Origin of the sequence: Ekhidna sp. (assembly GCF_965227465.1) — a bacterium.
Taxonomy (GTDB): Bacteria; Bacteroidota; Bacteroidia; order Cytophagales; family Cyclobacteriaceae; genus Ekhidna.
In genome coordinates this window covers 710,687-768,357 of record NZ_OZ245746.1, presented here as the reverse complement: position 1 = coordinate 768,357, position 57,671 = coordinate 710,687, and the positions used below count along the sequence as shown (strand labels likewise).

55 protein-coding genes (2 of these 55 running past the window's edge) are annotated in these 57,671 nt (G+C 39.6%); 20 read left to right on the top strand and 35 right to left on the bottom strand.

Features of this window, described 5'->3' with window-relative positions; genetic code table 11:
* Window positions 1–207, bottom strand: the 5' end (the start) of a protein-coding gene (locus ACO05G_RS03560) for a hypothetical protein (protein ID WP_421764723.1). Its footprint begins 312 nt before the window's first position; only the first 207 of its 519 coding nucleotides appear in the window; it begins with the start codon at window positions 205–207; its stop codon lies off the left edge, out of view.
* 219 nt (window positions 208–426) lie between these two features.
* Between ACO05G_RS03560 and ACO05G_RS03555 the strand changes: the two genes are divergently transcribed.
* Window positions 427–1,449 carry a sensor histidine kinase gene (locus tag ACO05G_RS03555; RefSeq protein WP_421764722.1) on the top strand — a complete coding sequence of 341 codons (1,023 nt, stop codon included), beginning with the start codon at window positions 427–429 and terminating at the stop codon, window positions 1,447–1,449.
* Window positions 1,449–2,138 carry a LytR/AlgR family response regulator transcription factor gene (locus ACO05G_RS03550; protein ID WP_421764721.1) on the top strand — a complete coding sequence of 230 codons (690 nt, stop codon included), beginning with the start codon at window positions 1,449–1,451 and terminating at the stop codon, window positions 2,136–2,138. The genes ACO05G_RS03555 and ACO05G_RS03550 overlap by 1 nt, the downstream gene beginning before the upstream one ends.
* A gap of 11 nt (window positions 2,139–2,149) precedes the next feature.
* On the opposite strand, the gene ACO05G_RS03545 is transcribed toward ACO05G_RS03550, so the two are convergent.
* The 5 genes from ACO05G_RS03545 to ACO05G_RS03525 form a co-directional block, all read right to left on the bottom strand.
* Window positions 2,150–3,097: a TolB family protein gene (locus ACO05G_RS03545; protein ID WP_421764720.1), complete on the bottom strand. Its 948-nt coding sequence runs from the start codon at window positions 3,095–3,097 to the stop codon at window positions 2,150–2,152.
* A complete protein-coding gene (locus ACO05G_RS03540; protein WP_421764719.1) occupies window positions 3,079–3,648 on the bottom strand; it encodes a hypothetical protein in 570 nt (189 codons plus the stop codon). Before ACO05G_RS03540 ends, ACO05G_RS03545 begins: the two co-directional genes overlap by 19 nt.
* Window positions 3,649–3,659: 11 nt before the next feature.
* Window positions 3,660–4,523: a hypothetical protein gene (locus ACO05G_RS03535; protein WP_421764718.1), complete on the bottom strand. Its 864-nt coding sequence runs from the start codon at window positions 4,521–4,523 to the stop codon at window positions 3,660–3,662.
* A 26-nt stretch (window positions 4,524–4,549) separates the two neighbouring features.
* A complete protein-coding gene (locus ACO05G_RS03530) occupies window positions 4,550–5,080 on the bottom strand; it encodes a hypothetical protein (RefSeq protein ID WP_421764717.1) in 531 nt (176 codons plus the stop codon).
* A 462-nt stretch (window positions 5,081–5,542) separates the two neighbouring features.
* A complete protein-coding gene (locus tag ACO05G_RS03525) occupies window positions 5,543–6,475 on the bottom strand; it encodes an OmpA family protein (RefSeq protein WP_421764716.1) in 933 nt (310 codons plus the stop codon).
* Window positions 6,476–6,564: 89 nt separating this feature from the next.
* Between ACO05G_RS03525 and ACO05G_RS03520 the strand changes: the two genes are divergently transcribed.
* From ACO05G_RS03520 to ACO05G_RS03510, 3 genes are read left to right on the top strand one after another with little or no spacing between them, the layout of a single operon-like run.
* On the top strand, window positions 6,565–7,347 hold the full coding sequence (locus ACO05G_RS03520; RefSeq protein ID WP_421764715.1) for a hypothetical protein: 783 nt from the start codon (window positions 6,565–6,567) through the stop codon (window positions 7,345–7,347).
* A 56-nt stretch (window positions 7,348–7,403) separates the two neighbouring features.
* Window positions 7,404–7,760: a hypothetical protein gene (locus ACO05G_RS03515; protein ID WP_421764714.1), complete on the top strand. Its 357-nt coding sequence runs from the start codon at window positions 7,404–7,406 to the stop codon at window positions 7,758–7,760.
* Window positions 7,757–8,884 carry a hypothetical protein gene (locus ACO05G_RS03510; RefSeq protein ID WP_421764713.1) on the top strand — a complete coding sequence of 376 codons (1,128 nt, stop codon included), beginning with the start codon at window positions 7,757–7,759 and terminating at the stop codon, window positions 8,882–8,884. The genes ACO05G_RS03515 and ACO05G_RS03510 overlap by 4 nt, the downstream gene beginning before the upstream one ends.
* A 13-nt stretch (window positions 8,885–8,897) precedes the next feature.
* Here ACO05G_RS03510 and ACO05G_RS03505 read toward each other — a convergent pair whose 3' ends face one another.
* The 8 genes from ACO05G_RS03505 to ACO05G_RS03470 form a co-directional block, all read right to left on the bottom strand.
* A complete protein-coding gene (locus ACO05G_RS03505) occupies window positions 8,898–10,037 on the bottom strand; it encodes a BamA/TamA family outer membrane protein (protein ID WP_421764712.1) in 1,140 nt (379 codons plus the stop codon).
* Between the two features lie 59 nt (window positions 10,038–10,096).
* Window positions 10,097–11,539 (bottom strand): amidohydrolase family protein, encoded by a 1,443-nt coding sequence (locus ACO05G_RS03500; RefSeq protein ID WP_421764711.1) that lies wholly within the window; start codon window positions 11,537–11,539, stop codon window positions 10,097–10,099.
* 117 nt (window positions 11,540–11,656) lie between these two features.
* Window positions 11,657–13,066 carry a M57 family metalloprotease gene (locus ACO05G_RS03495; protein ID WP_421764710.1) on the bottom strand — a complete coding sequence of 470 codons (1,410 nt, stop codon included), beginning with the start codon at window positions 13,064–13,066 and terminating at the stop codon, window positions 11,657–11,659.
* Window positions 13,067–13,354: 288 nt separating this feature from the next.
* Entirely contained in the window at window positions 13,355–14,215 is an 861-nt protein-coding gene (locus ACO05G_RS03490; RefSeq protein WP_421764709.1) for a DUF5777 family beta-barrel protein, read from the bottom strand.
* Entirely contained in the window at window positions 14,215–14,772 is a 558-nt protein-coding gene (locus ACO05G_RS03485) for a YceI family protein (RefSeq protein ID WP_421764708.1), read from the bottom strand. Before ACO05G_RS03485 ends, ACO05G_RS03490 begins: the two co-directional genes overlap by 1 nt.
* A 20-nt stretch (window positions 14,773–14,792) precedes the next feature.
* Window positions 14,793–15,581: a SprB repeat-containing protein gene (locus tag ACO05G_RS03480; protein ID WP_421764707.1), complete on the bottom strand. Its 789-nt coding sequence runs from the start codon at window positions 15,579–15,581 to the stop codon at window positions 14,793–14,795.
* A gap of 120 nt (window positions 15,582–15,701) precedes the next feature.
* Window positions 15,702–17,339, bottom strand: coding sequence for an alpha/beta fold hydrolase (locus tag ACO05G_RS03475; protein ID WP_421764706.1), 1,638 nt, complete (start codon window positions 17,337–17,339; stop codon window positions 15,702–15,704).
* A 131-nt stretch (window positions 17,340–17,470) separates the two neighbouring features.
* Window positions 17,471–17,833 (bottom strand): DUF1801 domain-containing protein, encoded by a 363-nt coding sequence (locus tag ACO05G_RS03470; protein ID WP_421765704.1) that lies wholly within the window; start codon window positions 17,831–17,833, stop codon window positions 17,471–17,473.
* A 121-nt stretch (window positions 17,834–17,954) separates the two neighbouring features.
* On the opposite strand from ACO05G_RS03470, the gene ACO05G_RS03465 reads away from it, so the two are divergent.
* Window positions 17,955–18,710 (top strand): EcsC family protein, encoded by a 756-nt coding sequence (locus tag ACO05G_RS03465; RefSeq protein WP_421764705.1) that lies wholly within the window; start codon window positions 17,955–17,957, stop codon window positions 18,708–18,710.
* A 76-nt stretch (window positions 18,711–18,786) separates the two neighbouring features.
* Here the strand turns inward: ACO05G_RS03465 and ACO05G_RS03460 are convergent, their stop codons facing one another.
* The 3 genes from ACO05G_RS03460 to ACO05G_RS03450 form a co-directional block, all read right to left on the bottom strand.
* Window positions 18,787–21,174 carry a tetratricopeptide repeat protein gene (locus ACO05G_RS03460; RefSeq protein ID WP_421764704.1) on the bottom strand — a complete coding sequence of 796 codons (2,388 nt, stop codon included), beginning with the start codon at window positions 21,172–21,174 and terminating at the stop codon, window positions 18,787–18,789.
* A gap of 76 nt (window positions 21,175–21,250) precedes the next feature.
* Window positions 21,251–23,449 (bottom strand): molybdopterin cofactor-binding domain-containing protein, encoded by a 2,199-nt coding sequence (locus ACO05G_RS03455; RefSeq protein ID WP_421764703.1) that lies wholly within the window; start codon window positions 23,447–23,449, stop codon window positions 21,251–21,253.
* Between the two features lie 21 nt (window positions 23,450–23,470).
* Complete coding sequence (locus ACO05G_RS03450) at window positions 23,471–23,932, bottom strand: (2Fe-2S)-binding protein (RefSeq protein WP_421764702.1); 462 nt, start codon at window positions 23,930–23,932, stop codon at window positions 23,471–23,473.
* 114 nt (window positions 23,933–24,046) lie between these two features.
* Between ACO05G_RS03450 and ACO05G_RS03445 the strand changes: the two genes are divergently transcribed.
* From ACO05G_RS03445 to ACO05G_RS03435, 3 genes are read left to right on the top strand one after another with little or no spacing between them, the layout of a single operon-like run.
* Complete coding sequence (locus tag ACO05G_RS03445) at window positions 24,047–25,171, top strand: cysteine desulfurase family protein (protein WP_421764701.1); 1,125 nt, start codon at window positions 24,047–24,049, stop codon at window positions 25,169–25,171.
* Window positions 25,168–26,325 carry an XdhC family protein gene (locus tag ACO05G_RS03440; RefSeq protein WP_421764700.1) on the top strand — a complete coding sequence of 386 codons (1,158 nt, stop codon included), beginning with the start codon at window positions 25,168–25,170 and terminating at the stop codon, window positions 26,323–26,325. The genes ACO05G_RS03445 and ACO05G_RS03440 overlap by 4 nt, the downstream gene beginning before the upstream one ends.
* Window positions 26,322–26,915 (top strand): nucleotidyltransferase family protein, encoded by a 594-nt coding sequence (locus tag ACO05G_RS03435; protein WP_421764699.1) that lies wholly within the window; start codon window positions 26,322–26,324, stop codon window positions 26,913–26,915. Before ACO05G_RS03440 ends, ACO05G_RS03435 begins: the two co-directional genes overlap by 4 nt.
* A 154-nt stretch (window positions 26,916–27,069) precedes the next feature.
* On the opposite strand, the gene ACO05G_RS03430 is transcribed toward ACO05G_RS03435, so the two are convergent.
* The 10 genes from ACO05G_RS03430 to ACO05G_RS03385 form a co-directional block, all read right to left on the bottom strand.
* Window positions 27,070–27,378: a DUF7009 family protein gene (locus ACO05G_RS03430; RefSeq protein WP_421764698.1), complete on the bottom strand. Its 309-nt coding sequence runs from the start codon at window positions 27,376–27,378 to the stop codon at window positions 27,070–27,072.
* Between the two features lie 212 nt (window positions 27,379–27,590).
* Window positions 27,591–28,772: a molybdopterin molybdotransferase MoeA gene (locus ACO05G_RS03425; RefSeq protein WP_421764697.1), complete on the bottom strand. Its 1,182-nt coding sequence runs from the start codon at window positions 28,770–28,772 to the stop codon at window positions 27,591–27,593.
* A 249-nt stretch (window positions 28,773–29,021) separates the two neighbouring features.
* Window positions 29,022–29,774: a sulfite exporter TauE/SafE family protein gene (locus tag ACO05G_RS03420; RefSeq protein WP_421764696.1), complete on the bottom strand. Its 753-nt coding sequence runs from the start codon at window positions 29,772–29,774 to the stop codon at window positions 29,022–29,024.
* A complete protein-coding gene (locus tag ACO05G_RS03415) occupies window positions 29,771–30,775 on the bottom strand; it encodes a HesA/MoeB/ThiF family protein (RefSeq protein WP_421764695.1) in 1,005 nt (334 codons plus the stop codon). Before ACO05G_RS03415 ends, ACO05G_RS03420 begins: the two co-directional genes overlap by 4 nt.
* On the bottom strand, window positions 30,772–31,356 hold the full coding sequence (mobA, locus tag ACO05G_RS03410; protein WP_421764694.1) for a molybdenum cofactor guanylyltransferase: 585 nt from the start codon (window positions 31,354–31,356) through the stop codon (window positions 30,772–30,774). Before mobA ends, ACO05G_RS03415 begins: the two co-directional genes overlap by 4 nt.
* Complete coding sequence (gene moaC, locus ACO05G_RS03405) at window positions 31,340–31,810, bottom strand: cyclic pyranopterin monophosphate synthase MoaC (RefSeq protein WP_421764693.1); 471 nt, start codon at window positions 31,808–31,810, stop codon at window positions 31,340–31,342. Before moaC ends, mobA begins: the two co-directional genes overlap by 17 nt.
* Window positions 31,807–32,787, bottom strand: coding sequence for a GTP 3',8-cyclase MoaA (gene moaA, locus ACO05G_RS03400; RefSeq protein WP_421764692.1), 981 nt, complete (start codon window positions 32,785–32,787; stop codon window positions 31,807–31,809). The genes moaC and moaA overlap by 4 nt, the downstream gene beginning before the upstream one ends.
* A 205-nt stretch (window positions 32,788–32,992) precedes the next feature.
* Complete coding sequence (locus tag ACO05G_RS03395; RefSeq protein WP_421764691.1) at window positions 32,993–33,409, bottom strand: molybdenum cofactor biosynthesis protein MoaE; 417 nt, start codon at window positions 33,407–33,409, stop codon at window positions 32,993–32,995.
* A 4-nt stretch (window positions 33,410–33,413) separates the two neighbouring features.
* Window positions 33,414–33,644 (bottom strand): MoaD/ThiS family protein, encoded by a 231-nt coding sequence (locus ACO05G_RS03390; protein WP_348284750.1) that lies wholly within the window; start codon window positions 33,642–33,644, stop codon window positions 33,414–33,416.
* 511 nt (window positions 33,645–34,155) lie between these two features.
* Window positions 34,156–34,455, bottom strand: coding sequence for a GIY-YIG nuclease family protein (locus tag ACO05G_RS03385; protein WP_421764690.1), 300 nt, complete (start codon window positions 34,453–34,455; stop codon window positions 34,156–34,158).
* A 381-nt stretch (window positions 34,456–34,836) separates the two neighbouring features.
* On the opposite strand from ACO05G_RS03385, the gene ACO05G_RS03380 reads away from it, so the two are divergent.
* Both ACO05G_RS03380 and ACO05G_RS03375 read left to right on the top strand, forming a co-directional pair.
* Window positions 34,837–37,077 (top strand): FdhF/YdeP family oxidoreductase, encoded by a 2,241-nt coding sequence (locus tag ACO05G_RS03380; RefSeq protein WP_421764689.1) that lies wholly within the window; start codon window positions 34,837–34,839, stop codon window positions 37,075–37,077.
* A gap of 1 nt (window position 37,078) precedes the next feature.
* On the top strand, window positions 37,079–37,513 hold the full coding sequence (locus ACO05G_RS03375; protein ID WP_421764688.1) for a GNAT family N-acetyltransferase: 435 nt from the start codon (window positions 37,079–37,081) through the stop codon (window positions 37,511–37,513).
* Between the two features lies 1 nt (window position 37,514).
* Here the strand turns inward: ACO05G_RS03375 and ACO05G_RS03370 are convergent, their stop codons facing one another.
* A complete protein-coding gene (locus tag ACO05G_RS03370) occupies window positions 37,515–37,775 on the bottom strand; it encodes a hypothetical protein (RefSeq protein ID WP_421764687.1) in 261 nt (86 codons plus the stop codon).
* 509 nt (window positions 37,776–38,284) lie between these two features.
* On the opposite strand from ACO05G_RS03370, the gene ACO05G_RS03365 reads away from it, so the two are divergent.
* Window positions 38,285–39,469, top strand: coding sequence for a M57 family metalloprotease (locus tag ACO05G_RS03365; RefSeq protein ID WP_421764686.1), 1,185 nt, complete (start codon window positions 38,285–38,287; stop codon window positions 39,467–39,469).
* Window positions 39,470–39,771: 302 nt separating this feature from the next.
* Complete coding sequence (locus ACO05G_RS03360; protein ID WP_421764685.1) at window positions 39,772–43,047, top strand: CHAT domain-containing protein; 3,276 nt, start codon at window positions 39,772–39,774, stop codon at window positions 43,045–43,047.
* A 78-nt stretch (window positions 43,048–43,125) separates the two neighbouring features.
* Here the strand turns inward: ACO05G_RS03360 and ACO05G_RS03355 are convergent, their stop codons facing one another.
* From ACO05G_RS03355 to ACO05G_RS03335, 5 genes are all read right to left on the bottom strand, one after another.
* Window positions 43,126–43,458, bottom strand: a complete 333-nt coding sequence (locus tag ACO05G_RS03355) for a hypothetical protein (RefSeq protein WP_421764684.1) — start codon at window positions 43,456–43,458, stop codon at window positions 43,126–43,128.
* Window positions 43,459–43,827: 369 nt separating this feature from the next.
* Window positions 43,828–43,986, bottom strand: a complete 159-nt coding sequence (locus tag ACO05G_RS03350; protein ID WP_421764683.1) for a hypothetical protein — start codon at window positions 43,984–43,986, stop codon at window positions 43,828–43,830.
* Window positions 43,979–45,412 (bottom strand): hypothetical protein, encoded by a 1,434-nt coding sequence (locus tag ACO05G_RS03345; RefSeq protein ID WP_421764682.1) that lies wholly within the window; start codon window positions 45,410–45,412, stop codon window positions 43,979–43,981. The genes ACO05G_RS03350 and ACO05G_RS03345 overlap by 8 nt, the downstream gene beginning before the upstream one ends.
* A 168-nt stretch (window positions 45,413–45,580) precedes the next feature.
* On the bottom strand, window positions 45,581–47,512 hold the full coding sequence (locus ACO05G_RS03340) for a T9SS type A sorting domain-containing protein (protein ID WP_421764681.1): 1,932 nt from the start codon (window positions 47,510–47,512) through the stop codon (window positions 45,581–45,583).
* A gap of 10 nt (window positions 47,513–47,522) precedes the next feature.
* The gene (locus tag ACO05G_RS03335; protein WP_421764680.1) at window positions 47,523–49,202 is read right to left on the bottom strand and encodes a helicase associated domain-containing protein; all 1,680 of its coding nucleotides are present in this window, start codon (window positions 49,200–49,202) and stop codon (window positions 47,523–47,525) included.
* A 220-nt stretch (window positions 49,203–49,422) separates the two neighbouring features.
* Between ACO05G_RS03335 and ACO05G_RS03330 the strand changes: the two genes are divergently transcribed.
* Together ACO05G_RS03330 and ACO05G_RS03325 are read left to right on the top strand one after the other, a co-directional pair.
* Window positions 49,423–50,016 (top strand): RNA polymerase sigma factor, encoded by a 594-nt coding sequence (locus tag ACO05G_RS03330; protein WP_421764679.1) that lies wholly within the window; start codon window positions 49,423–49,425, stop codon window positions 50,014–50,016.
* Window positions 50,013–50,741: a tetratricopeptide repeat protein gene (locus ACO05G_RS03325; RefSeq protein WP_421764678.1), complete on the top strand. Its 729-nt coding sequence runs from the start codon at window positions 50,013–50,015 to the stop codon at window positions 50,739–50,741. The genes ACO05G_RS03330 and ACO05G_RS03325 overlap by 4 nt, the downstream gene beginning before the upstream one ends.
* Here ACO05G_RS03325 and ACO05G_RS03320 read toward each other — a convergent pair whose 3' ends face one another.
* On the bottom strand, window positions 50,742–51,185 hold the full coding sequence (locus tag ACO05G_RS03320) for a VOC family protein (protein WP_421764677.1): 444 nt from the start codon (window positions 51,183–51,185) through the stop codon (window positions 50,742–50,744). It abuts the gene before it with no gap.
* Between the two features lie 173 nt (window positions 51,186–51,358).
* Between ACO05G_RS03320 and ACO05G_RS03315 the strand changes: the two genes are divergently transcribed.
* Entirely contained in the window at window positions 51,359–51,691 is a 333-nt protein-coding gene (locus tag ACO05G_RS03315; RefSeq protein WP_348284763.1) for a PadR family transcriptional regulator, read from the top strand.
* Window position 51,692: 1 nt separating this feature from the next.
* Window positions 51,693–54,326: an ABC transporter permease gene (locus ACO05G_RS03310; RefSeq protein WP_421764676.1), complete on the top strand. Its 2,634-nt coding sequence runs from the start codon at window positions 51,693–51,695 to the stop codon at window positions 54,324–54,326.
* Window positions 54,327–54,340: 14 nt separating this feature from the next.
* Here ACO05G_RS03310 and ACO05G_RS03305 read toward each other — a convergent pair whose 3' ends face one another.
* The gene (locus tag ACO05G_RS03305; protein WP_421764675.1) at window positions 54,341–54,916 is read right to left on the bottom strand and encodes a TlpA family protein disulfide reductase; all 576 of its coding nucleotides are present in this window, start codon (window positions 54,914–54,916) and stop codon (window positions 54,341–54,343) included.
* Between the two features lie 133 nt (window positions 54,917–55,049).
* On the opposite strand from ACO05G_RS03305, the gene ACO05G_RS03300 reads away from it, so the two are divergent.
* The 3 genes from ACO05G_RS03300 to ACO05G_RS03290 all read left to right on the top strand — a co-directional run.
* On the top strand, window positions 55,050–55,592 hold the full coding sequence (locus ACO05G_RS03300) for a collagen-like triple helix repeat-containing protein (RefSeq protein ID WP_421764674.1): 543 nt from the start codon (window positions 55,050–55,052) through the stop codon (window positions 55,590–55,592).
* 86 nt (window positions 55,593–55,678) lie between these two features.
* A complete protein-coding gene (locus tag ACO05G_RS03295) occupies window positions 55,679–56,776 on the top strand; it encodes a helix-turn-helix domain-containing protein (protein ID WP_421764673.1) in 1,098 nt (365 codons plus the stop codon).
* 86 nt (window positions 56,777–56,862) lie between these two features.
* Window positions 56,863–57,671 carry the 5' portion of a serine hydrolase domain-containing protein gene (locus ACO05G_RS03290; protein ID WP_421764672.1) on the top strand. The gene runs 271 nt beyond the window's last position, so the window shows 809 of its 1,080 coding nt (coding positions 1–809); it begins with the start codon at window positions 56,863–56,865; the stop codon falls past the right edge of the window.

Here is a 57,671-nt window from a genome sequence, read left to right as displayed (position 1 = left end):
ATGCATTTTAATAATGGTATTTTTACGATCAAACCACTTTAACTCATAGTTAAACTGATAGGTTCTACCATCATTGGCTTCTTGAACTTCATCATCCTGCCATTTGCCAATTTGATATTCAATCTGATCAGTAGAGCTATTCAGATTCTGCGCTGTAAGCATGCTTGAACAAATAATCAATAATGTATACGTACCATATTTTTTCATTCGGATAAGTAGTTTAAGATTGAATTTCCTAATCAATCTATGATGGTAATAATGTAATTTAATTGGCTTGTTAAGATTTAAAATATCATTTATTCTAAATCAGAAAATGATTATGCTGATTCATAAAATTCTGATGTGTATCTGAAACTACAACATGTGAAAATCATTCATTAAGCCAAACTGTAAAATCATTATCTTCTATTTTCGCATACAAAAGGCTTGAAAAAGGAATTTTACTTTCATATCCTGTTTTGGATCTGTTACTCGGCTTTATTCACCTTTGTCGAGGGGGGCTACTCGAATAAGTTCAAGGAAGCATTTTATATTGAGTTAGGTTTTTTACCATTTAGATTAGCTGTTTTTTACTTCAATTATTTCTGGCTCATCCCCAGGACTCTTCTTAAAAAAAAAGTCTCTGCATACATCATCTTCACCACAATTAGCATCATCATCGCTGCATTTCTTCACCGAATGCTTATGTACAATTATTTGGATTCAATTTTATTTCCCGCCTGGGATCATGGAGATTTTTGGCAAGTATATAGGTTCCTGCAATCTGCCATGATCATCCTATCACCTATGTTCTTTTTGATTGGGCTGGTGATTATGAATCGATGGATTAGCTCCGAAAGAAGAGCTGAAATGCTGGAGGGCGAAAAATTAAAGGCAGAGCTTAGCTATCTGCGCTCGCAAATCAATCCACATTTCTTTTTTAACACACTTAACACCTTGTATGGATTGGCTTTAAAAAAGTCTGATGAAACACCCTCGGTTGTTATGAAGCTGTCAGAACTTATGAGTTATGTTTTATATGACTCAGACAAAGATTTCGTTACTCTATCGAAGGAAATAGAACAAATTGAACGATACATTGCCCTTGAGCAAATTAGGTATAAGCATAGGTTTACAGTGACAATGGATGTGTCCGGCGACATTGAGGACTTCTACATCCCTCCATTAATATTGCTACCATTTGTCGAGAATAGTTTTAAACATGGGATCAATAAAAGCTCAAAGGATGGTTGGATTGCAATTAGCATCCAGGCTGACTCGGCAGAGTTACATTTTACAATCAAAAACCGTGTCTTTGATATTGAAAAAATAAATGATGATGGGCGAAATGGATTAGGGATCAAAAATGTCCAAAAACGTCTGAATCTACTATATCCTGAAGATCGATATCAACTAACTTGTGAAAAGTCAGAAGATGTTTTTAGTGTGGATTTGAGAATAAGGAAGTAATGAAACTCCAATGTCTAATCATAGATGATGAGCCAATAGCTCAAGAGATAATCGAAAAATACCTTGAACCATTTAATCAGGTTCAAATTGTGGGCAAATGCCATAACGCAATTGAGGCCAATCAATTATTGCAAGACCATCCAATTGATTTGATTTTTTTAGATATTGAAATGCCACATGTAAATGGTATTTCGTTTGCCAAAAGCCTGGAACACCCACCTAAGATCATTATCACAACCGCCTATAGAGAATATGCCATTGATGGGTTTGAATTGAATGTCGTTGATTACCTCCTTAAACCTATTTCACAGGAACGTTTTCTTAAAGCTCTGAATCGAGTGATGGCTCTGCCGGTGAATACGATCCAATCAAAGCCTTATATCTATCTCAGAGTTGATATGAAGATGGTTCAGGTCTATCTGGACGAAATAGTGTATATCCAGGGGCTGAGCAATTATGTGCGCGTGTTTTGTAAAGACCGTACACTCATTACTTATCAGAAATTAAGTTATCTGGAAGATGTTCTACCTGCTGAGCTTTTCATCCGATCTCATCGCTCATATATCGTTAATATTTCAAAAATTAAATCTTACACCGGTCAAGATCTGGATGTAGGATCAACATCAATTCCAATTGGGGGCAATCACAAGGATGCAGTTTTAAAAATTCTGAAAAGCTATAATGCTTAAATAAACCTCAATTATTCATTTTCAAGATCAATCACGACTAGATCTGATACTCCTTTAACGTATCTGTCAAGTAGAATTTTCTTTCCATCGTAAGAAAAGGTAGGGATATTAAAACCGATACTTCTGCCTTCTGCCTGGGTTATTTTCCTTAATCCAGTTCCATCCGGTTTAATCAGAAACACATTAAATGAGCCCTCTCTACGAGAGCCAAAAGCAATGAAATCTCCGGAGGGATTCCAATGAGGATTGGAATCATAAGCAGGATCATTGGTGATGTTCTTCATTTCACCAGTAGTTAAATTTTTTATAAATATCTCAAAGTTCTTTGCTCCCGTTGAATCGATTCTTACCTCTTTTCTCCAGACCAAATGCGTATTGTCACTACTAAGAGAAGGATACATATCCCAATAACTGGAATTGGTCAATCGATTGATTTCTTTTGTCTTAGTGTTTAAGGAATATATTTCATAGTTCTGCTCCTCTGCGGTTAAATCATTTTCATCTCTATTTCCATCAAATACAATCAATGATCCGTCGGAGGAATATGCTGGATGCTGCTCCCGATATTTTGGCGTATTAGTTAAGTTCTTTTCATCTGTCCCATCTTTTTTAATCACAAATAGATCCCTATTGCCAAGTGTATCCTCTCTTTGAAAAACTATCCATTCCCCATCTGGTGACCATCTAGGGTGACTATCCTCATCATCATTATTCGTAATCGGTATAATTTCTTTTGTAGACAAATCAATGATTGCCAGATCTCTGTCAAAACCTTGCCCGGTTGAGAACACTATTTTTTGATTGTCCGGTGACAAAGACGGGTGCCTATCACTGGAAGTAATTATAGCTGTCATTGTTGGGAAATCCTGACTTAAAGCACTCCGAGATACCAAAGTTAATAGTGCTAGTAAATATGCTATTCCTATGGTGGTATGTTTTATCATTTTGCTCGTATCCATTTACTGGGAGCTGATTTTATCCATTTTTGCTGCTCATCATCGAAATTTTCGCTTATCGAGATCATCATATTTTTATTGGTCATTTTATGAGTACTTCTATGTCTACCTTTCTCACCGTTAGAATAATTAAAATTGATTTCTTCACTTCGCCAATTACTTTCAGAGTAGGTTGCGTTCCCAATCCCATAATGACCAGATGGTGATCGCTGCACTTGTCGGGTGAATCCACCATTTAGATCAGCAAACTCCCAAAAATCCCAAAAAACGATCGAGTCATTACTATTTGTCACTCCCAGAATCTGGCCTCTAACGCTGACTGAATCTTGTAACTTAAACTTCAGAATAAATTGAGAAAATGTTTTGGGGTCATTTTGGTCAAAATCACTCAATTTATTCACCCAAATACCGCTTCCAGCCGTTATATTTTGATAAAAATCTTTAATGGTTCGGAGCTTACGCTTTAACTCGGTGGTTTCATTCAATTCCTGAGCACAAACAATATTGCAGCATGAAAGAACCATCAGCAATAGCATGAATGAATATCTAATCATTGTCAAAAAACTTAGATTCTAGTTGCTGTAAGTATTGGATTTGGCTCATGAATGGTCACAGCAATCGCTTTGTCTCCTTCCACCTTAAATTTAATTTTCACAGAAGGAGCTCCATCAGGTGTAAACATGTGATCTCCTACCCGATTCAATGATCTGCCGAAAGTACCTTTTCGTCCAAACTGTAATAGTTTTCTCATATTTAAATCAGCATAGAATACTTCATCATCTGCCGGACCCCATCGATATTCTCCGAAATACACCTTTTGTTCTTCTAAAGTCAAGCCCAGATCCAAAGCAGGTTGATGCGAGCCTTCCACTGTCTTTAGATATGCAATCATTTCATTGGCAATCGATTTGTCTTTAGCAGAAATATTTCGATCCCATAACCCACTTCTAGCATGTTCCATCAAGGTAATGCCGTGAGGCCCGTGTATCCTTTCAATTCCCGGAGTAGCAGCAATCATTGCTTTTACCGCGTCTATTTCTCCAAGGGTTGCATAAGTGAAAATATCTGGCCTTGCACCCTTTTGTATAAGATACCTTATGATCTCCTTTTGACCCATATGAGCTGCAGCTCCAATGGCTGATTCAAAATCCCCAAACCCCCAATCCCATGAAGCTTTTGCCAACTCCGGACGTTTTTCAACCAGTTCTTTTACTTTATCAAACCTACCGTGGGATGCACCGACAACCCCAGCCACAGATTCATCATCTAAGGCCGGGTATCGGTAGAAGAGAGCATCTTCATTACTTTTTTTCTTGCGTGAGGCTGATTCAATTGAGTCATTTGCAAAGCCAGGAAACGAAACAGCTAATAAGCCAAATGCCGAACTTTTAAAAAATGCTCTTCTTGAAGATTTATTGTGAATAGTCATGATCTCTGATTTTCAATTGATTTCCATTATTTCTTTCGTACAGCGCTGGATCCACCCGGTGTTCCCGCCTCTATCCATTTCCCATCAATGTATGTTTCAGTTACCCAGTCAATAGTATCTTTCGAAAATGGTATAAATGTTTCACGATATAATCTTGACCATCCGGGTTCGTCAGGATTTGGTATTGTTTTATCACCCTCAACATATCTGACGGTATACAACCTTTGAAGAGAACCATTATCTAGTGGGATATATTCGCCTTCAAAGAGTAAATCCCCCTCATATTGATATTCTAACCATGTGATACTTTTAGTAGTTGGATTAACAGTTATAATGCCTTCAGAAAAGGGAATCTTCTTATTAACTGATACAATCCCAGTCGATGAATGAATGAGTTTCTTTTGTTTACCCCAACTAAAATTGATGACTTGTAAATCTGCAAGTATTGGATTCCTCAATACTCCAGGATGATCTGAAGGAAGTAACCATACCCCCATGTAGTAATCAAAAACTTGTAACGGACTGTCTTTCGCTGACTCCTGTGAATAGGATAACATACATGACAGGGTTATTGTTAAGTTGAGGAAAAACTTATGTTTTGGTAGAGCGATTGACACTTTCATATTCTTGAATTTACAGATAAGCAACGGAAAGATGTCCCAGATATAAATACACATTATTTCAAATAGCTACTTTACTATTTAAATTGAATGATTGCTTATGCAAGTCTTGTGCAGATCGATCATTAGGATTGAAAAGTTATCATCTAAGAACATCGAGCACACATATAAATAAATCAAGTCTGTATAAATCTACTTGTTTAAAAATGCCTTTTTTAAGCAGAAAAGCGCCCAAAGGCGGATTCAATGCCTTTTCGTCAAACCCTGGAAGGTTGTCACAGCAATCTCATGTAGGTCAAAGGAAATATTTAAGAATTATGAATGGATTATTACTTGGGGAAAAGATAAGAAAGAACATGGGTTAGGAAGTCTTGAATATCATCCGGTCTATCTGAGCAATCAGTTTGAGTCCAACTTGATCAACTCAACCCGTCGATTTCTACTTCTTCCCTTTTCATCTTTATTACTAAATAAAGGTTCCGTATCGCCCACCCCTTTAAATTGAATGTTGGATGAACTAAAACCCTTTTTAATGAGAAAAGAACGTACACTTTGGGCTCGTTTGAGTGAAAGTTTTTCATTAAATGATTTTGAACCAATATCATCTGTATGTCCCACTATTAATAGCATGACGTCTGGGTGTTTCTTTAGATAACTGGCTAGACTTTCCAGGTATTCAATTCCTTCAGGGAGTAATTGATGACTATTGAATTCGAAATGCACGGGTTTAAGGAGCAACCTCCGTCCGTGGGGATTTGGTTTTTCAAGGTAGTGCCCTAATGAATCTTCTTCAATATATTTCCCTACAGTAGATCCTGGTAATCCATAAATACGGATTAAATCGAATCCCGGAGAATCCCCGTTTGTGTCCAGTCCTATAATCGCCACGTACTTTACAAGTCCCCGAAAGTTAATGTCCTGTAAATCCATCGCATTCGTTCTACCTCCACTCGCAATTCCCAGATAGGTATATTCAATGCCATCATTACTCACATAGATTGCAGCCTGATCACCAGCATTATCCTTCTCATCAATAAAAAAATCCGGTTGATTAGGTTGATCAAAAATCAGGTTATCTGTAAAACCAACTATAATGTAGCTGTTTATGGGAATGCTGATGTAATACGTATTATTACCCAAAACAGCTCTCGGATCCATATATATAAGGGGACTATAGGTAATTGAACTGGAGCCGTAAAAGCGATCGTATGTTGAATCCCATTTTACATATTTGGCATCCACCAGGATGTCTGCGTACTGGGTTCCATCCCTTTGTGCGTGAAGAACAAAATGAAACGAAATGAAATAGAGGACGAAAACAAAAGCTTTCATTATAAGCAAGGGTTTCAGAATTTGAACGCTTGAATCAAGTTGCTATTATAAATAATCCACTTTGGCCTCATAATTGTTTTTAGCTAGCTATGAAACTCACCATAACACTAGTCCCTCTTCTATTAATCAGTTGCCTACCTGCACGCTTGGTTCCACACGATTTCAGCATCGAAAAGAAAAATCATGAGGCATTCATTGAACTTGACTCGGTAACAGTTGCCTTGGTTAACCTAAAAGCAAAAGGCGATCACTACGTCTTTGGAATGGAGATAGAAAACAAAAGCACCCAGCCTATTTTCATCAACTTAAAGAAAATGTATAAGTATGCACATCAACTTTCATACAGAAATGAAGAAGCCAAGCTATTTCCTGAAGTCACTCCTGTCATGACCTCAGATCAGGTCAATGCATTTTTCAAATCAAAGAAGAAAGATGGCGAGGCTGCAGCACTTTTCTTATTCCTGGTAGGTGCAGCTATCAGCACTTATGATGCAATAAAAGATCAGGAAGACGATCGTAAATCATACTGGACTCATGAAGATGAAAATAAATCGGCAACTCGCGATCTGATAACTGCCACCACTTTGATCGCAACTGATGTTCTTACTGACGTGGCTTTAAAAAGCAGTGAGAATGCACACATTGAATTGACCTATTTACCTGATGAACTGTTTGATCGAGAAATCATCTATCCCGGAGAGCGTTATTACGGTAAAATTCTTTTCAAAAATTTCGGAGAAATAAAGAAGCATCATCGAATAAGCTTCCCTCTCGAGGATAAGAACCTTCATTTCGATTTCAGAAAAGCAAACGGTGCAGAACGGAGGTTTTTGTATGAACTAGAACATACCAAAAACAATAGCGAATTTTAGTAATAGCTGATAATATTTTTATCAATTTTTTGTATCTTCCTAATAACTAATCCGTTATGCATGTCTTCACCAACATATCTAGACATAGATTGCTTGTTGTTGGAATCATATTCCTTCTGCTGGGTTTTACAACATACCTGTTGAGAGATCTTAAATTTGATTTCATTTATTTATCCACTGACAACCTTCCCTCTTTTACTCACACAGCAGCATTTTCCTTAATCACCTACAGTTTTGCTCGACACCTACATGTTGGACCATTTGTCTGTTGTCTTTTTTGGGTAGTCACCAATTGTGTCCTGGAATTAATGCAACGTGATTTGATACTCGAAGGAGTATTTGACTTGCTGGACATCATTTACATTGTCTTTGGCGGTATTCTATCCTATTTGATCATAAAGTCACTAGCATGAATACAACATCTAAGATAACTTACGCTATTCTCACTTTTCTCTCAATAAGCGTCGGAATTTTTCTAAACGTTGCTTCTACCAATGAGAATAAGGAAGATTTTAAAGACCTGTTGAAACCGATAGGAACGATTCTGGCAGCCGCTTGGCGAGAAGATGGGAATGCTATCCTCTACCTTACCAGCGATCAGGTTGAAAACAGAATGATAACCATTTCTTTGACAGGTTTAACAGAATATCCATTTGATCTACAAAACGATCCTGCATTTTTCAGTCGTGAAAGAATCATAGAACTTGTCAGATCATCCACTCTGACCAATTTCAAATTACAATGCGGGCTAGATCCAAATACCGACGGGCCAATGTCAACAACTTTAGTATTCTGGTCTGAAGACTTGTGGCAAGGTACACCGCAATACTTTTTCTGCGGTCAGGGGTTTTCAACTTACGAAATCGAAGATATGATTAGCAATGCACAGTCTTTATGCATTGTTTCAGAGGTATCTGGTAATGATCGTATTCGGAGGTGTTCAAACGGACCGGCATGTGATGATGCAATCCAAAATAGTGATGAATCTGATATTGATTGTGGTGGTTCTTGCCAGGAATGTCGGGAGGGGATGCTATGCAATAGTGATAGTGATTGCCTTGGTGACTGTGTAGATGGTGTTTGTCATACACCGACTTGTTCTGACGGTATTCAAAACCAAAATGAAAGTGATATAGATTGTGGAGGCCGTTGTAAAAGATGTCAAAACGATAGTGGGTGTAATACCAATGAAGATTGTGCTTCTTCAAACTGTGAAAGTAATATCTGTGTGCCAATGCGCACATGTAGCGGTGAGTTTGCTGACGAAAACTTTTATAACTACACTGTATACATTAGGCAGCCACGAGGATGTGCGGGAACAGTTAATTTTTTAGCTAATAGTTTAAATGAAGCGCGAAGTTGTGCTTTTGATGAAGGATATATGCTACTAAACCAAGTATGCATATATGAAATATTTAATACTCAAAGTGGGATTACGAATGAGGTTGAAGCAGGATCCGAAAACCAGGCATTAAGCTGTTCAAATTGCATTACAAATTGCGATATTTTGAGAACCTGGTCTTGTAGAAGGTTTTGATATAATTAACATCTTAAAACGCCTCACCGATAAAGAAGTAATACCCCAAACCATCTTCTGAAAACGCCACATCAAAACGGGTAAAAATGTCTTTGCTTTTAAAAATCAGGAAGCGAACACCAGTGCCTCCGGCAACTTTTAATTTACTGAAATCCAGATTCCTGGCTCCATCGCTCACAGTGCCAGCTCCAATAAATGCAGCTGCTCCCCAGCGGTTGCTAAATGTAAAGGGAAGGAAACGATACTCTGTCTGTGCAGCAAGTAGTGTTTGGTCTCTGTACCGACCCAGGTAATAGCCCCGCATGAGGGTCTCTCCGCCCATCAGGGAAAGTTGATTAAATGGCGCCAATCCATCTACTTCCGAAAAATAGATTTGAGATGCAAACACCTGATTAGATGTAGTAGGTAGGTAATAACGAGCATCAAAAAAGTATGAAGTGAAGGAAAAGTCGCTTCCCCAAGCATCGTTGTATCGCAGAAACCCCATCTCACCAAAGAAGCCTTCACGTACATTCAAAACATTGTGTCTGTTATCGTAAACCAGCCCAATACCTAACCCGAAGTTGGTGTACTTGCTTAATCCTGCTGGTATCTCAAATGAACGCTCGGAAATACGATTAAACTCAACATTCGATAGACGCTGAAAGTCAGTTTCAATTCCTAGGTATAATGAACCTGTAATTTTCCGAAGCACTCTTTCCCTGATGCTTACACTTCCTGCATTAATTTGGGCGAGCTCCTCTCCATCTGTATCCGGGCCCTTTCCAAAATATAATAGCGGGAACTGTTGCAATCGAACTCTGCCGAGGAAAAACCAAGAACTTTTATCACTGTAAAGTGCATGATCCATCCACAGTCCGTATTGTTTCTCCAACGTGATAAATGTAAATGCATTGATTTCGCTTAAGCGATTAGTTGTATCCCGATTGGCATAGTACACATAGATGGCACTAGCACCAAACTCCCATTTTGTTTCCGGTGCATAAGCAATGGTAGGATATGCGATAAACTTGGGGCGCTCAATCGAAGTGGTATCATTGAATACTGAGTTCCAAACTCGCTTTACTAACCCATCATTCTGAGCTTCTGTGGATGCAGAAAACAACACACATAGTAGTATGAAGACTAACCGAAAATTAGCGCAATGATTCATTCAAAGTACGTGAAACGAGATTCCCAAGGTTTAGATGATAGAAAAGGTTAAAAAATTTCTTATTGTCGCTCTGCTATCTCCTCTAAATACTCTTCGATCCTTTTTTTACTAAAGTAAGTGCCGCTTTTCACGACCCCTGAGATCTTTTGCGTGTTGGAAACGGATACTAACGGGTTTTCAGTAAGCAGAATCAAATCAGCATATTTCCCTTTTGAAACTGTACCATAGTCTTCCAGAATGCCAAGGTAAATGGCTGGATTAATAGTCGCCGTTCGCAATGCTTCAAGCGGTGAAAGTCCTGCTTTTTCAAACATTTCAATTTCCAAATGCACCCCAAGACCAGGCCAACAAAGTGGGTTGGCTCCTGTGTCTGTTCCTGCCAGCAACTTCACTCCTGCTTTATTCATGTCTCTAATGATGCGCATGTAGTGATCTACCATGGCTTGTTTCACCTTCAAAAATTCTTTATTGCGAAACTTAAGGTGATCGTTGAACTGAGGAGTCCAGTATTTTTTCATATAGGCTGGTAAATATTTGAAGTATGCCTGATCTTTAACTTTTTCTGTTTCAAACCAGGCATTCTTATACCACATGGAAATGGTCGGTGTATGCCATGTTTCATTCTCTACAAACGTTTTGAATAATCTCCGTGCCTTCTCAGCATCATAAGTGTCGATGATGAGTTTGTTTCTAAAAACATATTGTCCTAATCGGTCATTTACAGCTCCATAGTCAATGTCCCTGTTCCGAATACGCTCTTCCTGGGAGGAGCATTCCAGTGGAATATCCAATAAGTGTTCCAGACTATTGATTCCGGACTTAGAAGCGTCATAGTTGGTCACGGTTTGCGGGACGTGACCACAGAATGGAAATTCAATTGATCGGGCATACTTACTCATGGCGAAATAAATGGTATCCGGTAACAAAGAGTACACTTTCAGAAAATCTACTCCTGCATCTATTAAAGAATCAACCTTCTGCTTTACATGTTTGGTGGAAGGGATTCCAATTGATCCGTCCCACATGGGATTGGGGCCATCAATCAGCGGACCGGCCGCATAGATGGCAGGTCCAATCAATGTTCCACTGGCTATCTTTTCACGCCAATCATTAACTACCTGAAGCGAGCCTGCCATATCTCGAATTCCTGTAACACCATGCATCACAAAAAGAGGCATCAATAAGTCTCTGCTTCCCTCATCCGGATTCATTCTCCACATTTCGGGATCATCAGGGTGGGCATGCATATCCCATAGTCCAGGAATTAAGTATTTGCCTGTGCCGTCCACAATAAATGTAGCTGCTTCATCAGAGGCGGTTGATTTTGTCACATCATGAATACGATCTCCTTTGATAAATACATTCATTCCGGTTTTCACAACACCTTCTTCCACATCAATGATGTTGACATTGGAGATGAGTAGTTCCGGTGATTTATCGCGCTGAGCAAATGTGGGTATCCAAAAGACCAAAGTGGTCAAGATCACATAAAGTTGTTTCATTCAAATAAGGTTTCTTTAACGTTATTAAAATTCGTGGTAAATAACACAGAAGTTTAATAACATAAAAAAAGCGCACTGCAAGTGCGCTTTTTTATGTTTAATAATGGCTTTGGGTCCTTAAGGCATTATGCCTCCACCACCACCTGATGTAGTTACTGTGACGTTCATGATTTTGGCTCCTCCTGTACCACAGGCATTTACCCCCATTACCTGCACTAATCCATTATTTGGTCCTGCAATGGCTGTCATATATCTTGAGTTTCCTCCAGATATAATTCCCCATCGTGAGGGATCAACCACCACAGAAGCATTTGGATTGTAAGGATAAGGTAAATACCACTTATACGACGTAGCACCCTGAGCTATCCCTCCACGATAATTTACAAGCGCACCATAGCTCACTAAGGAAGGACCAAATAACGACGATGGTGACGCAGGTCTCCCAATCCAAATATTGGTGGAAATATTGCAAGTCTCGCCATTCAGGGTTACGGTATACGTGAGTGTACCACTTGAGCTTACACTACTAGAATTGGCACTTAATACTGCTGTTACTCCATTTCCTGTTGATTGAACCAGTAGGTTACCCGGAGTAGCCTGCCAGGTGACCACACTTCCAGCCGGCACATCATTTAATGTAAAGGTGTTGTTCCCGGTACATACAAGTGTATTACCTGTTATCGTCAGCCCACCATAGGTATCATTTAGGGCAATTCGATCATTATTTGTGAATGGCCTATTGGTGTTGTTACTGCATGCCAACATCCAAGAACCTGCCTCGGGACCTACAGGAGTGCCATTGATGTGATTTGCACCATCATTCCCTGCTCCCTCGTTGACCACAGTCTCGTTTGCTCCACAGCTAAAAACCCTATTCATAAAATCGGTATGTCTAAAACCAATAGCATGGCCAATTTCATGAGCAATGGTAGTAGCCGCGTCGGGGCGGGCAGCCGCATCATTGTAATGAAACGTATTAAGCGCTATATTTTCAGCCGGATCGCCACCAACTGGAAATCCATCGCTAAATCCTAACAATCGGCTCCTTTCAAAAAAAGCATCAAAAGCAATGTCGCTGTTATTCTCATTAAGTGTCCTTGCAAATGTTAGACGTAAACCCAATGCATTATATCTTCCCAGTGCCTCATCAAAAGCATCTTGCATAAAGTCGCCAAAGTCAGGATCCATAAATACTTGAATAGTTCTACACCCTTCCACTAGATTATTTGTGCGATAATGTTCACTAGTAGGCCCATCTCCTTCAGACAAAATCAAAGCATCAATTTTCTCTTCAGTGAGAAAAATATCTGTTTCCACAATGTAGCCGTCTCTAAACGTCCGTAACCCTTCGCTTGTATCAAAACCTGCTTTCTCGAGCTTGGCTTTGATTTCTTCCGGAACTTCTCCAAATTCCTCCTGTATGTAAACTTCTTCGACATTTTCGGAGCAGGAATATGTAAAAAGTAGAATGATTAAAAGGATTGCATTGAATACAATCCCTTTAAGGTGAGTTGTTTTCCTCTTCATAGCATTAAATTTTAGGTTCTTAATAAATGATTATTATCAATATTCAATTTAATAAAATTATTAATTGTTAATAATGTATTTAGTTATTAGTAAAATAAAAATTTGACTATGTATTAGGTAATTAAATGTTCAGATTATTCTTTTCTTAAAGGATTTCCCTTTTGACAATCATTATACATTTTTTGGTTTAGCTGGAAAGCCATAAAAAAAGGCAACTCAAATTGAGTTGCCTGTGGCATCCCCTTAGTTAGATGCACACTACCACATGTTTAACCACAGCCTAGATCATTACTCATTTATTTGAAATGTCCGTGATATGTTAAATCCAAAATGGATTTCGCTATCAAAAAAATCATTATTTGTCTCAGATAGAAATCCCTTAGGAACCATTGCTGTGGCGTTGGTGAATTGCAGTTGGAATACGTGTCCTCCCGTTTCAATATCCAAACCAATTGCAATCGGATTGAATGTGTCCTCATTGATCTTCTCCGCCATGTAGTAATATTCCGCAACCACCGCAAGACGAGGTGAAAGTTTTACCCTGCCTCCAATACCAACTCCAAAAGCATCATTGGTTAAGTCTTCTTCAGCTATCAAGTTCTTGTGCACCCATGTCGGCATTATTTGCACAGATACATTCGGGCTAATTTTTTTAGCTATCAATAACTGATTCGTACTCGCTAACTTTTCATTAAAAGATAATTCCAACTCCGGATTTCTTAATGTTTTGATTGACATAGAGCTAAACCAGGTTACAGATATTGGCATGGCTCCATCCATTTGCCTAAGCACCCTGTATTTGACAAACCCATCAATAGTTTTCTCAAAAGAGCTTCTGCCCAAACCAATGTACAGCCGGTCTGTGATTGCGTACTCTAAACCAATTCTGACAGTAGCATTATCCAATCCGAAGAGCTCGTAACTACCTCCATCAATGGTCCCAAAGCGATGAGAAATGATGAAATCCATAACTCCCTTTTTTCGTGTTTCTATGGAATGTCCATTTATGACTCTGGTTCCTTTAAAAGTTGCCTCAACTAAAGTTGGTTGATCGGATTGTTCGTCCTCAACCATCGCAAGTAAATCATCCTGTGCCATTACTGGAATAGCTATCATAATGAACAGCAATCCTTGAATTAACTTCTTCATTATTTCTTCACAAAATTGAATGAAACATCTACATCAACTATCTCAGCAATGTTCTTGATAACCAGTTTGGGGATTTTGATCTTATGGTCCTCGAGCGCTACTTTGAAAATAGTTTTCGCTTTAATTTCATTTTCCAGAATTTCAAAAGTCACCTCGCTCTCTATAGGTCGGGATACTCCATGAATTTCCAATTCGCCTTCAGCTTTCGCTGTAAGTATCCCTGATTTTGAAAAGTCAAGCGATTCGAAGTTGACGATTTTTCCCTTAAAAGAAGCCTTCGGATATTTTTCTGATTCCAGGTAATTTTCATTGAAGTGCTCTTCCATGAGACTTTTTTCAAAATGAAAATTCTTGATCAACATAGAGACTGCAACCGTTCCCTTATTGAGGTCAATTGCTCCGACGGCCTGATCATTGGTTGCTTCAATGTCTTCCAATGGCGCCTCCGAGAAAAAATATGCAACTCCTTGTTTGTCTATCAGCACGTTTTGGGCCTTGACCAAATTGCATGATAGAAGCGAAAACATCGCAATTACTAAGATTTTAATTGTGTTCATATGTGGTTTTTTTATGTGGTTTAATTATTTGGTGCCCCATCATCTACCCAGCAGGCGATCTGATCGATTTGAGTTTGAGTGAGGGTTCTGCCCCTTGGCATTGATCCATTCGCAGTTCTTGCTTTAATTCTATCAGCATTGGATTGGATGGAGCTAAAACTTCGTAAATCAGGCGACACGCTTCCGTTGTGACATCCGGAAATGGCGCAGTTATTTTCAATGATGGACTTTATAGGGTTTTGATAACTTATTCCAGAGAGGATATTTACACTTTGCGTGGTTTCACACCCGGTGGCATCTTCTACCACCACATCGTAAGATCCGTGACTTAAGCCAGCAAACGTGTTACTTGCCTGAGCGGATCCACCATCGAGTGAATAACTATATGGCTCTACTCCTCCGGAAGCAGTCACGTCTATGCTTCCTTGACTAGTGCCACATCCCGAATCCGTAGTGACAATCTCATCTAAATTAACACCTCCTTTATTCTTGATGGTAACATCTATCTCCGATGCACAACCGACAGAGTCAGTGACAGAAATAGCATAATTACCGGATGCTAATTGAGTAAAACTTCCATCGCTATTAGATTCAAAATCTGAACTGAAAGTATAAGGACCAATACCTCCATCCGCGATTACCAAAAAAGAACCATCTGAAGCTCCGCAGTTGGCGTCAACTAACTGATCTATTGTAATCTCGACTGGAGAAGTCACACAATCGACCTCAGGTCCGATTTGTTCTGAAATACATGAGAGAATAAAGAAAGGTGAAGCAATTAATATCAACTTCTGTAAAATGCTTGTCATATCACTAATACTTTTTAAGTGATTACAAAGCTAGATCGAGTGAAAAGCTATGATTAATACAAATCCGTCAAGAATTGATACAAACCCGTCACAGGTAGTAATAATCCGACATAAATGTGCTTAGTTGATCGAAGAGGGGCTAACACCAAACTCTTTTTTAAAGCATTTTGCGAAGTAAGAGGGATTGTTGAACCCTGTCATATATGCTACCTCAGATATGTTTTTGCTACCGGTCATTAGTAGTTCTTTTGCCTGATGAAGTCTTACACTGGATATTAGCTGGATCGGAGATTTATTCGTGATTGCCTTTAACTTACGTTGCAACTGTCGTTCACTGATTCCTACCTCCTTGCACAGCATATCTACTCCAAAGCTCTCGCTTTCATAGTTCTTCTCGATAATTTTAATCACGCCATCAAAAAATGAATCATCTCTTAAAATCGGACTTGGGTTTTCGTGCATATCATTTGGGTCCGATGCGATATATAACTGGACACTATCATCACCAGGAATATTTAATTTCTTGTAATCTGAAAAAATAACATCTGCCCCAGAAAGCAGATACCTAACTGCCTGAGACACCAATATTTGGTTAAACTCAGATTGTCCCAATAAAGAATCAATAAGCGCCTTATTACTCAGATTGACCAATTGGTCCCCTTCAATAGCTCCCTCTTTCATGTCAACCACTACTGCAACCTCAACTGATAAACTCCGCATAAAATTGACTAAATCCATCCCGCAATTGATGGCTTTGCTTGGACCGTCAAATGTGGATATAAAGGTTAGATTATCAAATTGCGTATGCTTTCCTTTATTTCTCTTAATAATTTCTTTAATCAAATTTCTAATTGATTCGTCTTGAGGGATGACCTTCAGTTTACCAGAAACAATCGTAAAGAGCTTTTCTTCATGATTTTGCTCAGGGCCAATATCATTCAAAAAAATCTTTATTTCGTCTAAGACAGCTTCTGTGTCTCCGACCCAAAAGAGGTGATCTTCACCTTCCAGTTCAACAAATTTTGCCCTCTTTATTCGATCAGCTATAAATCTTCCCTCTTCGATTTTCACATCAATATCATTTGTTCGTTGCATGATTAATGCAGGAACCCTGATAGAGCCTAGTATATTTATGATGTCTACCTGTGTATTCATTTTGGTGAGCACCATTGCAGCACTGGGACTAGCACCGGATCTAAAATAGTTTGATAGCCAGTCCATGAACCGCTTATCCTCTGCCATTGATGGAGCCAAAGATTCCAAGCCCATGTCTCCACTGCCCCAGCTATTTTCGATCATATCGTAGACAATCTGTCGCTCCTCATCTGTAGGTGCCCATGGATAGTCTTTACTGAATCTTCTTTTCGCGAAAATTCCAAAACTGATCAATCCAATCGTTCTTTCCGGATAGGTAGCTGCAAATAGTGCCGATACCGAACCTCCCTCAGAATGTCCAAATAAGATGGCTTTTTCCGAATCAACCGCATCCATTACCGCGCGGATATCATCCATTCTTTCCTCAAGTGTTGAAAACTCCACCAAACGATCAGAGAGACCTGTTCCTCTTTTATCGAAAAGAATTACACGTGCCATTTTTCCAAGTTCTAGTAAGAAACTGACAAGTTCAGGGCAGGCCCACATTAAGTCAATATTAGAAACCCATCCTGGGATATAAACTAAATCTTTGGTTCCAGAGCCAAAAACCTGATAGGCTATGTTAATACTTCCACTTTTCGTATACTGAGTAACAGGCTTCATGATGAGTAAATGGACAATTTAATCAATGATTAAACATAGTGATCAGAGTTGACTCTATGTCTATCAGACATAAAAAGATGTCGGATATTTCAATAATCTCAGTAGTTAATTTTCTATTACATAAAGTAATTTCATTGGATTTGATCCAATCGCCCCTTTTTCTTATAAATGTTTTTGTAGTCCCATTGGATCGTTTTTGACTTTAGTAGCCATCTTTTCAAATCATCCACCTGAATTTGGTTTACGGAAGTATAGCGAATGGAAGCATCTTTAAATTTACCTGTTCCCAATTTTAAATCTGGTTCTTCAAAATCAGCTCCACTCCAAAACATTAATCGGATACAATCCTTCAATTTGTTGTAACCCACAATGGGATTACCATTCAAAAACCAAACAGGATGCCTGTGCCATATCTTACTTTCTGCCTCAGGCAGCTGCTCATTAATTGTCTTCATGATCAATTTACAGATTTGCTTATCTTCAACTGATTGCATTTCGTTAAACGCCTGTATATCCATAGGAGAGAACATTAGCCTTATTAAACTTAAAGAAAGAAATGGTTTCTTCAACTACTGTGGTTCGCACATAATTCATTTAAACCCGTATATTTCCATAATGCCCAAAGCCAATTCTATTTACGAACAACTAATTGCCACTGAACTCCTAGAATGGAAATATTCTATGCGCAAAAAACCTTCCTTTTGGAATAAATCCACCAAGAAGGTTCAGAAAAAGATCAATCAAATCATACCAGAAAAAGTCCATCGAGCCATCACCAAAGCAATTAAAGAGATTACGAGAGGGGTACTATTTGGCTCAGGATTTACAACTAAAAAAAGAAGAGAAGTTTCTTCGTTAGAGGAAATTGAAGTTAAGGTAAAAGAACGTATCAACTTCTACTCTTCTTCTGCAGCTGTAGAAGGGGCTGCTACAGGTTTTGGTGGCTTTCTCCTTAGTCTTGCTGATTTTCCTTTATGGTTGTCATTGAAAATGAAAATGCTGTTCGAGATCGCTTCTCGTTATGGCTATGATACCAATGACTATAAAGAGCGGATATATATCCTTTACATTTTCCAGCTCACCTTTTCCAGTCAACAACACCGGAACATGATCTTTGAAAAAATGGAAAACTGGACGATCACCAGAGATGAACTTCCTGATGATATGAATGCCTTTGATTGGCGGACATTTCAGCTTGAGTACAGAGATTACATTGATCTGGCTAAGCTTTTGCAGCTCATACCCGGAGTTGGTGCCATTGCTGGAGCACTAGTGAACCACAAGCTCACCAATAAACTTGGCAAAACTGCTATGAACGCTTATCGGATGAGGCATGATAAGTTTAAGCAGGTGAAATTACTGGACAAATAGGAAGGTACCTTAGAATTACACCGAGTCTTGCTTACTCATTCACTTAGAATAGAAGGACTTCCAAAATCGAGAAAGTCTAACCTTTGGTATTTATCCATTTTTCCAGCACATTGGCAAGTGCATTATTAATGATGGGTTTGCTAACGAAATCATCCATTCCAGCTTCATAACACTTTTCTTTATCTGCACGCATAGAACCTGCAGTCAACGCAATGATGGGAGTTCTGTGACCATTCTCGGATTTTCGAATTTCACGAGTAGCATCATAGCCGTCCATTTCAGGCATTTGAACATCCATAAGAACAATATCAGGCTTTTCATGCATAAAGATTTCCACCGCCTCTATTCCATTTTCAACCTCTACTATTTGAGCATTAGGAAGTGCTTTTTTTAACATGGACTTGGCAATCACCATGTTATTGGCATTGTCTTCAGCTATGAGGACTTTTAATTTGTCCTTAGAAATTATTCTTTTAGGTTGGCTAAATCCAAACTTATTAAGTTGAGTTTGCGCTTGATTGGAGTGTTGAAATACAACTTCAAAAAAGAACGTGCTCCCCTCGCCGTGTGTACTTTGTACCTCCAATTTACTGTCCATCAGAGAAAGGAGTGTGTTAGAAATAGAAAGACCTAATCCTGTACCTCCATATTTTCGTGTGGTAGAGGGGTCTTCTTGTGAGAATGCTTCAAAGATTTTCTCTACATTTTCAGGCTTGATACCAATTCCTGTATCTGATACAGAGAATTTAAAGTTGGTTCTATCATTTTTCAGCTCTCCTAAAACTTCGACCTTGAGTTCAATCTGCCCTTCATTTGTAAACTTAACAGCATTAGCTAAAAGATTTACCAGCACTTGTCTTAATCGAATATCATCAGCTAATACATACTGATGTTTTTGATCCATTAGGCTTAGTTTCAACTCAATATTTTTTCTACTCGCTTTGTAGCTGGTCATCTGTACTACATGGCTGCAAAGCTCAAAAAGATCCGTATGCTCTACAACTAACTCCAACTTTCCGGCCTCTAACTTAGAGAGGTCAAGAATTCCATTGATAATACCCAATAGTCCCATCGCAGATTGATTCACAATTCCCAGATGCCTTCGCTGAGTGTCATCCAAGTCAGTTTCAATAATTTGATCTGTATAACCAATAATTGCATTCAAAGGTGTACGTATCTCATGACTCATTTGAGCTAAAAACTGAGATTTTGCCTGACTTGCGTTTTCAGCCTCCTCCTTGGCTCTATTTCGCTCAATAATCCTTACCTCCAACTCTTTTTTCTTGCTAGTAACTTTTTGGTAAAAGCTATAAACCACGATAAGTAGAATTACTAATAAAATGGCAATCACTAACGTTAACCTAAATAGCCTTTCTTGTGCCGCAAAAAGCTCCTGGTTAAGTGCAGATTCCTTTTTCAAATCTTCTATAATGATCTCTTTTTCTCTACTCTCATAAATGGCTTTCATTTTTGCCGTCTCTTCTGCCAAATTGATCTTAGCCAGACTATCATTTAACACTAGTATCTCTTCGTAAAGCTTTGGCAAACTTTCCAGTTGATTCGCCTTTTTGAGTAATTGAGCTTTTATAACCTTACTATCATAATAAACTTTAAGCGCATCAATACTTTTGGCAATTTCTTCTGCTCTCTGCAAGGATTTCAACCCTTCTGAAATTCGGCTAGTATTTAAATAAGCTTTTGCGAGAAGAATATATGAGTAGGACAAACTGTAAAGATCTTTTGAGTCTTCATCAATTTCCATAGATTGTTGAAGATTAGCAATAGCTAGGTCGTAATCACCCAACTCGAGGTATGATATGGCCAGGTTAGATAATGTTATTGAACGCCCTCTATCATCTCCTAAGGAATCGACAATGGCATACGCGTTTTCGAAATACTCTAGTGCTGTTTCATAAGACTTCTCTTTTTGGAATAACTCCCCAACATTGTTCAAGCCATAAGCTACACCTCTTAGATCTCCAATGATCTTTTTCAACTCAATTGACTCATTGTAGAACTTCCGGGATGTTTCCAGATCACCCAAATTTTTGAAGGCTATCCCAAGATTATTTTTAAGCCTGGAGATACCTAGCGTGTCCTGTAGACTTTCAAGTAAGGTCAATGATTCCTGATAGTGAATAATTGCTTGATTTGAATTTCCCTGAATATCATATGAAATGGCTTTGTTTTTCAAAGCAATAGCCAGCCCCTTTTTATATTCTATCGAAGAAGAAAGTGCAATTGCTTCATTAAAAACAGCTCTGGATTCTGTAGGATCTGTGAAGATCAAGCCAAATCCCAAAGCGTTCAATGTATCAACCTGATCAATAATTTCCATTGAAGAAGGTAGGCTTACAATTAGACTATCTCCTTTTTGAGCGCAAGTATATCCGGTTGGACCAAAGAACAGAATACCACCAACCAGAATTGATAATATATAACGACAAGAACTTGAGATGTTCATGATGCCGTAAAAGTATCTAAAGACTCACTGTTTCACTAATCCACGTTTAGTGAATATAGTACGATTCTTAAGTGATCTAACCCACCATCTCAACCTGTACCTGATCAGCACTTGAGAATGGCTGATGATAATAGCGTTGGCCTGTAGCTTGATACAATGCATTAGCCAATGCCGCTGATATTGGCGGCAAGGACGGCTCCCCAAGACCTGTTGGGTCAATTCCATTCTCAACGAAATGTGTCTCAATTTCCAATGGAGCTTCACTGTTTCGAATGAGTTTGTAACCATTGAAATTTTCCTGCTGAGGCTTTCCATCTTTGAATGTCAGTGTGCTATACATTGCATGTCCAATCCCATCAATGATACCTCCTTGTATTTGATTTAGGGCACCTTCCACATTCACAACAATACCACAATCTACAGCACACCACACTTTCTTGATTTTAAGGTCATTGCCGACCTTCTCGAGATCTACCACCTGTGCCACATAGGAGTTATGACAGTAATAGGCTGATACTCCTCGGTAAACGTTTGGCATCTCGGTTCCCCAGTTTGATTTTTCTCGAACGAGCTTCAATACCCCCGCATATCTTTCAGGATCATAGTCATTGGTTTCTCCCACCGGATCATTATTCGCTCGATCAAACAGATTGAGTCTAAATTCAATCGGATCCTTGCCTGCAGCTTCGGCCACTTCATCCATAAAGGATTGCTCAGCTCCAGCAATAAAGTTTGATCGGGGAGCACGCCATGCCCCTGTCGAAATATTCGTTGGAATACGTACACGTTCTACTTTGAAGTGATCAATTGTTCCCGCCGGAAATCGATGCGGGAATAGCGGATCGCTCGGAATTCCGGCACCTTTCGCTTGCCAGGAAAGTAAATTACCATTTTCATCTAGTGACGCTTTATAGGCCACCCGATATGCTGGCCGATAAGTTCCCTGGGTCATATCATCCTCTCGGGTGTACACCAGCTTAACTGGAGCCTGCATTTTTTGCGAAATAGCTGCTGCTTCTAAACCAAAATTGCCATATAATCTACGTCCAAAACCTCCACCCATTCGGGTCATCTGAATCGAAACCTGATCTTCAGTCATTCCTAACAGATCCATCGCCGATAACCTAAGATATTCCGGTGTTTGGATTGGGCCAACCAACTCGGCTTTATCAGCTGTTACATTGGCAAAGAAATTCATAGGCTCCATGGTATTGTGAGCCAGAAAAGGAGCGCTAAAAACACTATCTACTACTTTTTCGGCTTTCATTGAAGCCTGTTCCGGATCTCCATCTTTTCTCATTTCTTCTCCCGGTTTATCCATCGCCTCTGTCAACAATCTCACATGATCATCGCTATTTTCGGCTGGAGTATCCTGCTCCCATTCTACTTTCAATACCTTCTTGGCTTTCATCACCTGCCAGGTGGATTCACCCACCACAGCAATCAGTTCGGTAAACGCATTCGTATCTGACCATTGTTTTTCCTTTGGTTCTGTATTGACCACAATCACATCTTTGATTCCGGGCATTGATTTAGCCTCAGAAGCATCGAACGATTTCATTTTCATACCAAAGGCCGGAGGATGAACGATCATGGCCGTGAGCATACCTTCTTGCTCGTAATCCAATCCGAAAAGTGGCTCTCCTGTGACTATTTTCTTTGCATCAACATTCTTAATATTCCCACCGATAAGCTTAAAATCTGCATTGTCTTTTAATTCTACCTCTGCAGGAATTTCTAAAGTTGCGGCCAATGAAGCCAACGCTCCATATCCAATTTTTCTATCACTTGCAGCATGGATCACTTCACCCAAACTGGTCGTTAATTCGCTCACGGGAACTTCCCATTGCTTAGCAGCTGCTTCCATCATCATTCTTCGTCCGGTAGCTCCTGCCATACGCAAGCTTTGCCATCCATGACGAATGGACTGACTTCCACCAGCTAATTGACGATTGTATTTCACGGTATTCAAATCCGCTTGCTCAACGATTACATTTTTCCAATCAATATCCAATTCCTCAGCTACAATAACCGGCATGGAGGTTTTCACATTTTGTCCGATCTCAGGGTTTGGTGAATAGATGGTGACCGTACCATTCTCCCCTATTTTGATAAATGCATTGATATCAAACCATTCTTCCGGAATTTGAGCATATTCCTCCTTAGGTGATGAGCATGAAGCCAACCAACTGAATCCTAACATCATCCCTCCTCCTGCTGCTGCAGAAAGTTTCATGAATGAACGGCGATTGATTTGTGTTCTTATGAGTGTCATAATAGATTTCTTTTGGGTGAGTTAGGACATTTTAGAGGCTGCTGTCTTGATCGCTTGATTGATACGGATGTAGGTGCCGCATCGGCAAATATTTCCATTCATTCCTTGCGATATTTCTTCGTCCGTTGGATTTGGATTGTTTTTCAGCAAAGCCGCTGCATTCATGATTTGACCTGCCTGGCAATATCCGCATTGCGGAACATCATGTTCAAGCCATGCTTCCTGAACGGGATGATCTCCGCCCTTTGACAAGCCTTCTATGGTAGTCAATTCCATATCTTTAACCGCTGATACGGGTAGCGAACAAGAGCGTATCGCATTACCATCTGCATGAATGGTGCAGGCGCCACACGAAGCGATTCCGCATCCAAATTTTGTTCCGACAAGCTTGAGATGATCTCGTAAAACCCATAACACCGGAGTATCCGCATCTACGTCTACCTGATGAGTTTTACCATTTACTTTAATTGAAAAAGCGGCCATGTTGATATCATTTTTGGTAAGGCTATACAAATTAGCGAATTTCTATTCCAATGTCCAGACCACTTATGTGGACGGTTAATCAATTGTATAATTTCAGCTTAATTTTAATTTTCAATGATTCAACGAGCCTATCTGGACAATAACGCTACTACCCCCACTGATCCACGAGTGGTTGATGAAATGCTTCCTTACTTTTCTGAGCAGTTTGGGAATGCATCCAGTCGCAATCATGCGTACGGATGGGAGGCGAAGGAAGCCGTGGATCACGCACGAGAACAAGTTGCCGATTTGATTGGGGCCAATCCAAATGAGATCGTATTCACCTCGGGAGCTACAGAATCCAACAACCTGGCTTTGAAAGGCTTGCTGAATGAAGGAAATCATTTCATCACCTGCGCTACTGAGCATAAAGCCATTCTTGATCCGGCAGAATCATTAGCAGCTAAAGGAATTGATGTTGAGATACTACCTGTACAATCAGATGGATTGCTTGAAATCAATGAATTACAAAAGAAAATTTCCGATCACACCAGATTGGTCAGCATCATGATGGCCAACAATGAGACAGGATGCACCCAACCCATCAAAGAACTTTCAACTTTCACTCATTCCAATCAAGGGTTGTTTCATACCGATGCGACTCAAGCTGTTGGTAAAATTCCAGTTGAGGTGAGTGATTTAGGCATTGACCTGATGTCATTCTCAAGTCATAAAATGTATGGCCCAAAGGGAATTGGAGCGCTTTACATTCGTAAAGGAACTAAGGTTGGGTCACTCATTGAAGGAGGCGGACATGAACGAGGAATCCGCTCAGGCACTTTGAACGTTCCGGCTATTGTAGGATTCGGGAAGGCATGTGAATTATGTAAACAGGAAATGAGAGAAGAGGGTAGTAGAATTAAAAGTCTCAGAGACAAGCTGGAGCAATCCTTATTATCTATCGAGGGGACTCAGCTGAATGGCGGAAAAGAAAACAGGCTTCCGAATGTAACCAACATCGCTTTTTCTGGGGTTGATAGCGAACGATTGTTGCTTTCACTCAATGGACTGGCGGTTTCTCAGGGATCAGCATGCACGTCTGCTGTGGTCGAACCTTCACATGTATTAAAAGCCATGGGCATTCCTGATCAATTGGCAAACTCCTCACTTCGTTTTAGTCTGGGTAGATTTACTACGGATGAAGAAGTTGATTTCGCCATACAAAAAGTGACAGAAGCCGTCAGCAAGTTGAGAGCATGAGAGAATTAAAAACCATCATCGAAGCGTACAAGAAAGCTACCGCAGAAGGAATAAAGACCGTGCTTGCAACGGTAGTTCATGTGGATGGCTCTTCGTATCGGCGACCCAGCGCTCGAATGTTGGTAGACGAACATGGGATCACGACTGGAGCCATTAGTGGTGGCTGTCTGGAAGGTGATGCCCTTAGAAAAGCCCTGCATGCATTGGTTCAAAATAAAAATGTGCTGATCTCTTATGACACCAGCGATGAAGCAGATGCGGTGGTGGGTGCTCAGCTTGGATGTGAGGGTATCATTCAAGTGCTGTTTGAGCCGATCGATCAAGACGATCCTATAAATCCAATTGCTCTCCTGGAGCAGATCATCAATGAAGATAAGCCCTATGTCATGGTGACCCTATTTAACCTGAAAGACAAAAGAGGAGAACAGCCAGGGTGTACTTTACTGTTAAAAGATGGAGCAAAAACGCTTGGATCCATTGATGATTCATCATTACAAGAAGCCATTCTCAAAGATGCGGTGACTGTTTTTGAAGAAAAACGATCGCTTTTCAGGGCCTATGAGGAAGACCAAACAACGCATAATGCTTTTATTGAGTACTTCGCTCCTGCAGTTTCACTGGTCATTGTGGGTGCCGGGAATGATACACAGGGACTGGCGCTAATGGCCGAAACACTCGGATGGAACATCTATGTGGTAGATGGCAGACCTTCACATGCGTCCGAATCCCGATTTACCTCCTCTTGTCAAATCATTGTAGCGAAACCGGAAGAAGCACTTCAAAACATCCTCATTAATGAACAGACGGTTTTTGTATTGATGACGCACAATTATCAGTATGACCTTTCTATTCTAAAGTGCATTCTTACATATGATCAAGTTCCTTACATCGGAATTTTAGGGCCGAAGAAGAAGTTCCAGCGTATGGTGGATGAACTAAAAGAAAAAGGCATTGAAATCTCACAAGAACAACAGGATCGAATATACACGCCTATCGGTTTAGAGATCGGGGCTGAAACTCCGGAAGAAATAGCCATCTCCGTTTTGGCGGAGATCAATGCCGTTTTGAATGGAACCAAGGGAACTTTCCTGCGAGACAAGCAAGGACCTATCCATACGAAAGAAAACACCCAATTTGATACTTTGAGGATTTGAAAACCAATGGAAATATCGGACTCATGGTTTTGGCTGCCGGTGCTTCCAGCAGGTTGGGTCAACCAAAGCAACTGGTCAAATTTGAAGATAAACCGCTCCTTCAGCACATCTTAGATATCGGACAGGAAGTTCATGTGAAGGAACGCGTGCTTGTTCTTGGTGCAAAAGGCGAGCTCATTCAAGAGGTCATAATTCCGGGAACATTTAGTGTCATTCATAATTATGAATGGCAAAAAGGTATGAGTACTTCCATTCATACCGGACTTAAAAGCCTTCAAAGTAAATGTACAGACCTTAGACATGTGATCATCATGCTATCCGATCAACCTTATGTGAGTGTTGAAATAATTAATCAATTGATTGCGAGTCAGGATGCAACCGAACCATGTATTGCGACATGCGCTTACGCCAATCAAATGGGTGTTCCGGCAATTTTTAGTCATCATTTTTTTGAAGATTTGATGAAGTTGAAAGGAGATCAGGGGGCCAGAAAGCTGATCCAACAGCAATTAGATCATGTGCGAACGATTCCTTTCTCCAAAGGAGCCATTGATATCGATACTCCTGAAGATTTGGGGAAGCTGGAATAAATCCTGATTCTAACTTTATCAAGCATGCAATAAGACGGTACTGAAACAAGTTCAGTATGACTTCTTCGTTAGGGAGAGTAGAAATATAAATACTAGTCATTCTGAATTTATTCCGTCGTGGAACAGTCAGAATCTAAACTTGATAAAGATAGAATTAAAGATCATGTAAATCTTTCTCGATAAGGAGGACCAATTCACCCTTCCCTTTTCTTGACAGTTTAGTCTCTATTGCGAGTTTCTCAGAGTTTAACCAATCATCTGATTCATCACTTGGAATAGTGAGGATCAAACAGTTCGTATCTAAAGAAGCATGAAAGGATGCACCTATTTCAAGTTGGTAAATCAGCTTCTGTCCACCAGGAAAAAGGAGCTCGTTCTTTACCTGCCGTTGTTCTTTGAGTTCCTGAATGTCCTGCTTACCTAACCGAATACGAATGGACGAATGATTGATTCTTAGTTTCATTTCGAGCTAAGCTTGATTTCTGTTAGTGAATATCCCCTTGAGCCGTCCGCGGAAGCGGGGATTATAGGGGTGTTTTTGAGTATTTATAATGAGTAAAATAATCATAAAACACCCTCCTAACCTCCCTCAAGGGAGGAATTTCATCTTAAAAATGGAACTTCTAATAAGCCTTTTCTACATCATCTAATTACGTAGAGCCTGCGTTTACTCTGCTAGAACAAATATATCGGATACACTTCCCCTTCTTTGAAAATAGACTTCTCAGCCGGTAATTCTATGAATCCATCCGCCAGCGAGAGACTGACTAGGTCTCCCGATCCATTGCCCTTTATTGGTGTGGCAATTAGCTGACCCATTTCGTTTTTCACAGAGACCGAAGCGAAGAATGTCAGCTTTTTTTCGAATTTAATTTCTCTACCCAATTTGGCATGATGTTCCTCAATTAGAATACCCAATGAAACGTTCAACCAATGCCTGCAGTAGACCATGAAGCACGCGAGTGTAGATACAGGATTTCCGGGGAATCCGAATACAGTAGCAGAATCATTGCTACCAAACCAAAGTGGTTTTCCCGGTCGCTGCATCACCCGATGAAAGTGCTTTTTCACCCCCAGTTCTTCCAGCACTTCCGGGATATAGTCTCTCTTACCTTTAGAGACGCCCCCACTCATGAGAACCAAGTCATAGGATTTCAATATCTGACCAATTTCTCGTGTGATTTCCTCCTTGGAATCATTGATATGAAATATGGTGAAATCAATACCCGATTTCTTTAAGAGTGTGGCGAGGGTATGAATATTTGATTTGCGAATCTGATGTGTCAAGGGGGTTTCATGAGGCTCTACTAATTCATCTCCTGTAGAGATCAAGGCTGCCTTGGGCAATCGCCTGACCATTACTTCCACCTTTCCAACAGAAGTCAAAATGCCTACATCACCAATGGTGAGTTGCTTTCCGCTAGGAATCAGTATTGTTCCAGATTTCGAATCCACCCCTTGTGGATGGATGTTTTGGCCTTGGCTAACCTCATCAATATTAACTCTTGCCTGTCCATTTTCAATGGTTACATCTTCATATCTGATCACCACATCAGCTCCTTTTGGCACCACTGCTCCCGTCATAATTTCCAAACATGTTCCGGGCATCAATTCCTGCTGAGGTGCACCTGCAAATTGCTCGCCACTCACCGGAAACGATCGCATTCCCTTATTCCAGTCGCTCATTGAAATCGCTATCCCGTCCATGGCCGCCCGATTGAAAGGCGGAAAATCCCGATCTGCCATCACATCCTCATCCAATATCCGGTCCACCGACTGCTCAAACGGAATCACCTCCGATCCAAAGGATCCTTTCTGTTGTTCAATGATGGCTAATGCTTCTTTTACTGGTATCATTCTTTTAAAATCATAAGTGAAAACTATAAAGTAATCCTTCGTAATGGAGGGTGGGAATGAAAGTTTGGCGGGCCAGCGCAGGCCTGTGGGCTGATAGCTTTCAAACTTTCTTGACCTTTTTGCTTCGTTTTTGGGTCAAGCCAAAAATGAAGACTTAAAAGAGCGATAGAACACCCATTGAATTTACCACGGATGCTATCTAAACTCATTGACCAATTCATTTGAAAACTCATTCAGATCACTTCAATTCTAAATTGCAATATCAAAACCATGCAACAACACAATCCTCACCCCCACATACAAAACAAGAATAGCCGTAAGCCTCCGAATGATGTTGAGGTTCATCTTTATCGAAAGCTGTGAACCAACCAACCCTCCAAGCATCACCGCAATGATAATTCCGCTCGCAAATGAGGCATTCAACTGAAACGTATCATTAACAACCAACCCCGTAATTCCAGCCAAAGAATTAACCAAAATGAAAAAAGAGGCCAGCGAAGCAACCGTCATCGCATTCTGCCACTTCATCAAGTTAAGGGTAGGTGATAAAAAGATCCCTCCCCCTATGCCCACCAGCCCGGATAACATGCCAATACCTCCTCCTAAAACCATTCTTTTAGAAGTATTGAGGTTCGATGACTTTCCCTTTTTGATAATGGACTGAGCAAGCATGGCCACAGCTGCAAGGATCAAAGCGATTCCCAAAATGATGAAAAATACCTGTTCTGTCAGTCTAAGCTGGGCCCCAAAAAAAGCCATTGGAATGCTTAGCAATAGGAACGGCCAGAAAAGTGACAACTTAAATACTCGTTTCCTTAAAAAAACAATCGTTCCAATGGTAACCACGATTACATTGAGCACCAGTGCCAAGGTTCTGATTTCATAAAAATCAGTCAATACCAAACTCAAAATAGCCAGGTAGCTGGAGCCTCCTCCAAACCCGATGGAGGAATAAAAAAGTGCTATAACAAAAAACAACCCCAGGAGTACATACTCGTTCATTGCGTACTGTATCCCCCTTTCATTTGAAATACCTTTATTTCCGGATTTTGCGCAGCTATAATTGCTGCAGCTTGACGGGTAGCATTCCCTTTATTACAAACCAGGATTACTTCTTTATCAACCTTAAAGTCTGTCAACTCATCCATTGGTCGATTCTCAAAACGATCATCGTGATTTTGACTATACTCAACCTTCGATCGCACATCTATTAAATGATATCGTTTCAGGTCCATTTCGGTTAGTTCTTGCCAGGTCAACCAGGATTCCTGGCGGGGCTCCTTTTTTGGTTCGGGCTTGGTGATTGGGGCCAATTCAAATACATGGTGCTCGGTATTGATGGCATCTACCACCAATAATTTTCCCACCAAAGGTTGACCAATCCCTGTCAGGATTTTTACCGCTTCCATGGCCTGGTACGTGCCAATGATTCCTGGCAACACACCCAACACTCCGATCTCATTGCAATTATCCACTTTCGCTGAGTCATCCGGATACACGTCTCGATAGCTGGGACTGCCTTCGTCGTTGAACACACTTACATGCCCTTCGTGTTTGTAAAGCGCTCCATAAACAAATGGAATTTCATTTGCTACGCACACATCATTGATGATGTATCGCGTTTCAATATTATCCGTACAATCAATTACCAAATCACACCCTGAAATTAGGTCGTTGGCATTTTGTTTTTCGAGCATTTGAGTCGTCACTTCAATGGATACTTCAGGATTCAAGCCTTTTAACCGTTCCTTAGCTACTTCTGCTTTTTTCTTACCCACATCAGCGGTGGAATAAAGCACCTGACGCTGCAAATTGCTTAGCGAAACATCATCTCCGTCAACAATTCGGATAGTTCCAACGCCCATTCCTACCAGATACTGAAGCACGGGTACGCCCAGACCTCCGGCTCCAACCACTACCACTTTGGCATCCAGCAATTTCTGCTGTCCCACTGCTCCAAAGTCCGGGAGCACAATCTGCCGTTGGTAGCGCTCAGTGTTCATTGAATCAATGACTTGGCAAACTCGTATTCGTCAGGGTTGTTCGCATTGTACAACTCCTGATCATCCTGAGGGTGTGTCAGATGGACTGAATGATTCATCATGAATTTGCGCGGACACCTCATGTCTTGTTCGATATGAAATTCCTCCAAAACCGGACGAGCATGCCCTTCCCAAATGGCTATTAAAGGCTCAGGTAATCCGGTCTCCCGAGTAGCCAGTGAAGTTCCCAGGGCCGTTTGATCACGATTTTTGATCAGCTGATCTATCGTTTGGTCAGTCACAAAAGGTAGATCTACCGCTAGCACCAGCCACGCCTTATCAGGATGTGCACGCATGGCACTAATAATGCCATTGATCGGTCCTTTGGTATCCAGACTATCCTCAATTACCTGATCAGTAAATCCAACCGATTGTCCTTTTCGAACTGAAACGAATGCCTTGGAAAGTTTAGCCTGGAGTAGGTCGAACAAATATTCCACTTGTGGTTTGCCATGATAATTTAGCGCAGACTTATCCGTCCCCATGCGGGAGCTTTGGCCGCCCATTAATACCAATCCATACAATTCATCGCTTGAAGTCACGCTTCCCTCCTTTCTTTTCCTGTAATTGTGTTGGTCCAATGATGATGTCGTGAGACAGAGCCTTGCACATATCATAAATGCATAATCCGGCAACAGATGCACCGGTTAAAGCCTCCATTTCTACACCTGTTTGACCGGTCGTTTTCACCAGACAGGTGATACTAAATCCATTTTCGATTGGCTGAATATCAATATCAACTTTGGATATTGGAATGTTGTGACACAGCGGAATCAAATCAGATGTTTTCTTGACCGCTCCAATCCCGGCTAAAACTGCCGTCTGAATCAGGCTTCCTTTTTTTGTATTAAAGCCATTCTTTTTAATGGTTTCAAAAGCCTCTGGAGAGAATTTTACTGTGGATGTTGCAACTGCAATACGCTCAGTTATCTTCTTTCCACTCACATCCACCATGTGGACGTCCCCCTCTTTGTTTATATGTGTTAACTCACTCATCCTCCTAATTTGGTCATGGATAAATACTCTTTTTCATTTTCCTCAGCTGCCGCAAACCCATCCTTAGGTTTATTGGCCACCGCAACCATCAATGCCTCTTTCACTTCTTCTCTAGAAGCACCGGATCGTAATATGTCTCTCAAATTCAACTGGCTATGTCCATACAGGCAGGTGCGGATCTCTCCAGTTGCCGTCATCCTCAATCGATTGCAATCCCCACAGAACGTTCGACTAAAAGATGGAATCACACCAAATGAACCTTTAAACCCGGCTATTTGATAATTCTGCGAGGTAGAATGCGGGCCATCGATCATTTTTGTAAAATCATGTTCCTTCTCTATGACTGAAAGAATGTCTTTATAATTCATCGGGGTTTCCACCTTCCCTCCTAAGCCATTAAAAGGCATTTCTTCAAGGAATCGAACAGATACAAGATGCTCTTTTGCAAGTTCAATCAATGGAAGGATCTGATCTTCGTTAACACCCTCCATCACGACACAATTCACCTTCAGGTTAAAATCCCTGGCTATCATTTCATATAAAGCAGCCGAAACCTCTTCGTATTCATCTCTTCGGGTGATCTCTTTAAATTTCTGTCGATCCAGACAATCCAGACTTACATTGATATCCTTGACCCCAAGTGATTCCAGTTCATCCAAATGAGGACGAATCAATGTCAAATTAGAAGTGATACTGATTTTTTCCAGATAGGGCTTTTTAGATAGCTCCTTGATGAAATACATCAGATCGGCTCGAACAAACGGTTCTCCTCCGGTCAACCTGATTTTGCTAATCCCCATTTCACCCATCACATCCACAAGGTTCAGCAATTCCTCATAGGATAAAATATGCTCTTTGGGCTCGAACACCATTCCACGCTCCGGCATACAATAGGTGCACCTTAGGTTACACCTATCGGTCACCGATAGCCGGAGATAGTTAATCTCTCTTCCGAATTTGTCTTGCAGCTTCTTCATCCCACTACTCGATTTAAAAAGCCTGAATAACTAAACAAAAAACCGTCATTCAGAGGCTTTAGCGATGAATTTGGGCTGGAAAGCCGTAGGAATCTCCCGAATAAGGGGACTCCACGCCCTCTTTTATTACAGCTCTTGGAGGGTAAGAGGGCTCTGAGTGACGAGTTAATGGTTTTTTGTGTTTGCTTCATGGCACTCAGGTAATTCATGGTGTAGGTGAAACCCAGTGACTACTGTCGGTGAAAAATTCTTTCTTCCAGATGGGAACCGATTTCTTTAATTCATCGATCAGGAACTGACAGGCCGGAAAGGCTTCCTTCCGGTGAGAAGATGCTACTCCCACAGCCACCACCGGATCTCCAACTTCCTTCTTCCCTACTGCATGGATCATGACCGCTTGATGCAGTCCCCATTTTTCAATCGCCTCTTGCCGGATCTTTTCCATCTCAGCCAGTGCCATTTCATCATACGCTTCAAAACTCAAATCAGTCACCTCCGCATCTTCGCGTTGCGGGGTGTGATTTCTCACTGTACCCACGAATACGCACGTACCCCCTGCTTTTGTATCAGCAAGCAGCTTATACACCTCATTGAGGTCAATATGTTCAACTAATTGTACCAATGTTTTACCCTCCGGATACTGGTGGTATCAGGGCGATTTCATCGCCGGGGCTAATGGGGTCCGGGTCCTGCACATACTTCTTGTTTACAGCTATCGCAACCGTGGACCATACAATGGTGGGGTACTCGTTACCTAAGTAATCTCGCAGTGATTTTACATCGATCAACTCCCTATTTACCAACAACTCAGATCCCAATACCTCCTTCACATGACCAAAAGCTTTCACCACTATCATATAAAGTAAAAATAGGCATTTACTTTATAAACAACATCCCAATTCCCTTGCCATGCGAGTGACGAGCGAGACTTGGGAATCCTATTATTCAGATTCATAATTGGAAGAGAACAAGCATCAAGCGTCGGATCTGGCGCTCCCGCTATCCGTTTTATCTTTTGCACCACCCACTCCCCAACCCAATGCAAAAGGATGCCACTCCTATCGGGTCTAGATGGAAAGAGTGGTGCTTCGATCAACCCTATTCCCTTGCGAGCGAAGTATGAGTGAGACTTGGGAATCTTAAAGTCTTATAATCCTGTATGAAGTGATTCCCATGACTCAAATGGCTAGCGCCATTTTCCCAAGGGAATAAGGAGTAGAAGAAAGGGCACTATTTTAACCACTCCCCTATTCCCTTGCGAACGAGGAACGAGTGAGACTTGGGAATCTCATAACCATTAGGCGCATCATTAAAGGGGATTCCTATGACTCGACCTCCTTGCAGTCAATCTCCCAAGGAATACGGTGCTTATTGCAGATCACTTACCACCTCAAAAAGATCTTTAAGAGTTGGATTGAAATCCCCAATTAATTTGTCCTTCCAGGCACGATTCCACTTTTTAATCTTGTACTCCCGCTCCCTAGCTATTTCAATGCGTTCATAAAACTGATAATAGATTAGGTCTGTACAGTTATACTTTTTTGTAAACTCCGAACCAAAGCCATTTTTATGTTGATAGGCTCGATTATACAGATTATCCGTGGAGCCGACATAAACCACACTTCGACTCTTGTTCGACATAATATAAACGTATCCACCTTTAGCCATAGAATCCTAAAACTATAAATTCTAGCCCTATTCCCTTGCGAGGAATAAGTCAAACTACAACACATCCCTACTCTCTTGCGAGCGAGGTATGAGAGAGACTTGGGAATCTCACCATAATCAATATCTATCATAAAAATAGATTCCCATGACTCAAATGGCTGGCGCCATTTTCCCAAGGGAATACGGGTGAGCAGAAAAGACACTAATTAACCACTTCCCCTATTCCCTTGCGACTGAGGTACGAAGGAGACTTGGGAATCTCATAACCATTAGACGCATCATTAAAGGGGATTCCTATGACTCGGCCTCCTTACAGTCGGTCTCCCAAGGGAATACGGATATTTGACAGACTCTCCTCAAGGATTCCTATCTTTATATCCTATGCCAGCGCACAACCATCTACATATTAAAGACAAACCTAAAGTCTCCGTAGGACCAAAATCTGTAGCTAACGCCAGCCGGATGGTCCTGAAAGCTATGCCGCCTTGGAAAGCACTGAAACTGTTGCGAAAACTGAACCAAAAAAAGGGCATTGACTGTCCTGGATGTGCCTGGCCTGATCCTGATAAGCGATCCAAATTGGGCGAATTCTGCGAAAACGGGGTAAAAGCCATCGCTGAAGAAGCACAGCATAAGCTGGCAGGAGAAGCCTTTTTCAAACAGTATACCATTGAGTCCCTCAAAAAACAAAGCGACTATTGGCTGGGTCAGCAAGGCAGACTTGCCCAACCGATGATCAAAAAAGAAGGCAGTCCGCGATACGAACCGATTGAATGGAATGAAGCTTTCAATCTTATTGGTGATCATCTAAAATCTCTGCCACATCCCGATGAAGCGGTTTTCTACACCTCCGGGCGGACCAGCAATGAAGCAGCATTTCTTTATCAACTCTTCGTACGTAAGTTCGGAACCAACAACCTCCCCGACTGCTCCAACATGTGCCACGAATCCAGTGGCGTGGGACTGACTGAAACATTAGGCATAGGCAAAGGATCGGTGACGCTCGAAGATTTTGAACATGCAGAAGTCATTCTTATCTTCGGTCAAAACCCGGGCACCAATCATCCCCGAATGCTGAGCTCGCTGGAGAAAGCGAAGCGAAATGACGCTAAGATTATCGTGATCAATCCTTTGAAGGAAGTCGCATTGATGAAGTTCAAAAATCCCCAAAAAATCAAGGGTTGGATTAGCAAGGGAACCGATATCGCAGACCTCTATCTTCAAATCAAAATCAATCAGGATGTAGCCTTATTGAAAGCATGGCTGAAGCTACTTCTGGTAGATGAAAGATGTTTGGATCGAAAATTCATTGCTGCTAATACCGAAGGATTTGAAGCTTTGAAAGCTGACCTGGAACAGTATTCATTGGATGATCTAATCAGTCAAACAGGCCTATCCAAAGAAGATGTGCTTTTAAGTTCACATTGGTTGGCAGCCAGAAAGAAAATAATCGCCTGTTGGGCGATGGGACTCACACAACATGTTAATGCCGTGGACAACATTCGGGAGATAGTAAACCTGCTCTTACTGAAAGGAAGCATTGGCAAAAAAGGAGCAGGTACTTGTCCGGTCAGAGGTCACAGCAATGTGCAGGGTGATCGCACCATGGGTATTTGGGAACGACCTACTAAAGCCTGGACGGATAAACTGAAGGATGCTTTCAATTTTGATCCTCCAGAGTCGCCCGGATATAATGTGGTGGAAGCCATTGAAGCTATGAATGATGGAAAAGTGAAGTTTTTCATGGCGCTCGGAGGAAATCTTTTACCTGCTGCACCAGATACTCTCTTAACAGAACAGGCATTGAAGAAATGTGACCTGACCGTTCACATCAGCACCAAGCTTAACCGAACACATTTAGCACCCGGTAAAACTTCGCTGATTCTTCCTTGTCTCGGAAGAACGGACAAACACATTCAGAATGGTAAGGAGCAGGTAGTGACCGTTGAAAATTCCATGGGAGTAGTCCATGGTTCGCATGGCAGTCTTACTCCCCCATCCAAACATTTAAAGAGTGAGCCGGAAATTGTGGCTTCTATCGCAGCAGCCACATTGGGTAACGATGATATCAACTGGTCAGGATTAATTGAAGACTATGACAACATCCGGGACTTGATTGCTAAAGCCATTCAGGGATTTGAAAACTACAACGAACGACTTAAGAACGATAATGGCTTTGAGCTACCGAATGGTGCTCGAAAGGGAGAATTCAATACGCCTTCCAAAAAAGCAGCTTTCTCCATTAATCAACTAGCAGAATCCATTCCGGAAGGACACAAGTATGTGATGATGACGATTAGGAGTCATGATCAATTCAATACCACTGTGTATGGATTAGACGATCGTTATCGTGGCATCTTTGGTGGACGGAATGTGGTCTTTATGAACGAAGGTGATATGAAAGCAGAAGGACTTGAAAAAGAAGATGTTGTTGAACTATCCAATCACTATGGATTAGAGCGAAAAGTGGCCGGATTTACAGTTGTTCCTTATGAAATACCGCAAGGATGTGTGGCAACTTATTTCCCTGAAGCCAACCCATTGGTGCCTCTGCATCTAACTGCCAGGAAAAGTCATACGCCGGCATCCAAGTCTGTGGGAGTGAATATTAAGAAGCTTTGAAATGAGTGAACTCGTACTAAAGATTGCAGATGAATCCGACTTGCCAGCTATGATGGAAGCTGGGGATGCACTCTTTGATTATCCAGTCAAACTCGACAGAGCAAAGGAGTTTTTACAAGACCCAAGACACCATTTAGTATTGGCGTATTTTGATGAAAAGTTGGTCGGCATGGTGTCCGCTTTCGATTATGTCCATCCTGATAAGAATCCAACGCTATTTATCAATGAAGCAAGTGTACTAGAAGATTTTCAAGGACGAGGAATCGGGAGAAAGCTTATTAAATCCATGTGTGAACATGCTAAATCAATCGGGTGTAATGAAGCCTGGGTTGCCACTGAAAAATCGAATATGGCAGCCAGAAAAGCTTATGTAAACGCCGGAGGAATAGAAGATGAAGAGGATGTTGTGCTTATTGAGTTTGATCTAAATAATTGATTCAGGCCAGATTCCCATACCCAATCTGATCGCCATCGTTATCAAATAGGTTATAAGCCGGACCATCTTTCCTGATTCCATGAGAGGTTAGATTACCATTCATGTCGTACATATTGAACCGATGCGTGTCTAGCATCTTACCGTATCCCAATTGATCACCTTTTTGATCATAAATATGGAATTCAATATCATTACTCATTCGTAAGTAGGAAATGAAGTTTCCATCGAGATCGTAGTTGTTATATTGTTCGCCAGCCTTCATAGTCTACAAGGATTTACACAAAAATTAAAGGCAGGGTTTGTCCTGCCTTCAAGGTTGGCAACTGCTTAAAATATTAAGCTAGCTGTACCAACAACGCTTTATCTGCGGTCCTGTCAAAAGGACATAGTAAATGTAGCTTGATCAGCACTTAATCAATATGATCTAAATCAGACGAATTTCTTAAATAAATCATTTTCATGTATATGAAATAGATATATAGATATAAGGTTCTTATGATTCAAAACTTATCCTGCGAAGAGAGTGATAGCAAGTATCGTCAGATACACCACCAATAAGATTTTCTTAGCCTTCATTTTTTCTTTTATTAGTCCTTAGAAATTAATAACGTAAACTGTCAAGAGTGTTGCATTTTTTATGTGAAATCTTCAGATGTTTAGACGTAATTGAGCTAATCAAAGCATAATGAATTAATTATAGCGAAATCAAAGCGATGTTTACCTTTTGATATCATTGAACACCTAATTATTGATAACCCAATACATACGATTATGAAAAATTTTGCTTTCAAAGTTTTGAATGCTTTACCCACTGTAGCAATTACAGCTTTGTTTATTACCATCATCACTAGCTGTAACACAGATCACGATTATATTTTTTTGGAAGAGCCAAAAGATTTACTGTCTGCCTCTCCTGAGATTTTCGATTATCTCAGCTGTCAGGACTTTGACCTCACAAATGCCAAATTATACGATGAGCATGTATTGATTCAAGAAGACATAGCTATTCGATTGGATGTGATTTTAAAGAATATTGAGGAGGCCAAGCAAAGCTCTTCAGGTGGTAGAACTTCTCAGTTTGTGGTCAATACAGGTTCGGTTGTATCATTCAACAACGTAATGAATATTTATTATCATATCAATAGCAGTGTTGAAACAATACCAGGTAACTGGAAAGCGGCTATCCGAGCAGCAATTCAAGATTGGGAAGATCTTCCCTCTTGTCGTATTAGCTTCAATGAAATTACCAAAGCCAAAGCTGCAGATCTTACATTCTATGCTAGCAATACTAGCAGTACAAACCTCTCATCTTGTGCTAAAGATTTTTCAAGCGGAGCGCATGCAAGAGCTGAATACCCAGGGGGAGGACAACCCGGACGATGGATTGTAATAAATAGCAATCCAACATCTCAGACCCAAGGTCATCGAGAGTCTGTAATACGTCATGAACTAGGTCACACTTTGGGCTTTAGACATGACAACCCTTTTAGCTATGTTGAACCAGTTAACTACTCTGGTTGTGGGAATATGGTTTTGGGGGCAAATAGGTTAGTGGGTACTCCAATAAACGATGATACATCTATTATGACCAGAAGTATACCAAATAATGAAACAAGACATTTGAGTAGTGACGATGCAAAGGCTTCCACCTATCTGTATCCTGCTGGGTATACAGCACCTAAAATCAGTACGGTGACTCAAACATATAGAACATCATATTCAAAGGATGTAGAAATCACAATGAGCAATCCCTCAGTCCGAATGTACCGCTACCGTGTTGAGAGACTGGCACCTTGGAGTAGCCAAGTCTATCAAAGTGCTGAGTATACTACCACAAGTAATACATTTCTACTAAGTAACGTACCTCATGGCACTTGGAATTTCCGCATCACATCCTTGAATTATGCACGCGATGCATCTATGACGGGCATTTCAAAAATGATGACTATTCAATAATAGTCAACCTTGTGTTAATACAACAAGCCCTAATCTGTTTTAGTTGAGGGCTTTTTTGAAGTTATTGCTCGAGTTTAATTATCATTCTAGCAATCAGGGGTTTGTGAACTGCTTTCCCTTAAGCTTGGATCTGATAGGATATGGGATAAAGTGTGGCACCTGCTTTGATTGATTTGTCTAGAGGAAGAACATACATTACTCATAATGAGTCAATTTGGCTTAATCCATTTGATTACCTCTAATTATTTAGGCTCAATAATTGCTCCAATTTTGATAGTATCTTAGCATCAAACCTAACAACCATGAAATTTTTCTTGCCAGCAATCGCATTGCTATTTTCAGTTTGTACAGTGCATGCACAACAAGAAACAAGTGACTTCTCAACTGAAGCATTTGAAACTAGTGTCAATATCTTTTTAGAAAATGAATCTTTTGATAGTGCCTCGTTTTATAATCAAAAGTTGTTGAAAAAGTACCTACAAACTGAAAAATGGAAGAATTATGTGGTAGCATTAAATAGGCAGATCACCATTTTTATCGGCTTGCAAAATTTGGATCAGGCGAAGCAATCAGCTGAACTAGCTGTCAAACATGCAAACCAATACCTGGGTGATCTTTCAATCGAACTTGCTGACGCTTACGCTCAATTTGGAGATGTGTATTTTTATGAAAATGACAATGAAAAAGCGCTAGAATATCAAAATAAAGCCATCGGAATTTACCAACAGCTTCAATCTGAAGATAGTCTCAATATTGGGCATGCGTACTTTACCATAGGGAAAATTCACAAAAGATCTCAAAACCTTGAAAAAGCAATTGAATTTGTCAAGAAAGCTGCGAGTGTTTGGACAGCTGCTGAGAAAGATCACCGAGTAATTGATTCTTATGACCTCCTAGGTAGTGTTCACTTAATAAAAGGTGACCACTTCATTGCAATAGACTATTACGAAAAAGCACTTGAGATGCGACATGAGGTGTTTCCCGATACATCAAGTACAACATATGGAATATCTTATAGTCAATTAGGACAGGCATATGCTCAAATTGGGGAGATTGAACAGGGCGTATTTCACCATGAAAAAGCACTCAGAATTTATGTAAATAATTTACCGAAAGACGATCCCAGTCTTGCGGAAATGTACGGCAATCTTAGCCATGGATATACTCAAAATGGACAGTATAATAAAGCCCTGGATTATGCATTGAAAGACTTAGAAATAACCACAAAAGCATATGGAGATAAGCACCCCGACCTTATTACCATCTACGACAATATAGGACTGGCCTATCGATATAAAGAAGAATTTGAAAAGGCACAGCACTATCACACCAAGGCTGTAGACTTTGGATTAAATCATTTATCGGAAAATCACCCCGGCCTGGGAGCAAGCTATCTCAATCTTGGGGTTGCTCAGAACGCTTTAGGAAAACGAAAAACTGCTTTTGAAAATTATGAGAAGGCTCTCAATATCTATTCTGTTAACTATGGCGAGACACATTGGATCCTTGCGATCATTTATTCCTACATGGGAAATTTCTACTTGGAAGCGGGTGAATTTGAGGCTGCTAAAAAATATTATATCAAAGCATTAGTTGTAGAGGAATCAAATTTTGGTAAGAAAAATGCCTTTAAAGCAAGTACCTACGGATTTATTGGACAAAGTTTTAAAGGACTAAAGGATTATAAACAAGCACTTTCCTATTTTCAAAATTCCTTTATCGCCAATGTTTTGGACTTTGAAGATTCATTGATATCGTCCAACCCAAACTATGAGAATGCAATTAATAAGGGCTACTTGTTGACATCCCTAATTGAAAAAGCCGAAAGTTTGATATTGCTATACAAGGAAACAGGAAACCTAACGTACCTAATTCAAGCTCAAGACACCTATGATAAATGCTCAGAACTCATTGAAGTGAGAATCAAATCCCGAAATAGAAGCCTTGACAAAAGTGAATTGGGCGGTAGAGCTAACCGCATTTACACAGGTGCTATTGTTGCTAATCATTTAAACTATGCACATGATCCAAAGGATACTTTGCTTGAAAAAATGTTCCATTATATGGAAAAAAATAAAGCTTCTATTCTGACGCTCAATTTAAGAGACTCAAAAGCTAAAGACTTTGGAAATATTCCTATATCCTTATTAGAAGCAGAACAAATGCTTTTGTCAAAACAATCTTATTTTAAATCAAATATTTTGAAAGCAAGGCAATCGAATGATTCCACACAACTAATTAAAAATGGAGAACTTCTCACTGAAATAAATCTGAAAATTGATTCTCTGGTTATTGCCCTAGAAACTAAATATCCTGCATATCATCAGTTGAAATATCAAAATGAAACCATATCTACGGTCGAAGTTCAAAATAAAATGAGCCCTAATCAGGTGCTCATTGAATATGTGGAGAATGATAGCATATTGTACATATCGGCAATCAGTAAAAATAAGTTTTGGGTGGAGTCTTTTAGTAAAGATTCAACTTTCGTTGCAGCAGAAAATCTATTTGTTACCAGCTTAAATCCAGAAATGTTGAAATTGGACTTCTCAATTCACTATTCACAATTTACTAAATCAGCTCACCATCTATATCAGAAGCTTCTTCAGCCTATACTTGAGAAGGTCTCGGCTGATGTGAATCACCTAATTCTCATTCCAACTGATGAGCTGTCTCATATCCCTTGGGATCTTTTTATCCAAAACGCTCCAAATGAAGGTCAAGACTATAAAAACTTAAACTACGTTCTCAATAATTATTCCGTAAGCTATGCTCATTCTGCTACTCTGTTGCTTCAAGATGGAGGTAATCCAGCTTCAAATAAGGACATATCTGTGCTGGCGTTTGCTCCCTCTTACTCTGGAAGCCAAGGTGAGCAATACAGAAACTTAGCACCTGTTTTTAGAAATGAGATGGGGCCTTTAGAATGGACAGAATACGAAATCAACGAAATCAATAAGCTCTTTCCAGGAAAATACTTAAGTGGAGAGCAGGCAACAGAGGCAAATTTTAAAAAGACTGCTAATAGTCATGGTATCCTTCACCTTGCTATGCACGCTTTTGTAGACGATGAAAATCCGATGCAATCTAAACTTGTTTTCTATCAGGATAACGACAGTATTGAGGACGGAATGCTACATACCTATGAGCTATTTAATATGAATATTCCTGCTCAAATGGCTGTATTGAGCGCCTGTGAAACTGGGCTTGGAAAAATTCAAAAGAGCGAAGGAGTCATGAGTCTTGGACGGGCGTTTTCTTATGCAGGTTGTCCTAGCATTGTGACAAGCCATTGGTCGGTAGATGATCAGTCAACTTCTGAGCTTATGACTTTCTTTTACAAATACATTGCTGATGGTATGAGTAAGGACAAGGCACTGCAGCAAGCTAAGCTTGACTTCCTGTCGAGTACCAATGGGCCCAAGACACATCCCTATTATTGGGGTGGTTTCGTGGTGCTGGGAGATACTAAACCTCTTTCCGGAAAGACAAACTACACGTTCATAATCCTGGCTGTTATCATGGTTATTATTCCGGTTGGAGTTTGGTGGTCCATGCGAGACGCTAAGGCTGCATGAATTAAGTGATGTTGAAGTTTGCATTAAAAAAACCCAGTCTCTCGACTGGGTTTATGAAATCAATTAAAGTTAACGTTACTATTCTTCAATACATCCTGCGCCGTGCCCTTCTTCGGTTGCATGACAGACATCATCATCGTCATTAACTCTTCCACCACTATCTCCACCACATTCGCCCCGTGTATTGAAATACGACTGTAAGGCTGCACCTGCATATTCCACACAAACACCTACATATTGATAATATGTAGCTAAAGCCAGATTTTCTTTTTCTCCGCAATATGATTCACTATTTGCAAGAGATGTTCCTACTTGGGTTCCAGTCTCATAGTTCAGAAATCGATTACACTGTGCACTAGCAGATGCTGTTAGACCAAAAAAGCAAATCGCAATAACAATTAAGTTCTTCATCTTAAAAAAATTAAATAAATTAAAATTCTACTCTTTTTAGGTTTTTCGAAATCCACCTGAGGAATCTAAAAGTGACTCCTTGCCATTAAGTGAGAAATACTAAAAAAGGTAAACATTCGATTGTTGCAGATTATTAAAAATGAAAACCCTGCCTTTTTTAAAATAGCTCGAAGTATCTTATGAGTATAATTTTATCTTTGTCCATCTCAGTTTTGATTTAGAAATTTTGATAGCTTCATTGGATGTAAATTCACGCAATTTTTATTAGTATCAAATTTAGAGAGAGATGAAAAAAGGCCTAATCGTTTGATAAGGCCTTTCATCGTTTATTTTAAGATTCTTAAGGATCTATTTACTGTTCATAATTATTCAGGCAAGATCCTGAATAATTGAGGCTATGAAAATAATTTCCGTATTCCAAAGGATATGTTGAATTTGCAGGTATACTTTCAGATAGAAGTTTTGAAGAAAAGGATCAACCACATTCGTAATTATCACACCGTTAATCTTATTAGCTAGCTTAATCATGAACCCGTATCGTTCTTCTTAGCTCCGCATAAGGCGTAGATAGGTGATTAAGGAAAGTTGCTTCAGCTTTCCAGAAGTATTGAGCAATTGGCAAAGTACCTATGAGGTACGAATTCTTGTAGAAATGTACTTCAGGACCTACTTTCTGAACCATGAGTACATCATTTTCTTTGTATCCACCGTTATAAGTAAACATGATTGTATTGTTTCTTAGCACGTTGATGACACCATTTCCAACATTAAACTTGTAATCGTATCCGCCTTGCTTTCCAAGTCCAAAGGAAAATCTGCCTTCGGTACTTCCAATTGCACATTCAAAACTTCCATTCACATTGATGTATGAATTAGAGTAAACAGTTGTTGTTTGTCCATTTGTAGATCTAATGCCATTGTCTGTTGCCTCAACACCTGGTATTGGATTATTGAACACAGAGGTAGTCACCCATTTGATTTGCTCAGTTTTAGTTGGGTCGTAACCAAAGGAAAATAGCACATCATCAATCTCATTATTCATAACAAATGTACCACTTCCCCATCCGCATGAACCGTAATTCTTTAGATCGTACAAATCGGCTGTAAAATGTCCCCAACCCCTTCTTCTTGGAACATCAACGATCAGGTGTGTTTGTGGTAAACCACATATCGACTGATTTTCTCTTACAGCAAAAAACTGAACTCTTAAATCACGTGTTGACCAATTATCAATCTTAATTGATTCGGCATCATCTTCCATGAGACCTATCGTGCCCAAAAAGACTTGAGCACTGTCTGGATTTGCAAAGTGTCCGGGGGTTTTTAAGTGAGCATTTACATAATTCACTGTTATGCCCACAAAATTTCCCGTGACTCCTCCTTGGAAACCCTCTATGCTTGCCGCAAGCCAAGAAGTCATAGCATCGACCTGAGCGCCTTGATAGTTTTCAGTTTGCCACATCTTAATACTAGATCCAGCCCAATCCCATCCACCAGGAAGAGGTTGAATAGTGGGCGGAAGTATGCGTGCAGCTTCTTCCGTTCGTTCAGCAACTGCTTTATATACCTTGCCACTTCCAGAATCATCAAGCTTTGGGTTTGTCCCTTCCAGAAATTTGTCTAGTCTTTCAAAGACTTCTTCTGACGAAAAGAAATAAGTAGTCGGGTCACCTGCTACGTACTTTACAATCTTGGAGTTTTTCTGAAGTTCCAAGAATAGTGAGTGATTAATCCGTGATAAATCATTGAAAAATTTAAAAGAGCCATCTCCATTGGCAATGATAATTCTTTCAAAATAATCTCCGTCACTGTAAAAATCTCTCCGTTCAAATCCTTGCTCTTCAAACGTTTCTTCAAGTTTCTCGATCAAAACTTCTGATTCAGTGGAACATGCATATGTGGCTAGCATTACAAATGCTATAATGCCCAATTTCCAATTCATTTTCTTTTTCATACTTTCTACTATTTGATTAATGTTTAGCCTTTCATGTTACTCTATTCTTTAGAGTAACATTGAGCAATTCTTACCAGTAAGTGAGAAATACTAAAAAAGGTAAACTTTGCTTGATAGGGTTAAATAGAAAAGGCGACCTAAGTCGCCTTTTAAATGAATTATTTATCACTAATGCTCAATGACAAACCGTTCATTAAGCAAGGTTTTTTCTTCTACAGATACAGCAAAAACATAGACTCCAGAAGGCAGGTCTTTTACCTTTAATGTCTTGACTATCGACTCTGCTTCGAGTTTTCCTGTCATCACCACTTTACCAGACAAATCATAAATAAGCCAATTAGTATCTGATGAGGCTATTTCGGGCAATTCTATGTTTAATGACTCGCTAGTTGGATTAGGATAAATTTTGAGATCTTTAATTTCATCTTCCGAGGATAAGACCACCTCAGTTTCTACCTGATCTCCAAAAACTCCAACAGTCACCTGAATTTCGTCTGAAAAATCCGTAATGTAGTTATACTGATTTCCAGGTAATCCTTGAGTTCCTTTCATCGGAAATAGGTCATTCTTACTTCCTTTAAATCTGGCATCAACAAAATATGTGCCTGCGGATAAAGGAAAAAATGTTACCGAAACCACATCATTGGCATTATATGAACTGCTACTTATGCTTTTTGTCTCAATTGGTGGGCCTCCAGTCGATGTTCTTACAAAAATTTCTAGAATCTCGCTGACAGCATTGAGGTTATGCACGGTTTCGTCTGGAATAATAAAATCCAGCTTAATATTATTTGAATACCCTACTGAAATCGGAGTTGATGGTTTGGAAGGTCTAGCAAATACAGTTCCATAGGTGCTGAATGCCACAAACTCAGACATTCCTCCATCAGCGACTGTTTTAAGATCAATTCTTTGTACTTGACCAGGTGGTCCATCTAGTGTATATGACCTTCCAAGGGCGTAGGTAGAGCCCATATTATTTCCATAAAAATCTTTAATCTCTAAATACGTCGAATCACCTGGAGATTGATCCCATTCCAGCTCATAGGTATTTGTAAAATTATCTATCTCAATGTTATATGGTGGCCTTATAAACGAATGATAAGGCTGGTTTTCGATAATTGGAAAAAGTCCTCCATTTGGCACATTCAACGAAACACTTAAATAAAATTTTGCCGGGCCTCCATAGTGGAATTTTTGATTAGAAGTTTGAAAAGCATTGGTCAAAATTGATCCATCGGATCTTTTAATTTTTACTTTATAAGTATAACCAGAGTTCTGTGGTAAAGGCCAGCTGAGATTGTTTTCATATTTGTAGTTGACATAAGAGACATTTGTAGTGGCTTCTGTAATAGTGTAAATCCCGTACACTGTTGAAACTGAAGTCCCTGTTTCATTGCCCGGCGCTACCCTCACAAAATACGCTGATCCTTCTTCCAGGTTTGAAAAAGAAATAGTTGTTTCTGCGATCGTCGCATCACTAATTATGGTATTGAAATCCGGATCTCCAGCCAGGACAACATTATAATATGACGCCCCAGCCACAGGATTCCACTCAATTTCACCAGAGCTATTCGTTCTATTTAATGTGGTCACTCCATCAACATCTGACATTGTATTAAACTGAAATTGAAATAAGCCAAATGGAACACCACTATTCGATAAAAGACTCGTGTTCGATTTCACTTCAAAAGTCGTGTTAGCTGGTAATGGTTCATCGGGATTGAATTCTAATCTTCTTCCATCTGGAACCCAAATACCAGCTATTAAATCACCGGTAGTCGTTCTTACCTCAATCCCACTCTGAATCGTGTTAGGATCACTATTCTCGGACAAAACAACCTCAATTTTTACGTTTCTTGAGGCTATTACCGGACTCAACGGATAGTAAAAGTTGTCCGTAATTCGTGCAAAGAAGTTTCCATTTCCAACGCTGTGATTAAACCCCTGACCTATAGTCAATGAGTTAATGACCTCATATGAGGTTCCCGAATAACTATTGATGGTTTCCTGATCAACTAATTCAATGGATTGACTAAGTGCAAACGTGCTGATGAAAAACATCAGCAACGCACCAATGGTACTTTTAATATCTATCATACTTAATCGATTAGTGGTTTGCTGAAGCATCTTGATTGATCTTGCTGACTTTTTCCTCCAGCATTTCAATCAAAACTTTTTGTTGTTCGATCGCCTCCAGCAATTCAATTTGATGTAGAGTCAATTCCTCGATCTTCTTTAGAAGCCGCATGCTCATAAGCCCAAGCTCAACTCCATCTGACTCCATTTCTTTCGCCGATGGTATCTCAGGAAGATGATTGAATGCGTTTAAGTATTCCTTTACTTCCTTGAGTGACATTAACTGGTAGTCATCAGCAAAGACATAATCAGGTGCATTCACCACCTCGATTCGAATTTCTTCTGATACGATTGATCCATCGACTTCCAAGTCTGCTGTTGGGTTCAACGTACCTATTCCAACATTGCCAGCACCGTCTGGCATTAGCGCAATGTGATCGCCATTTGTATTTAGGGTTAGTTTATTTCCGTTTTCAGCTGTAATTGAAAACTCGTCTGTTGAGCCATTTGCTCCTCCCCAGGCGCCATCATACAGAATAATTCCCTGACGTGTTTCTCCTGAATAAAAGCCAACCCATTCATAGCTGTTATCATTAGCTCTGGTACCGCGCATTAAACCCAGGTAACCATTGCTGTTGTTAATTCTACCATTGGAACCTGTTGAAATACTTCCCGAGGTACTTATATCCCCCGTACTTGTAATATTTTCAAATGAAGGGCTGTCACCTGGTTTATAGGCTGAATTCCATTCAGTTGAATTTCCACCGGTTGCATATACAGTTCCTGAGACACTTATACCATTGGAGGTTGTACCAAATCTCTTCGTTCCATTGTAGTACAGATCCATACTACTGTTCTCATTATATTTTAATGCCCATTCGTTGTTCTGATCATCGTAAATCCCAAAATCATCCTGATCTCCCATTAGTGACCAGGCAGATGAAGTGGTATGTTCGATTGAGATTCCTGACCATGACTGATTCGCCGCTTTGGTTATCTCCAGTAGACCTGGTCGATTTGCCGTTCCATTGACTTTTGCATTTCCAATCGTCAACGCTCTGGTGGTAGTTGTTCCAAAATTTGGGTTATCCCCGGTCTTATAATAGTCAGCCAATGAATGATCTCCCCAACTATATGCTTCTTCCCAATTGACAGAATTGCTGCTTGGAGTGGTTATCAAACCAAAAGTCGGACTACTTCCAGATTTATAGTATCCTTCTAAAGAATGATCACCCCATCCAAAAGCTGTATTCCATGTAGTTGAGTTACCGCCAGTGGCACTAATAACACCAGCCACATCCAACTCGGTCTCAGGGTTTGTCTTTCCAATTCCAACATTTCCTAAATAATGAATCTCATTATTCTCTTCAGTCCATTGTGGAGCTGGGTCATTGGTTGGAGGAGTACTTCCGCCAGATGAAACAAGAACAGCAAGCGATGCTTCAGGCCCATTCATCCCATGAACAATAACAGTGTAAAGCCCCGCTTGTGGCCAAGTTACTGTCATTGTCATACCATCATTTGTGACATAATCTATTGGAGTAGCTGGCTCAATTGTCCATAGTCCGGATGGAACAATCGGAACATTATAGGTATAGGTGTAAGTCTGGCCCTCAAGGGCATTATCCGGTAATCCGGGACTTTGAACAATCTGTTGAGTTTGTCCAAAAAGACAGATACAAGTAGCTAAAACTGTTAGAAGCGTTTTCATGTTTGGATGAGATTTAGGTTTATTTAATGCTTTCTTTGCTTTAAAATGATTGATGAGTGACCGTCAACAATTACCTGGTATAGACTTAAGTATCAAAACTGAAAAAAGGTAAACACCAAGTGATTTTTGACATCAAACTAGTATCTACCAAAACCCAATCAGCAACTAAGCATTTTACTATTCATGTTTAGATATATTTACCTATTCACCTTTTTTACACATGAGTCAAGAGGAAGCAAAATGGGAATCGATCATTAATGACCTAAAGAATGGAAATAATGAAGTTCTCCGTATTTTTTTTGAGAAGCATTCACGCTACTGTATCAGTAGACTAACTAAAGAAAATCAATGCACAAAAGCTGATGCTGAAGATATCTTTGTGGAATCAATAATGAACTTGCGCGAAAAACTAGTGGCTGGGACAGTAGATAAAGTGATGAATGAAAGGAGTTATTTATACAAAACATGCTACAATATGTTTTTGGTCAGATATAGAAATCAAAAAAAAGTCAATAGTCTGTCCGATGAAATCACACGGTTTTATTATGATTCTGAATATCAGTCCGAAGAGACTAAGGCCATGACTAATGAACTTATGAAAATTACCATGTCCGCATGGGAGCATTTAACAGAAAAATGCAGAGATATTCTTCATTTCTTTTATGTAGATAAACTTCGAATGGAAGAGATCTCCCATTTGATGGAACTTTCTAATGCTGATGTAGCTAAATCAACCAAGTCACGCTGTTATAAAAAATTTATGGAGAAAGCGATGGAATTAAAAGAGGCAGAATCAATCCCTTCAAAAAAATGAAACTCAATTCCAACGATATTGAACTTATAGAAAAGAGTATCGAGGGTTCCTTAAATAGCGATGAGGAATTGTTATTCGAGGAAAAGTATAATAGCTCAGAAGCATTTCGAGAAAGTGTGCTCTTTCAACGCTCATTACTGAGTTCTTTGGATGCCCATCACAAGGTCAAACTGAGAAATGAATTAACGCAAATGCTTCGTGAAGTCGATTCAGAAAGGAAAGTAATTCCTTTGCCTAATAAATGGTATATGCTGGCGGCTTCTATCGTTATTCTTATAGGCGTTTTTTGGATTTTTGATCTCTCTAATAGCTCCAATAAAGAATTATTTAACAAGTATTATCAACCATTTCCAGCTCAGGGTTTTGTAAGAGGTGATGTTTCCAAATTGCAAACAGATGAAATTCTTCGCCTTTATGCTTCGGCTGAATATCAGGAAACCATCAACAAGATAGTTGCACTAAATGAATCCGGAAAGTCTTTTAATGGCCAAATGCTCTATTTGGGTAATTCCTATTTGGCATTAGGTCAAAGTGAAGATGCCATACGGGTTTTCCAGACTATTGATGAAGGAGATAGATATTATCCAGATGCCCAATGGTATTTAGCTCTGAGCTACTTAGAAAAAGGAGCTAAAAATGAGGCTATTGAAGTCCTTGAGTTACTTTCTTTACAAAACACCGTTTACACAACTTCAGCGCTTTCTCTATTAGGTGATTTAGAATAACTAAGATTGATTTGACTGACTATTGTATCCGACCATCCAGTTTATCCCAAATTGATCCGAAAATGATCCGAAATAGTCCCCCCAGAATGTATCTGACAAAGGCATAGTCACATTCCCTCCTAAAGAGAGCTTTTCGAAAAATTGGTCTGCTTGTTCTTTTGAGTCAGCAGTTATTGATATAGAAAAATTATTTCCTGCTTTGAAATCCGCACCCCATTCGCCTCCTGTATCACTTCCTAGCAAAATCGTTTCTTTGCTTATCGGCAAGCTGACATGCATGACTCTGTTTTTTTGATCTTCTGGAATGGAATCTCCCCCGGCATCAGAAGGAATATCCGCAAATCGGCCCATGAATGAAAACTCTCCACCAAAAACAGATTTATAGAAATTGAAAGCTTCTTCACAATTCCCATTAAAGGTTAGGTAAGTGTTTATTGTTGGCATAGTAGAAGGATTTGTTTTAATCAAGATAGTCAATCCGTACTTCAATCGACAATCAGACTTCAGATTCTAAATAGTATATCCAGCTCATATTTTTAGTCAAAGTAATTATTTCTACAAATCAGAACATTATAATTAAATCTTCGTATCATTAAGTCGACAAATCAGAATTTTATATGCGAGGAGAAAATCTTGGAGAACTTGAAGAATTAGTTTTACTCACTGTTGGATCGCTTTACCCTGAGGCATACGCACCAGTAATCAAAAAAGAATTGGCTGAAAAAATGGATCGGAAAGTGGTGATGAGCTCCATTCATACGGTACTGACCCGACTTGAAAACAAACAGTTTGTCTGCAGTAGGTTTGGTGATTCAACCCCAGAACGGGGCGGAAAGCGAAAGCGACTCTTTGAAGTCACTCCAGAAGGTTTTAAAGCATTAGAATCTCTGAAGTCTAAACGTGATGCACTTTGGGGCAATATGTTGCAACTCATGCCAAACCTTCAATAGGATGTCAAATAACCCACCCAAATTCGCAAACTGGTTCCTCTCGTTTCTAATAAGCGAAGAATTTTATGAAGAGGTATCCGGTGATCTGGCTGAAGATTATCACGAATACGTAAAGACAAAAGGAAGGTTTTATGCCAATGCCATTTATCTCCTTGAGGTAATCAGATATTCCAGCATGTATCGCTCAGAAAGAACCCGACAATCCACCAACTCAATAAGTATGCTTCAGAATTATATCAAAATTGCTTTTAGAAATCTGCTAAAACATAAAAGCTATTCTATCATCAATATCAGTGGTTTAGGTATAGGTCTGGCTTGTGTTTTCATGATTTTTCTATTCATCAAGGTTGAGACCAGCTATGATAAGTTTCATGCAAATGGTGAGGACATCTATCGGTTACAACATGTCTATGGATACATCAATGCTCAGGCTGCTCCTACCTATGCAAGTGACTATCCGGAAGTGGAAAGTTTTAACCGAATCAATTTCTGGAAAACTGATAGAAGAGTCTCCCTTTCAAATGATGAAGTCTACTATGAAGACCTTTTTGTTGCAGATTCTAACTTCTTTAGTTTTTTCTCCTTTCCGCTCATTAGAGGCGATAAACATACCTGTCTGAAGGGTAAAACCAGCGTAGTTATTTCCAAATCGTATGCTGAAAAGTTCTTTGGAGAGAATGACCCCATTGGCCAGATATTGAATATTGACAATGTCATCAACGGAGAGGAATTACCCTTTAAGGTAACTGCAGTTTTCGAAGATATTCCATTCAATTCTCACCTACAGTTCAATATGGTTTTGCCATTTGAATTACTTCACGATGATCAATCGCTTAACATCTTGAAATTGTGGCCAAATGATTGGATTGGAAGTTATGTGAAACTGAAACCCGGCACTGACCCACAGCTGATGGAAGAGAAGTATCAGGAGATGTGGAACAAGTATTATGATGCTGAAGCCGACTCGATTACCATTGATTTCATGCCGATTGAAGACTTGTATTTAGAATCATACGACCTGAGATCAGATTATACTGCCCATGGTAATATCAATCAGGTTCGGATTTTTTCAGCAATTGCTGTTATTATTTTACTGATCGCCTGTATCAATTTTATGAATTTAGCTACAGCCCGAGCTTCCAAACGCTCAAAAGAAGTAGGCGTACGAAAGGTGATGGGCGCACTTCGAAAGCAGTTAATTATTCAATTTTTCGCAGAATCTGCAATCATGACATTCATGGCAGTCTTCTTAGCAATAACTATTCTGATAGTAGCCATACCTCCAATCAATCAACTGGCAGAAATTGATCTACTTCTAGGCCTAAATGATATTGTGCTTGTTGTGGTTAGTTGCTTAATTTTTACTCTTATTACTATCCTAATTACAGGAAGTTATCCCGCCCTTTTTCTTTCATCATTCCAGCCTATTTCAATTTTATCAGGGAATAATGCGGTGCGTGGAGGTAAAGGTTGGGTTCGCAAAACACTGGTGGTTTTTCAGTTTACCATTTCAATTGCATTAATTATTGGCGCATTGGTTGTGTACAAACAAATGCTGTTTGTGAAACAAAAAGATCTGGGTTTTGAACCTGAAAATACGATTGTGATGAATTTTGGAAGTTCAGATGCACTTCAAAGAAAATGGAACATCATCAAAGATCAGGTGCAGTCTGTTCAGGGTGTGAAATCTGTCATGGCAAGCAGGCATATTCCCGGGGATAATGCATTCTATTGGGGATATAAGTTTGAATATTTTTCCGATTATGAAGATCCTTACGGAGATGCTTGGCTCGGGTACTATGTCGGGCATAACACGCTTGATGCGCTTGGAGTTGAGATGGTGCTTGGCAGAACTTTTTCTGAAGATATTCCGACAGACAGTTCTGCATTTATCCTCAACGAAAGTGGCTGGAAAAGAGCCATTGAAGAATATGGGGAAAGCTGGAATGATCCAATTGGTAAATCGATCGAATATTATACCACTCATAGTGGAGATTGGGCAATGGATAAGAAAGGAGTCGTTATTGGAATCGTTAAAGACTTTCATCATCATTCACTCGAACGCCCCATCGATCCACTTGTAGTCCATCATTCGCCAAGCCGAAGACTGATGGTGAAAGTTCAAGCGGATAAAACCAATGAAGTGCTGTCAAGCATTGAAGAAATGTGGATGAAATGGAATGCACCATCTGATTTTAATTATCAATTTCTGGACGAATACTTTGAAGGTGCCTATAAGGATGAAGAGCAATTCAATCAATTCATTATCATCTTTTGCATGTTAGCCATTGCCATCGCATGCCTGGGTCTTTATGGCCTATCAGCTTTTGTTGCGGAGCAACGAATCAAAGAAATCGCTGTAAGAAAAGTATTAGGAGCTCATGAACGTTCCATTATTGGAATGCTTTCCAAAGACTTCTTGAGATTGGTTGGAATTGCGACGCTTATTGGTATTCCAATCGCCTACTATTTCATGAGTAAGTGGCTTTCAAATTTTGCTTTTAGAATAGATCTGAGCTGGTACTTTTTTGCGGTCGGAAGCTTTATAGCTGGAGTGATTGCCATTTCTACAGTAAGTTATCATTCAATAAAAGCGGCTACTTCGAATCCAGTGAATAGTCTACGATCGGAGTAAGTTCATCATGATTTTCAATCAGTTAAGAAGCTTAAAATGCGCTTTTCATATTCATCCATTACTATTGGGTTAAAAATCGAGGTGGTATATTTCGCGATAACATTTCCATTCTGATCTACAAAAACATGCCGTGGAAAGCTCTTAAATCTGAATAATCTCTCACAGTTTTTAAATCCTCCAACAGAAATAATATCATCATAGTACTCACCATACTTCTTAATAACTTTTTGAATTCCTTTTTCAGAGCTAGGGGTAATTGCCACGAATCTCACACGTGGATCAGTTTTATATTTATCGATGATTTCTCTTACAAAATATTTTTCCTGAGCACATCCTCGACACCCTTTAAACCAAAAGTCCACTACTGTTAATTGATAACCGTTATTAATAAATGAAAATTCTTCACCATGGATGGTTATAAAAGTTGAATCTGAAAATGTTTCTCCTACCGGAATTCCTTTTTGATCCTCATCCTCCGGCTCCAGATCCAACATTTCTCTAAAAAATTCTGCTGGGATTTCAGACGATTGATCTTGTGCAATAATTGTAAACCAACTACTTAAAAAAAGTAATAAAATAAGGTGCCTCATTCTTCAATTCTTTAAATAGTGAAAATAAAAATTATAGTAGTATTTCAACCTAAGAATCACCTTCTTTCGATGATCACAATCATTTCTGGCATCATTTTTCCTTTTATGTCATCAGGATCAAATGAACAGTATCATGAAAAGGCTATACATACTCTTTGCAATAATTGGATTAATCTCTTTTAGTTGTAATCAAGGCATCCCAGGCCCAACTGGTAGACCTGGACAGGACGGTCTTGACGGATTAAATGGAGAGGAAGGATACGTTTTTGAATACGAATTCAGCTTTACAGCGCCGGATTACAGTATACTACTCAACTTACCGGATGATTTTGTTATGTTGGATTCAGATGTGATGCTCGTTTACTTCCTTTGGGATGTGACAGATGATGGCATAGAAGTTTGGAGATCATTACCTCAGACTTTGTTCTTCACAGATGGCATGCTTCAGTACAATTATGATTTTACAAAGTTTGATGCAAATGTCTTTTTAGATGGGACTGTCAATTTGAATGGACTAGGTGCTGACCTTACAGATAATTGGATTGCAAGAGTAGTGGTTGTACCGGCACAATTTTCCGGGCGCATAGATTATTCCAACTATGAGGAAGTCAAAGCGTACTTCGACTTATCCCCTTCAATTCTTGCCACTAAAAATTATCGGAGTAGGCCTAAGTAAATTAAAATATGGGATTGGATAAGTGAGTTTAATACTTATTTATCCTTCCTGATATCATGGTAAATAGACTTGTATATTTACCTAACATGAATCTCGGAATCATTATTAACATTGTTGTTGGTTACGATGACTTACTTATAGTAATAGGTATTTTTTTATCTATATGCCTGACAATTGTTTTCGGTATCAAAACCCGCCAGCATCTTTCGAATCTCTGGCTTTCACTCTTTTTTGTTGTGAGCTCTGCCGTCTTCATTGTTAAGTTTCTCTATTCCACAGGACAAATCATGTATCACCCGCATTGGTTTAAGGTCAACTTTCCAACTGGCTTGCTAAGACCTCTGTTCATTTATCTTTTTTTGGTATTTCTGCTTGAAAAGACAAAAAAAGTAACATTGGCTCACCTATTACATTTTATGCCTTTTCTTATTCTTCTTAGCTATCTGATTCCCTTTTATCTTCAATCTGAAACCTATAAGGTGTCTGTACTACGCGGAGAGGTAATAAACACAATAGGCGTCATGCCTCCATGGTATTTATATTTTCAGTTCATATACTCCGGGCTATATCTTGTTCTTTCCATTTTCGTTCTCAGAAAACATGCTAGTAACATAACAAGGCCCAAATCTGGATTGGGATGGATTTACCTCGTACCAATTATCGGATGTCTCTATTTGATGATCGCCTTTATATTGAGGAATTTGGGTATAACCGGTAGCTATAATTATTATCTCTATGAAATGTTTGCTGTTCTGTTGGTAGTAATTGTTGTCAGGCTCATGTATTTACAATCATTCGAAAAAAAATGGTTTCAGGAAAAGTATGAAAAATCAAAACTTTCCGCAGAGGATATAGATAAGTTGTTTAGTGAGATTTCAATATTAATGAGAGATGAAGACTTGTTTAAAAAGAAAAATCTTCGACTTATTGATATATCGAATAGACTTAAAAGACCTGAATATCAAATTTCACAAATTATTAACGCTCGAGCAATCTCCTTTAATGATTTTGTGAACACCTTCAGAATAGAAGAAGCCAAGAAGCTTTTAATTGAATCTTATCCAAAATTCACGATTGAGGGAATTGCCAATGAATCAGGGTTCCATTCTCGAGCATCATTCTACAAATCATTCAAAAAGCTAACCAATCAAACACCTCGAGAATTTGTACACCAAGTAAAGTAGTTGTCCATATTCACTTGAAAAGACAAAGTTGATTTGTCAGTGTATGCGATAGCTTAGAGTTTTGAATAAACTCAAAAAATACCATTATGAATTTGTTCAAAATAACATTCCTTTGTTTCGTGCTTATTTGCTCGTGTCGCTCCAGTATCTCACAGGAAGGTACCAATCAATTTTTTGAAACAATTGAAAAGAGTCCTGGAGATGAAATGGTCTATCCAGATGAAAAATGGACATATGCTTCTCCTGAAAATTTCGGCTACTCTATTGAATTATTAAACTTGGTGAAAGAATCTTTTGAAGAGGTTGGTGGAGATGCTATGATAATTGTCAAAAATGGGTACGTAATTGCTTCATTTGGAGATACAAAGCTTAACATCCCAAACTTCTCAATAAGGAAATCTTTTTTGAACAGCCTATTAGGCATGGAGTACGATAAGGGAAATTTATCCATGAATGCTACGCTCAACTCATTAGGAATTACTGACAGAGATGAGCTTTCCACTAATGAAAAAAAAGCTACCATTGAACATCTACTTACATCTACATCAGGAGTCTATCACCCGGCAAATCATGAATCGAGTAGACAAAAAGAAGATCGTCCACCTCGAGAAAGTAAAAAGCCCGGAGAATTTTTTTATTACAACAATTGGGACTTCAATGCCTTAGGATCAATCTATATGCAGATAACTGGGAATGATTTATTTGAAGCATTTAAAACAAATATTTCAGATCAAATTGGCATGCAAGATTTCAATCTTCAAAATACTAAATATGAAAACGGCAGTGCTAGTAAGCATCCTGCATACACATTCGAGTCATCAGCAAGAGATGATGCTAGATTCGGATTGTTATATTTGAATGGAGGAAAATGGAAAGGTGAATCAATTATTTCTTC

What these genes read in the sequence shown, in the direction of transcription:
- ACO05G_RS03480 (WP_421764707.1), bottom strand. Translation starts at nt 15,581, where the DNA reads ATGACAAGCATTTTACAGAAGTTGATATTAATTGCTTCACCTTTCTTT.
- ACO05G_RS03385 (WP_421764690.1), bottom strand. Translation starts at nt 34,455, where the DNA reads ATGGCTAAAGGTGGATACGTTTATATTATGTCGAACAAGAGTCGAAGT.
- ACO05G_RS03345 (WP_421764682.1), bottom strand. Translation starts at nt 45,412, where the DNA reads ATGAAAAAGAAAATGAATTGGAAATTGGGCATTATAGCATTTGTAATG.
- ACO05G_RS03445 (WP_421764701.1), top strand. Translation starts at nt 24,047, where the DNA reads ATGATTCAACGAGCCTATCTGGACAATAACGCTACTACCCCCACTGAT.
- ACO05G_RS03545 (WP_421764720.1), bottom strand. Translation starts at nt 3,097, where the DNA reads ATGGATACGAGCAAAATGATAAAACATACCACCATAGGAATAGCATAT.
- ACO05G_RS03475 (WP_421764706.1), bottom strand. Translation starts at nt 17,339, where the DNA reads ATGAAGCCTGTTACTCAGTATACGAAAAGTGGAAGTATTAACATAGCC.
- ACO05G_RS03470 (WP_421765704.1), bottom strand. Translation starts at nt 17,833, where the DNA reads ATGCAATCAGTTGAAGATAAGCAAATCTGTAAATTGATCATGAAGACA.
- ACO05G_RS03430 (WP_421764698.1), bottom strand. Translation starts at nt 27,378, where the DNA reads ATGAAACTAAGAATCAATCATTCGTCCATTCGTATTCGGTTAGGTAAG.
- ACO05G_RS03500 (WP_421764711.1), bottom strand. Translation starts at nt 11,539, where the DNA reads ATGAAACAACTTTATGTGATCTTGACCACTTTGGTCTTTTGGATACCC.
- ACO05G_RS03390 (WP_348284750.1), bottom strand. Translation starts at nt 33,644, where the DNA reads ATGATAGTGGTGAAAGCTTTTGGTCATGTGAAGGAGGTATTGGGATCT.
- ACO05G_RS03490 (WP_421764709.1), bottom strand. Translation starts at nt 14,215, where the DNA reads ATGAAGAAGTTAATTCAAGGATTGCTGTTCATTATGATAGCTATTCCA.
- ACO05G_RS03415 (WP_421764695.1), bottom strand. Translation starts at nt 30,775, where the DNA reads ATGAACACTGAGCGCTACCAACGGCAGATTGTGCTCCCGGACTTTGGA.
- ACO05G_RS03375 (WP_421764688.1), top strand. Translation starts at nt 37,079, where the DNA reads ATGAGTGAACTCGTACTAAAGATTGCAGATGAATCCGACTTGCCAGCT.
- ACO05G_RS03300 (WP_421764674.1), top strand. Translation starts at nt 55,050, where the DNA reads ATGAAAAGGCTATACATACTCTTTGCAATAATTGGATTAATCTCTTTT.
- ACO05G_RS03295 (WP_421764673.1), top strand. Translation starts at nt 55,679, where the DNA reads ATGAATCTCGGAATCATTATTAACATTGTTGTTGGTTACGATGACTTA.
- ACO05G_RS03355 (WP_421764684.1), bottom strand. Translation starts at nt 43,458, where the DNA reads ATGAAGAACTTAATTGTTATTGCGATTTGCTTTTTTGGTCTAACAGCA.
- ACO05G_RS03465 (WP_421764705.1), top strand. Translation starts at nt 17,955, where the DNA reads ATGCCCAAAGCCAATTCTATTTACGAACAACTAATTGCCACTGAACTC.
- ACO05G_RS03325 (WP_421764678.1), top strand. Translation starts at nt 50,013, where the DNA reads ATGAAACTCAATTCCAACGATATTGAACTTATAGAAAAGAGTATCGAG.
- ACO05G_RS03485 (WP_421764708.1), bottom strand. Translation starts at nt 14,772, where the DNA reads ATGAACACAATTAAAATCTTAGTAATTGCGATGTTTTCGCTTCTATCA.
- ACO05G_RS03350 (WP_421764683.1), bottom strand. Translation starts at nt 43,986, where the DNA reads ATGATTAAGCTAGCTAATAAGATTAACGGTGTGATAATTACGAATGTG.
- ACO05G_RS03455 (WP_421764703.1), bottom strand. Translation starts at nt 23,449, where the DNA reads ATGACACTCATAAGAACACAAATCAATCGCCGTTCATTCATGAAACTT.
- moaC (WP_421764693.1), bottom strand. Translation starts at nt 31,810, where the DNA reads ATGAGTGAGTTAACACATATAAACAAAGAGGGGGACGTCCACATGGTG.
- ACO05G_RS03365 (WP_421764686.1), top strand. Translation starts at nt 38,285, where the DNA reads ATGAAAAATTTTGCTTTCAAAGTTTTGAATGCTTTACCCACTGTAGCA.
- ACO05G_RS03440 (WP_421764700.1), top strand. Translation starts at nt 25,168, where the DNA reads ATGAGAGAATTAAAAACCATCATCGAAGCGTACAAGAAAGCTACCGCA.
- ACO05G_RS03535 (WP_421764718.1), bottom strand. Translation starts at nt 4,523, where the DNA reads ATGACTATTCACAATAAATCTTCAAGAAGAGCATTTTTTAAAAGTTCG.
- ACO05G_RS03540 (WP_421764719.1), bottom strand. Translation starts at nt 3,648, where the DNA reads ATGATTAGATATTCATTCATGCTATTGCTGATGGTTCTTTCATGCTGC.
- ACO05G_RS03380 (WP_421764689.1), top strand. Translation starts at nt 34,837, where the DNA reads ATGCCAGCGCACAACCATCTACATATTAAAGACAAACCTAAAGTCTCC.
- ACO05G_RS03520 (WP_421764715.1), top strand. Translation starts at nt 6,565, where the DNA reads ATGAAACTCACCATAACACTAGTCCCTCTTCTATTAATCAGTTGCCTA.
- moaA (WP_421764692.1), bottom strand. Translation starts at nt 32,787, where the DNA reads ATGAAGAAGCTGCAAGACAAATTCGGAAGAGAGATTAACTATCTCCGG.
- ACO05G_RS03320 (WP_421764677.1), bottom strand. Translation starts at nt 51,185, where the DNA reads ATGCCAACAATAAACACTTACCTAACCTTTAATGGGAATTGTGAAGAA.
- ACO05G_RS03530 (WP_421764717.1), bottom strand. Translation starts at nt 5,080, where the DNA reads ATGTTATCCTATTCACAGGAGTCAGCGAAAGACAGTCCGTTACAAGTT.
- ACO05G_RS03495 (WP_421764710.1), bottom strand. Translation starts at nt 13,066, where the DNA reads ATGAAGAGGAAAACAACTCACCTTAAAGGGATTGTATTCAATGCAATC.
- ACO05G_RS03310 (WP_421764676.1), top strand. Translation starts at nt 51,693, where the DNA reads ATGTCAAATAACCCACCCAAATTCGCAAACTGGTTCCTCTCGTTTCTA.
- ACO05G_RS03550 (WP_421764721.1), top strand. Translation starts at nt 1,449, where the DNA reads ATGAAACTCCAATGTCTAATCATAGATGATGAGCCAATAGCTCAAGAG.
- ACO05G_RS03370 (WP_421764687.1), bottom strand. Translation starts at nt 37,775, where the DNA reads ATGAAGGCTGGCGAACAATATAACAACTACGATCTCGATGGAAACTTC.
- ACO05G_RS03330 (WP_421764679.1), top strand. Translation starts at nt 49,423, where the DNA reads ATGAGTCAAGAGGAAGCAAAATGGGAATCGATCATTAATGACCTAAAG.
- ACO05G_RS03525 (WP_421764716.1), bottom strand. Translation starts at nt 6,475, where the DNA reads ATGAAAGCTTTTGTTTTCGTCCTCTATTTCATTTCGTTTCATTTTGTT.
- ACO05G_RS03505 (WP_421764712.1), bottom strand. Translation starts at nt 10,037, where the DNA reads ATGAATCATTGCGCTAATTTTCGGTTAGTCTTCATACTACTATGTGTG.
- ACO05G_RS03420 (WP_421764696.1), bottom strand. Translation starts at nt 29,774, where the DNA reads ATGAACGAGTATGTACTCCTGGGGTTGTTTTTTGTTATAGCACTTTTT.
- ACO05G_RS03460 (WP_421764704.1), bottom strand. Translation starts at nt 21,174, where the DNA reads ATGAACATCTCAAGTTCTTGTCGTTATATATTATCAATTCTGGTTGGT.
- ACO05G_RS03450 (WP_421764702.1), bottom strand. Translation starts at nt 23,932, where the DNA reads ATGGCCGCTTTTTCAATTAAAGTAAATGGTAAAACTCATCAGGTAGAC.
- ACO05G_RS03510 (WP_421764713.1), top strand. Translation starts at nt 7,757, where the DNA reads ATGAATACAACATCTAAGATAACTTACGCTATTCTCACTTTTCTCTCA.
- ACO05G_RS03360 (WP_421764685.1), top strand. Translation starts at nt 39,772, where the DNA reads ATGAAATTTTTCTTGCCAGCAATCGCATTGCTATTTTCAGTTTGTACA.
- ACO05G_RS03340 (WP_421764681.1), bottom strand. Translation starts at nt 47,512, where the DNA reads ATGATAGATATTAAAAGTACCATTGGTGCGTTGCTGATGTTTTTCATC.
- ACO05G_RS03335 (WP_421764680.1), bottom strand. Translation starts at nt 49,202, where the DNA reads ATGAAAACGCTTCTAACAGTTTTAGCTACTTGTATCTGTCTTTTTGGA.
- ACO05G_RS03515 (WP_421764714.1), top strand. Translation starts at nt 7,404, where the DNA reads ATGCATGTCTTCACCAACATATCTAGACATAGATTGCTTGTTGTTGGA.
- ACO05G_RS03315 (WP_348284763.1), top strand. Translation starts at nt 51,359, where the DNA reads ATGCGAGGAGAAAATCTTGGAGAACTTGAAGAATTAGTTTTACTCACT.
- ACO05G_RS03305 (WP_421764675.1), bottom strand. Translation starts at nt 54,916, where the DNA reads ATGAGGCACCTTATTTTATTACTTTTTTTAAGTAGTTGGTTTACAATT.
- ACO05G_RS03425 (WP_421764697.1), bottom strand. Translation starts at nt 28,772, where the DNA reads ATGATACCAGTAAAAGAAGCATTAGCCATCATTGAACAACAGAAAGGA.